Source organism: Lysobacter changpingensis (genome assembly GCF_017308985.1).
Lineage (GTDB): Bacteria > Pseudomonadota > Gammaproteobacteria > Xanthomonadales > Xanthomonadaceae > Lysobacter_J > Lysobacter_J changpingensis.
This window is the reverse complement of the sequence record NZ_JADWPE010000007.1, coordinates 56954-111609: the sequence shown is the minus strand read 5'-3', so window position 1 is coordinate 111609 and position 54656 is coordinate 56954. Positions and strand designations below refer to the sequence as shown.

Genomic DNA, 54656 nt, shown 5'->3' with positions numbered 1-54656 from the left:
CCCCAGCGCGAGCGAATGGCCCTTGAAGCCGTTGAGGCGGTCGGCCACGGGGCCTTCGTCGTCTTCCAGCTGTTCGATCCAGCCGCCGATGCCGCCCACGCCCCAGCCGTTGGCGAAGCGCTTGACCAGCATCGAGTCCATGCGGAAGACGGCGCCGTTCTTGTAATCGGTGGCGTCGTTCTTCGTGTAGAAATCGACGGCGGCCACCGTGGTGAATTCCAGCGTGCCTTTCTGCATCAGCTGCGTGTAGCCGACCGTGGGCGAGTAGGTCCAGTTGTTGAGGCTCAGGTTCGCCAGCCGGTCCGGGTCGTAGCTGCCCCAGTCGGTGTAGATATAGAGCGCAAGGCTCAGGTGCCGCGTCTGGTCGAAGTGATAGCCGGCGATGAGCGGGGCGAAGAAGGGATCGAACACGTCCCAGTCGGCCTTGTCCTTCACCTCGCCGGTGAGCGGGCCGATCGAAACGTCGGCGGTCACGTCGACGGTGGCGAACGGCAACGTCGCCATCGAGGCGAAGTTCCAGCGGCCCTCGCCGGTGTCCCACACGTACAGGCCGGTGATGCTGAGCATGTCGAAGTCCGCGTCCAGGCCCAGCGTCAGCAGGTTGTTCACCGGCACTTCGCGGGCGCCGCCGATCTCACCCGAGTAGTGGACATAGCCGACCGCCGCGTTGAAGCCCGGCGTCGGCGGCACGACGCCGGCGAAGGACTGCACGGACGTGCCGGTGATGGTGCGGCCCAGCGCGCCTTCGGTGGCGTGCACAGGCATGGCGAGCGCGGCGCACGACAACGCGAGGCCGGACACGAGCAGATGTCGGGTGTTCATCGTTCTCTCTCCATGACGAGTTCACGCTCGCTTTTTCGAAGCGTCTTCCGGCGGCGATCTTGCGGGGTGCGGCGTGCGTGTCGGGCCGAGCCTTCAAGGCCTCCTTAGCGGCGGCGGAAACCACCGCCGCGGAAGCCGCCGCCGCCCAGTCCCGGACGGAATCCGCCGACCGGACGCTGCATGCCGCCCGCGGGGCGATCGATGCCGCCGCCGCGCTGGAAGTTGTTGCCGCCGCCGCGTTCGAAATTGCCGCCATGCTGGAAGCCGCCGCCCTGGCTCTGGAACGCCGCGGGATTCAACTGGCCACCGCCGCCGCGGACGCGCTCGTCGCCGCGCTCGCGCGCGATGCGGTCGCCGTCGAGCGCACTGGAATCGAGGTCCTGTCGCGTCTGGCCGGAGAGGTTCTGCGAACGATCGGGCCGTTCGACCTGCGTCCAGCCGTTCCCGTCATGCTTGTAGACGTTGCCGTCGCGACCGGCGTAGACGTTGTCGTTCACCTCGACCACGCCGCCGCGATTCAACGTGCCGGTGTCGGCGTTGTAGTGGAAGCCGCCCGCGCCGCGCGCGTCGCGGCCGTTCGGGCCCTGCGTGTTGAAGGCGCCGCCCGCCGCCGCGCCGTTTGGCCCGATCGCAGCGCCGCCGGCCGCCTGCGTGACGCGGCCGGTGCTGGTGTTCACCACGGTGCGCTCGCCGGCGCGCGCGGCCTGGCCGGTATACGGATTCACCGCCGTCGCCGTGCCGCCGGCGACCACGCGTCCGGTCTGCGGGTTGTAGCGGATGCCCTGCGCGCCAGCGGAGGTGGTTCCGGTGTAGACGTTGGTGTTGATGCCCGCGCGGCCAACGCCGCGACCGCCGGTCGCTTCGTTGTAGTACCCGCCACGTCCGCCACGGCCGACGTTTCCGGTCCACGGATCGGCCCACGCGGCGGCGGTGCCGCGCACGGTGGCGTTACCCCAATGGTCGTAGACGTTCCAGGCCGCCGCGCCGCCGCCCCACCATCCGTACGGGTAGGCCGGTCCGTACCACGGGCCCCACCACGGGCTGTACGGGCCGTACCAGCCGTCGTTCCAGCCCCAGCCCCAGCCGAAGGTCCAGCCGACCCACGCGTTCCATCCGAAGTACGCGCCCATGCCATACGTGGCGGGACAGCCGTACCAGTAGGCGCCGACCCAGGGCGTGCAGGCGTAACCGGTGCCGTAGACCACGACGTTGTCGGTGACGACGGTGCCGTAATAGCCCGGCGTGTAGCCGACGTACACCTCGTCGTCGTCTTGCCCGTACACGCGCACGTAGGTGACGTAGTGCAGCGGCGAGCGGGTAGGAATGGCGTAGACCGCCGGCGGCACGCTGGTCGCGACGGTCCACGGCCCGGTGGGTGAGGACGCGGCGAACCAGATGCCCTTGTCCACGGCGTAGTAACTGTCGCTCGCCACGCGGATCACCGGCACGGGTGTGTTGCGCGCGTACTGCAGCGCGGTGCCTTCGATGTTCGCGAACTGCGGCGCGCCGTCATAGGTGACGGTGAGCGTCGCCTGGCCCTTCTTCACCGTGGCGGTCTGCGGGATGTCGTTGGCGATCAGCGCTTCCTTGGATTCCGGTGTGCCGGGAATCGACGCGAGCACGCCGCTCTTCGGACTGTCCGGCGGTATCTTCGCGAAGTCCGCCGGCAGGCGCCCCGGCGCCACGTGCGTCCACGGTCCCCTGCTGCCCGGCGCAGTGAACCAGCGTCCCGACACCAGCACGTACCACGCGTTGTCGGCGGCGCCATCGACGAACACGTCCGCGCCGGTGTTGGCGATATAGCTCAGCTTGGTGCGCGGGACCGCGGCGAACTGCGGATCCCCCTGGGCGGTGATCAGTTCCGCCGGGTGCGTGCGCACGTACAGGTCGGGCAGGCCGCCGTTCGCGAATGCCTGCGCGAGCGCTTCGGGCGGTTTGTCGAGGGTGTCCACCTGTTTCGACGACACCGCCTGCTGCATCGCCTGCGTGAGGTTCGCATCGACCGTCGGCGCAGCGCTCCACGGGCCGTCGAGCGACGCCGCCTTCGCCCAGTGTCCGCCGAGGTAGGTGTAGTACTCACCGTTGCTACGCAGCAGCAGCGAGCGGCTGTTGATCACGCGCTGCACGCCGGCGACGCCGCTGGGCTTCAGCGCGGGCGCGCCGTCCACCAGGATCAGCACCGACGGACGGGTGCCGAACAGGATCTCGGGCGGATCGTTGCGGACCGGCAACGACGGCGGCGTTTTCGCGTCGACGGCGGCGATCGCCAGCGCCGACTCCAGCTGGTCGAGCGATACCGTGAGCGTGGACTGCTGCTTCAGCTGCGCGCGTGCCAGTTCGAGATACCGCGCCTGCTTCGCGGACGCGGTCGGGAAGCTCGCGCCGGTCAGCTGCATGTCGCCGAGCACGACCGCGCGCGCGTCCTTGTCGATCTGCGTGCGCGCCTGGAACGTCACCACGCCGTGGTCGGCCGTCTGTTCCGGCTTGCCGTCGGCGCCACTGTGCGTTCCGGTCTTCACCGACATCGCGAAGCGGCCCTTGAGCTGGTTGTCCTTCCAGCTTTCGTACTGGGGCTGGTGGACGTTGAACGTCGTGCCGCTCTGCGTGAACTCGCGCGGGAACGGTCGCGCATCGATGTTCGCCGCAGCGACAGGCGATGGTTGCGCCAGCGCCATCCCGATGCCGGCGACGCCCGCGATCGATCCGAGCAAGGCCAGCGTCGCTCCAAGTACCAACGAAATCTTGCGCATGGGGACTCCGTTGCATGCGCACGTCCAGAGCGGGCTTTGAGCGTGCGGGTTCGAGGGAGATGCGACTGATGGTGGCAGAGGAGTCGGTGGCCGAAAGTCGGAAAAAGCCGCGTCGACGAGTCGGATATGTGGACGCGAAGCGGAGGTCGAGACGGCGATCAACGAAGCACGAAGCACGATGCACGACCTGCCTGCTGTCGATGCGTCGCAGGCGGTGCATCGCCCGAGGGAAAGCACGCGCGCCGCACCACTGGGTGGCGATTACGTACGTGTGTGTTCGATGCGGAAGAAAGCGTTCGCCGAGCGCATTCGTGCGCTGCGATCGATGACTGGCGCCGTGCAGCCGCGGTCAGGCAATGGTTGCCCGTTCGACATCGTCTTTCCCTCCCGACAGTCCGAATGCCCGGTGGCCTGTGTCGCTCGCGGACGACCGCCGCGCGCTGACGAGGATGCGCGAAAGCCGTGGTTTCACCGCCGCAACATTTCCGGCAATTCAGCGTGAAATCGCTGTGACGACGATGCGAACGCGTGCGCGTTCAGGCTGGGCGACGGCGAAGCCGTCGATAAGCGGCGCGTGCAGGCGCTGCCCGCTTAGCCGCGCGCCGCGATCCCTTCGCGATGATTGCGCGACGCGGTGAACGCGGACGGATGCTCGCCGATCCGGAACCCCATTCCGGGGATCGTCTGCAGCAGCGGCGTTTCGCGCCCGCGGTCGATGGCCTTGCGCAGGATGTACAGGTGGCTGCGCAGCGAATCCGAATCCGGCGGCTCGTCGCGCCACACCTCGCGCTGGATTTCCTCGCGGCTCACCACGCGCGGCGCTTCGCGCATCAGCAGGTGCAGGATCTGGAAACCGATCGGCGTGAGGTGGATCGGGACGCCGGCGCGTTCGGCGCTCATCGCGTGCGGATCGAGCACCAGGTCCCCGACGCGGATCGGTTCGCTCGCGGTCTTGCGCGAACGGCGCATCAGCCCGCGCAGCCGCGCTTCGAGTTCCTCGATCGAGAACGGCTTGGTGAGGTAATCGTCGGCGCCCGCTTCCAGTCCTTCCACACGGTCCTGCACGGTGTCGCGCGCGGTCAGCATGAGGATGGGCGTCGCGCGCCGCTGCTCCTGGCGGATGCGCCGGCAGACCTCCACGCCGTCGATGCGTGGCAGGTTGCGATCGAGCAGGATCGCGTCGTAGGGATTGTTCGCGGACAGCCGCAGCGCTTCCGCGCCATCGCGGGCGAAGTCGACTTCATAGCCGCCCGCCTCGAAGAAACCGCCGAGCATCTCCGCGATGGGAAGATGGTCCTCGACGATCAGGATGAGTCGGCCGTTGTGGTTCATGTGTCTACCGGATGCTGAAAAAACCGCTGTATTTCAAAGTTCGGTGAAGACTCGTGACGCGAACGTGAGATTCGCTGAACGAAGCGGGCGACGTGGCCCATTCACGATTTCGTCGCCGCGCCACACACATCATCGCTGCATTCCAATTGCAACTGGTGCATCGCGATGGCCAGCGCCGAACACGACCTGCGCGTGATCAACAGCCTCATCGAGACCACCATCGACAGCGTCGACGGTTACCGCGAAGCCGCACGCGAGGCCCGCATTCCCACGCTGCGCACGTTGTTCGAACGCCGCGCCAGCGAACGCCAGGCGGTGGTGGCCGCGTTGCAGGCGTTCGTCGTCTCGAAGGGCGGAAAACCGCAGGACGATGGCACCGTGCTCGCGGCGGCGCATCGTGTGTTCGTCGACCTGCGCTCGGCGCTCGACAACGGCGACGAGGCGGTGGTGAAGGAAGTCGAGCGCGGCGAGGACCACATCAAGCGAAAGTACGGCGATGCATTGAAGGACATCGAACTCACGCCGGCCGCGCGCGATGCGATCGAGAACGCGTACGCGTCGGTGAAACGCGGCCATGACGAGATGAGCCGGCTCAAGCAGGGGTTCGAGGGGCTCGGCTGAATGGCACGAGTCGACCAGCCGGGAAGTACCGCATGAATCCCGACGCGATCGGCTGGCTGGCATCGCTCGTGCTGCTGGCGACGCTGGTCCGGCAGATCGTCACGATGGCGCGCGATCCCGACGCGAAAGGCGTGTCGCGGTGGCTGTTCCTCGGGCAGTGCGTGGCGTCCGTCGGCTTCGTCGTCTACAGCCTGATGGTGAACAACCTCGTCTTCGTCGCGACCAATGCGGCGATCCTGGTCACGGCGATCGTGGGGCAGTGCCTCGTCGCACGACGGAAGTCGCGGCGCTCGAGCGGCTGAGTGCGCGTGTTCAGGCCCGGCACGCAGGCAACAAAAAACCCGCCATCGCGGCGGGTTCTCGAAGGTCTTCGCAGTGGTGGCTATGGGTGGACTCGAACCACCGACCCCAGCATTATGAGTGCTGTGCTCTAACCGGCTGAGCTACATAGCCCCGCGAAGAATCGCGAATTATTCACGCCTGAAGGGGCGTCGTCAATCGCTCCGTGAATTGCCGGCGCCGGGTTGTCGGGCCGGGCAGGGGCATGGCAGAGTCGGGGACAGTGAATTCAGGAGTCCGCATCGTGATCGATCCGGACGGCTACCGGCCCAACGTCGGCATCGTCCTGATGCACCCCGACGGACGCGTGTTCTGGGCGCGCCGCGTGCATCGCGACGGATGGCAGTTCCCGCAAGGCGGGATGAACAGCGACGAGACGCCGCTGGAGGCCATGTATCGCGAGCTTCGCGAGGAAACGGGCCTGCTGCCCGAACACGTCGAGGTCCTCGGCGCCACCCCGGGCTGGCTGCGTTACCGCCTGCCGGAGCGGGCGATCCGCCGCAACGACCGGCTGGTGTGCATCGGCCAGAAGCAGGTGTGGTTCCTGCTGCGCCTGACCGGCCAGGAATCCGACCTGCGCCTGGACCTGACCGATAAGCCCGAATTCGACCATTGGCGCTGGGTGGACTTCTGGTACCCGGTCGAGCACGTGGTGATGTTCAAGCGTTCCGTCTACGCCCGCGCGCTGCGGCACCTGGCGCCGGCGGCGCGGCAGGTCGCCGGGCCGCAGGCGGTGCCGGCGCCCGGGCCGGATTTCCAGAGCGAGCGCGCCAACCGCAGCCGGCGGTCGCCCTGGCGCGGCGCCGGGTTTCGTCCCGGTTAATTGACAATCATTCTCATTCGTGGCGGAATGGCGCTGCAGCCGATCCGGCTGCCTGCTCCGAACACCGCCGCCGTGTACGTCTGCATCTGCAATGGGGTCACCGATCACGACATCCGCTCGGCTGCCGAGGCCGGTTGCCGCAGTGTGACCGAACTGACCATGCGGACCGGCGCCGGCGCCAACTGCGGTAGCTGCCTGGACATGGCCGCCTCGCTGCTGGACGCCGCCCACGCCGTGCGCGAGCTGCCCTTCGCGGTGATGCAGGAAGCCGCCTGAGCTTTTCTCCCAAGCGAGACTGATTCTCGGACGCGGGTGCACCCGATTCGCGTTCCGTCATCGCGCGCCTGAACGGGCTAGAGTGCCGCCATCCCACGTCCACGGAGGCCGGCCATGAAGGGCGACGCCAAGGTCATCGAATTCCTCAACAAGGCGCTCTACAACGAGCTGACCGCGATCAACCAGTACTTCCTGCACGCCAAGATGCTGAAGAACTGGGGCCTGAAGGAACTGGCCGAACACGAATACAAGGAATCCATCGACGAGATGAAGCACGCCGACAAGCTGTCGGAGCGCATCCTCTTCCTCGAAGGCCTGCCGAACTTCCAGGCGCTGGGCAAGCTGCGCATCGGCGAGAACCCGCGCGAAGTGCTCGCGTGCGATCTCGCGCTCGAGCTGGAAGGCCTGCCGCTGCTGCGCGACGCCATCCGTTATTGCGAGTCGGTGAACGACTACGTCAGTCGCAAGCTCTTCGCCGACATCCTCGATTCGGAGGAAGAGCACATCGACTGGATCGAAACCCAGCTGTCGCTGATCGAGCGCCTGGGCGAGCAGAACTACCTGCTGACCAAGCTCGAAGACTGATCGCCGCCGCGCGTGCGATCGGAACGAAAAACGCCGCCGGTTCCGGCGGCGTTTTTGCATCCGGCGATCAGACCGGCCCGGGCTTCGGCGCCCGCCGGAACAGCATCCGCCACACCCACCACAGCAGCAGCGCCAGCGTGACGCTGATCAGCACGACCACGCTGAGCGCGATCCACGGATGGGCGAACACCAGCGCGAGGCCGCCGACGGTGGCGATGTCCTCGGTGATCGACGCCGTCCAGTTGCTGACCGGTTCCGGCGAGGTGTTGAGCAGGGCGCGCGAGCCGGACTTGAGCACGTGGCTGGTCAGCGCCACGCCCGCGCCGGCCGCGAGCGCGCCGGCGCCGAGCTCCCCGTCGGACGACAGGGTGGCGGCCGCCAGGAAGGCGCCGGCCGGGATCCGCAGCAGCGTGTGCAGCAGGTCCCAGCCCGAATCGACGCCGGGGATCTTGTCGGCGAAAAATTCGCCAGCGGCAAGCACGCCGGAGACGCCCAGCACCCAAGGCGAGGCGGTAACCTGCAGCGCCTGCGGCAGGTCCAGCCAGCCGAAGAACCCGGCCAGGCCGACGCCGAACACCGTCAGATAGACGCGAATTCCGGCCAGCCAGGCCAGAACTACGCCAATTGCGAACAGGTGCGCATCCGTCATGTCGCTCCCTCGCTAGACTGTCCACCGAAGTATAGGGGCTGGGGAAACCGGCGACGTCATCGCCGGAAAGATGCTTATGAACAAGACGCCGCGCAGGGCGCCGCCGCCGCGCTTCACGATCGTCCAGCAGCGACCGGACCGCCGGCCGCTGATCGCGGTCGTGCTCGGCCTCGCCTGGCTGGCCTCGATCGTGGGCGTGTGGATCGGCGCCTCGCGCGTCGCCGCGCCCCGCCTGCCGGCCATGACGGCCGAGCTCGATGCCGCCCGCGACGAGCTGCGACGCTGGCGTTCGCAGGCCGAACAACTGGCGCAGCGCGAGGCGACGCTCGCGCGCTCCGACCAGATCAGCCGCGCCGCCAACAAGGAAGTGCAGAGCGAGCTGGCCGAACGCGAGGAAGAAATCTCCGATTTGCGCGCGAACCTCGCCTTCTACGAGCGCCTGGTCGGCGCGACCGGCCAGCCGAAGGGCCTGAGCGTGCATTCGGCACGCTTCGATGCGGAATCCGGCGGCACCTGGCGCTACCAGATCGTGCTGACGCAGAGCCTCAACAAGGGCGCGATCAGCCGCGGCCGGCTGCACTTCACCGTCGAGGGCGTGCGCGACGGCAAGCTCGCGACAGTAGGCTGGGACGAGCTCCACCAGCGCAGCGACGTGCCGCCGCAGGATTACTCCTTCCGCTATTTCCAGCAGCTCAAGGGCAGCGTGATGTTGCCGGCCGGCTTCACCCCGCAGCGGGTACGCGTGTCGCTCGACGGCGGCGACGTGGCGGTCGAGCAGACGCTGGGCTGGCAGATCGGCACCACCTGACCTCTTCGTTGTTCCCCTTATGCCGGTTCGCCGGCGCGCAACCGGAAGTACCCGATGTTCAAGAGCAAACCCGCCCAGATCGACGGCCATCAGGTCGACACCCTCATCGGCGCGCAGGTGGTCCTGCACGGCGACCTCAAATTCAGCGGCGGTCTCTATATCGAAGGCCGGGTCGTCGGCAAGGTGATCGCCGAGGAAGGCCAGCGCGCCACGATCACGCTGGCCGAGAACGGCAGCATCGAAGGCGAGGTGCGCGCGCCGGTGGTGGTCATCAACGGCCGCCTGGATGGCGACGTGTATGCCAGCGAGCGCGTCGAGCTGGCCGCCAAGGCGCGCGTGCAGGGCAACGTGCACTACCAGGTCGTCGAGATGCTCGCCGGCTCGGTGCTGACCGGCCGCCTGATCCACGCCGGTGCCCACGAGGGTCACGCGCTGTCTGAAGCGGATCTGGACGGCGTCGCCGTTCTGCGCTGACCGTCACATCCGGTCGCGGTAGGCTGGGCGCCGGTTCCCACGGCGACCCGGCATGACCCCGAGCGATCCCGAGCAGCCCTCCACGCCCCACCCCGCGGGGCCGGCCGGCCATGTGCCCGAGCCGGTCGCCGCGCCGGCGGCGGTGCGCGACGCGCTGGTCGGCCGACGCGGCCCGATCCTGCTGGGCATGGTCGCCGTGTCGCTGCTGTTCGGCTTGTGGGGCGCATGGCGCGTGCTCGCGCCGGCACAGGACAGCCCGCAGGCGAAGCTCGAGGACACCGAGCGCGAAAGCCGCAGCCAGCAGCGCCAGATCGAACAGCTGCAGCAGCGCGTGGCGACCCTCAGCCGCTCCGACCAGATCAGCCGCGACGCCAACCGCGACCTGCAGAGCACGCTGGCCGAACGCGACGAGGAAATCGCCGGCCTGCGCGCCGACGTCGCCTTCTACGAACGCCTCGTCGGCAGCACCGCGCAGCGCCGCGGCCTGGCGGTGCATTCGCTGAAACTGCAGCCGCAGAACGACACCGCCTGGCACTTCACCGGCACGCTGACGCAGAACCTCAACCGCGGCGCGGTGAGCACCGGCCAGCTGACGCTGGCGATCGAGGGTACCCGCGGCGGCAAGCTCGAAAAGCTGACCTGGCCGGTGCTGCGCCAGCAGACCGACGCGCCCGGCGTGACGTACTCGTTCAAGTACTTCCAGCAGGTCGAAGGCGACGTGTTCCTGCCGCCCGGTTTCACCCCGGTCCGCGTGGCCGTGCGGCTGGCGCCGCGCTCGGGGGCGGCGATCGAGCAGTCGTTCACCTGGGCCGAGGCCACGCGCGACGTCGCGCCGGCCACGGCCTCGCCCTGAGGCCTTGGTGAAGCCCGGCCGCCCGCAGGACGCTGCGGCCCGTCGCGCGCCTTGAACAACGCAGCCGCGCGCCCCATCCTTTCCGCATGGAATTGCCCACGATTTCCTCCACGCCGGACTACCAGTCCCTCGATCGCCCGCTGCAGTTCACGTCGGCCGCCGCCAGCAAGGTGCGCGAGCTGATCGCGGAGGAGGGCAACGACGCCCTCAAGCTGCGCGTGTACATCCAGGGCGGCGGCTGCTCCGGCTTCCAGTACGGTTTCGAGTTCGACGAACAGCAGGCCGAGGACGACCTCGCCGTGCAGACCGACGGCGTCACCCTGCTGGTCGATCCGCTGAGCCTTCAGTACCTGATGGGCGCGGAAGTCGACTACACCGAAAGCCTGCACGGCGCGCAGTTCGTGATCCGCAATCCGAACGCGAAGACCACCTGCGGCTGCGGTTCCTCCTTCGCGGTGTGAGCGACGCGACGGCTCCGTTCGCGTTCGTCGAGGCCGGCGCGGACGCCGCCTGTCGCGGTGCGCTCGATCGAGCCGACCGCCTGCGCGACGACCCCGACGCGCTGAAGGCGCTGTGGCCGAACGCCCGCATCGTGCTGCTGGACGAGAAGGGCAACGCCTCCGCCGATGACGACGGCCGCCCGCTGGCGCCGACCGGACACGAACTCAGCGAAGGCCCCGGCGGCGTGGGCGCGGCGGTGTTCCTCGGCCTCGATGCCGACGGCGGCGGCTGGTTCGCCCTGGAAGGCGCGCTCACCGCGTTCGTCGCTCCCCGCCGGATCGACCTGCGCAGCGCCGCAGCGTCGTGGCCGGCCTTCGATGCGAGCGTGTTCGCGCAGGCGCGCGCGCTGCAGCACTGGCGCAGCCGCCATCGCTACTGCGGCGTGTGCGGCGGCGAAGTCGCGCTGTCGCGCGCGGGCTGGCAGGGCCAGTGCACGAAGTGCGGTGTCGAACATTACCCGCGCACGGACCCGGCGGTGATCGTCGCCGTCACCGACGGCTCGCGCCTGCTGCTGGGCCGCCAGGCCGCGTGGCCGGCACGGCGTTACTCGGTGATCGCGGGCTTCGTCGAACCGGGCGAATCGCTGGAGCAGACCGTCGCGCGCGAAGTGCTGGAAGAAACCGGCGTACGCGTGCATCGCTGCCGTTACCTTGCGTCGCAACCGTGGCCGTTCCCCGGTTCGCTGATGATCGGTTTCGTCGCCGAAGCCGCGCCGGATGAGCCGCGGGTGGACGACGAACTGGAAGAGGCGCGCTGGTTCACCGCCGACGACGTCCGCCAGGCACGCCTGCGCGGCGAATGGGGCAGCACGCAGGACGACGGCGAAGGGCCGGTGCTGTCGCCGAGCATTTCGATCTCGCGGTGGTTGATCGAGCAGTGGCTGGCGGGACAGGGCGGGTGATTGTTTTCCGGCGGGAGCGGGCTCTTCATGTCGCATCATCGCTCGCGCACGGCGTCATTCCATAAGCCAGCATCATCCCGCAAGACCGACGTCATGCCGCAAGACCGACGTCATGCCGCAAGACCGACGTCATCCTCGTAAGACGAAACGTCATCGCGGCAACGGCCGGGATCCAGGCCCGTATCGCCTGGGCACTCCCGTGATCGCAGGCAATCACAACGTCATTCCCGCGAAGGCGGGAATCCAACTCTCCCGCCGCCACAGGTTCGACGACAGCGAACGCGTGCTTCGCAGGTAGTGCATCGCGAGTGCGAGCGTCCCCACTACGCCGCCCCTCACAACCCCTCTCCCGTTGGAAGAGGGGCCAAAGCGCGCCACCGGCTTCGTTGTCATCAACCGAAAGCAGCAATCCACCCCTCCGGCGCTAGAATCCCCACAGCCCCCTCGCGACCCGGAGCCGACCACGCAATGTCCGCCACCCTGATCGCCGTCGTCGTCGCGCTGGTGCTGGGCCACATGGCGCCGTCGCTTGCGGCGTCGGTGCGGCAGTACGGCTGGTATCGCGACTGGGTGCGTTGGCTGGACGCGCGCTTTCCCGAAGGCAGTTTCTGGCATGGCCGATGGGGCATCGCCTTCGCGCTGGTGCCGCCGCTGCTGCTCGTCGCGCTGTTCCAGCTTGCGCTGCACGAATCGCTGCTCGGACTGGTCAGCCTGATCTTCGGCATCGTCGTGCTGTTCTACGCCTGGGGTCCGCGCGATCTGGACGTCGATGTCGACGCCGTCGCCAACGCGCCCGACTCCACCGCGCGTCGCGCCGCGGCAACGCGCCTGTGGCCCGAGGGTGGCATGCCGGCCACGCTCGACGGCGGCAGCCTGGTCGAAGCCGTGTTCCGCAACGCGCAGCACCGCTGGTTCGGCGTGTTGTTCTGGTTCCTGGTGCTCGGCCCGGTGGGCGCGTTGCTGTACCGGCTCACCGCGCTGTCGGCCGAGGACGAAGCCGCCCATGCATTGCCGAACCCAACGCGCGAAGGCGCGCGCTTCCTGTTCGCGATCCTCGACTGGCCCGTCGCGCAGCTGATGACGCTGTCGCTCGCGCTGGTCGGGAATTTCGACACCGTGCTCGGTGCGTGGCGCGATGCCGGCGGCGCGTCGTTCGACGTGCGCCGCCGCTTCCTCGGCGCGGTCGCGCGTGCCAGCGTGAAATGCGAACTGGCCGATGAAGCCGCCGACTACGATGACGTCGGCACCGGCGTGGAAGCCGGCGATGCCGGCCTCGTCCCGCCGCTGCCGTTGCCCGCGTTCTCAGGCGAAGTGCCCGAGCTGCGCGATGCGATGAGCCTGGTGTGGCGCAGCCTGCTGGTGTGGCTGGCGGTGCTGGCGTTGTTCGTGATCGCCGGCTGGGTAAGCTGACCGCCGCTTCTGTGGCCCGGCACCCGGGATCACGCGTGACAGTCTCCCGGTGCGCTTCGCTTACCCGGGCTGCAACAGCACGATCTCAGCCCGGCGCCATCCACGCGAATGGCGCGAACGGCAGATTCCGCAGCACGCCGAACACCACCAGCGCGGCGATCCACACGCGCCCATCGTGCACGCGCCGGTCGAGCCAGCCCGGCAGCAACGGCCGCGCCAGCCACCACTGCAGCAGCATCGACGCCAGCAGCGGCAGCGCGACCACCGCCAGCGGATTCATCGTCCACGCACGCGCGACATCGCCATGCACCAGCGCATGCAGCATGCGCGTGAGCCCGCACCCCGGGCAGTGCAGCCCGGTCACGACATGGAACGCGCACGGCCACAGACCGCCCGCGTTCGGATCGACCACCCGCAACATCGCCGCGCCGCCCAGCGCGAACACCGCCGCGGCGCCCGCCACGACGGTGCGCGCGTGCGCCTTCGACGAAGCGCGGGCGGCGAGCGCGTTCATTGCTGCACGCGCTGCGCGTTTTCCAGTTCCTGCAGCATCTGCTGGTACTGCGCCATGCCGCCGGCGCTGATGAACCAGATCGTCCAGCACAGGCCGAGGATGGTCAGGCCGGTGGTGATCCAGCACCACAGCTTCGCGCGACGCGACGCGATCCACGCGCCCGCTTCGTCGCCCATGCCCAGCTTGCTGTTGACCTGCGCGGCGAACACGATCGCGACGATGCCCGGAATCGTGCCGATGACGCAGCAGAAGAAGATCGAGGCGATCGTGATGAGGATCGCCCACACCAGGTAATTCGGAATCCGCGTCGCCGTGGGCGAAGGCGACGGCGGGACGGGAGGCGGCACGTTCATGGCGGTCCTTCGGAATGCGCCGCCGGAACAGCGGCCCGCCGATGCTAGCAGCGGGCCCGCGACGCCGTCATCGCCGTCGCCTCAGGCCGCATCCCCGCGCATCTGCCGCACCTGCGCTTCCAGCGTCGCCGCGTCCACGCCGGCATCCAGGATGGGCGCCTGCGCCACCACGTCCACCGGCGCGCGGAAGCGGCGCGGCACACGCATGCGGCCCAGCCGCGTGTCGCGGCGACTCCACATGCTCGTCCACATGTTCCGCAGCGCCATCGGCACCACCGGCACGACCTGCCCGCGCGCGGCGGCACGTTCGAGGATGCGCTCCACGCCCGACTTGAACGGCGCGATCCGCCCATCCTTCGTCAACGCGCCTTCGGGGAAGATCCCGACCAGTTCGCCCTCGGCCAGCGCGGCGTCGATCTCGTCGAACGCGCGGCGCATCAGCTCCGGGTCCTCCTTCGCGCCGGCGATGGGAATGGCCTTCGCCGTGCGGAAGATCCAGCTCATCACCGGGATGTTGAAGATGCGGTGGTACATGACGAAGCGGATCGGCCGCGGCACGCTCGCCGCGAGGATCAGCGCGTCCATGTAGCTCACGTGGTTGCACACGATCAGCGCCGCGCCTTCGTCGGGCACGTGCTGCTCGATGCCGTGCGGGCGCATGCGGTACAGCACGCGCACCAGCACCCAGCTGAGGAAGCGCATCAGGAACTCGGGCACGATCGTGAAGATGTAGATCGCCACGACGACATTGGCGATCGCCAGCGCCAGGAACACCTGCGGGATCGTCCATCCGAAGAAGCGCTGCACCACGATGCCCAGCGCCGCCGCCAGCACGATGAAGCCGGCGTTCTGGATGTTCATGCCCGCGATCACGCGCGAGATCTCGCTGCGCGGCGTGCGGCTCTGGATCAGCGCGAACAGCGGCACCACGTAGAAGCCCGCGAACAGGCCGATGCCGACCAGGTCCATCGCGATGCGCCAGCTGCCCGGCTGCTGCATGAACCCCGCCACCGTGGACACCTGCACCGGCGCCGTGCCGCTGCGCGCGAAGTACAGGTCGATCATGAAGGCGCTCATGCCGAACGCGCCCAGCGGCACCAGGCCGATTTCCACCGTGCGCGCCGACAGCTTCTCGCACAGTATCGAGCCCAGCCCCGTGCCGACGGAGAACAGCGCCAGCACGAAGATGTACAGCGTGGTGCCGCCGCCCAGGTTGGTATCGGCGTAGGTGGGCAGCTGTGAGGTCAGCACCGTGCCGATGAACCAGAACCACGACACGCCCAGCACCGAATTGCGCACCGCCAGCTGCTTCTTCGCCAGCCGCAGCACGGCGAGCGACTCCGGCAGCGGATTCCAGTTGAACTTCAGGTCCGGCGCGCCCGCATCGGCCTTCGGGATGAAGCGGCTGACGAGGTTGCCGGTCACCGCGAGCAGGATGATCGCCGTCGCCGCAACGACGGGGCCGTGGCTTTCGGCGACGATGAAGATCAGTCCGCCGAAGATCATGCCGGCGAGGATCGAGATCGACGTCCCCATCTCCACCAGCCCGTTGCCGCCAGTGAGTTCCTCCGGCTTGAGCACCGACGGCAGGATCGAATACTTCACCGGCCCGAACAGCGTGGACTGCATGCCCGTGCCGAACAGCGCGATGAGCAGCACCACCATGTTCTGCGTGACGAACCCCACGGCCGCCAGCGACATGATCACGATCTCCATCGTGGTGGTGATGCGGATGAGCCGCGACTTCTCCAGTTTCTCCGCGATCTGCCCCGCCGTGGCCGAGAACAGGAAGTACGGCAGGATGAACAACGCCGGCGCGATGTTCGTGTAGAGCGTGCGCTCCTCCGGCGTCACCCCGAGCCAGAACAGCAGCCCGATGATCGCCTGCCGGTACACGTTGTCGTTGAACGCCCCCAGGCACTGGGTCACGAAGAACGGCAGGAAGCGCCGCTGCCGCAGCAGGTCGAACTGACTGTGTGCCATGCACTCAACGTAGGGGCTTGGGTTCGCGGGAGACTAGCAAATGCGGGTGGCGGGGTGAGGTGCGGTGGTTCCATGCGTTCGGTGGGATGGAGACTCCGGATTTGGAGCGTGCGTCGTCCCTGCGCTGAGCCCCTCTCCCGGCGGCGACCAAAGGGAGTGCAGCGCTGAGAGGGGGGAGGGCCGGCGGAGCGACGACGCTCGCACTCGCCAGCGCGTGCTTGGCGTTTTTGTAGCCCGGGTAAGCGAAGCGCACCCGGGGAGCGCCCCAGCTACCTCCCCGGGTGCGCTTCGCTTACCCGGGCTACAAGAGCCGTCTTCCGGCGAACCTCACCGTCGTCCCGACGAAGCCCGGGACCCAGGCCCGCACCGCATGGGCACTCCCACTCCACCTGACCGCCATTCCAGCGAAAGCTGGAACCCATCTCGCTGCTCCGACATCCCTTGCACGGCAACAAAAAGGCCCCGCATCGCGGGGCCTTGTTGTGGCGTCGAACGCGCGAACAATCAGCCCGCCGGCGCCTTCGCCGCCGCTTCCCGCGTGCCCACCGCAAACCGCTTCGACAACAGCTTCTTCAACGCCTCCACCCCGTCACCCTTGCCGACCGCCTTGAGCACCGCGTAACCCTCCAGCGCGGCGACCATCACGTCGCTGCCGAGCGCCATCTCGGCGTTGCGTGCCTGCTCCAGCACGCGCGTGAGCTTGACGACCCGCGACGCCAGCGCGTCGTGCGTGCCCAGGTCCCGCCGCATCTCCGCCGGATCGAAGTCGCGCGGCATCAGCGCGAGGTTCTCCTCCATCACGTCCAGCGCCTTGCGGCAGAACGCCTCCGACCCGTCGCCCATCTTGACCCACGCCTTCTTCTCGGCCGGCGTCACCGCCACCAGCAGCGGCTGCAACAGCACCTGCACGTTGGCGATCGCCGCGTCCAGCTCCGTCCAGTACCCATCCGGAAGCGTCGCGCTGATCAGGTTCTGACTCATGTTCCGTGTCTCCATGTCATCGCCGGCACCCGCCGGCGCTTTGAAGCTGGAACACGCTGGCCGGGCGGTCGATGCGAATTACTCGCAGGGCGAGGGCGCGCGGGAGGCGTGCGAGGGTGCGCGGCGCCCGCGAGCGGCTGCGCGGCAGACGGGCGTGGCTGCGCCACGGGGGCGCGAAGGTATCGGCCAGCGGCGCTAGCGTGTCCGGCCGCCGCGCGAAGGGGACCGGCAGGTCCGCGAGACTGCGCCGCGGCCGTGCGCGGCTGCGGGGCGGGCGCAAGAGGGTGATTCCGCACCGATGGAATCCATGCGACACGCGTTCCCGGGCGAAAGACCGCCGCTGCCGCCCCGGATTTGGGTGACGCAACCACGTTCTGACGTTACCGGGCGGAGAGACGGCTCCCCCCGACTCCCGGTTGCGCCGGTACCCTAACGCCGTACCGGGAGAACGACATGCTCAACGAAACCCTCCGTCGAGAAATCCTCAAGTTCCGCGACGACCGCGACTGGCGCCAGTTCCACAACCTGCGCACCTTGTCCACGTCCATCGTCCTGGAAGCGGCCGAGCTTGCCGAGCACTCGCAATGGACACGCGACAACGAACTCGACGCCGTCGTCCGCGATCGCAAGCCGCAGATAGAGCACGAAGTGGCCGACATCGTGATCCTGCTGACCTATCTCGCCGAAGACCTCGGCATCGATGTCGAGCGCGCCGTCCGGGAGAAGCTCGAGTTCAACGCGAAGCGGTATCCCGTCGAACGGGCGAAGGGATCCGCGCGCAAGTACGACCAGCTCTAGGGAAACGGAGAAAGATCAGGGATGTCCACGCTGCTCTACGCCGGCACGACGCCGGAATTCGTACAGGCGACCACCCACAACGCCATCGCGTACCGCCTCGCCGAAGCCTTCGAGGCCCACTACCGCTACGCACCTTCGAACGCCGAGTTCCAGTCCTGGCAGAACTCGTTGCGCTCGTTCTCCGACGTCCTGCGGACGGGCGACCTGATGCGGCAGGGCATCCTGCTCGAGTACCAGCTGCCGCTCTCGTCCAAGCGCATCGATGCCATCCTGACCGGGCGCGACGCCACGCGTGACCGCGCGGTCATCGTAGAGCTGAAGCAGTGGAGCGCGTCCGAACTCGGCAGCCACGACGATCTGTTGCGGACCTGGATTGGCGGCAATCATCGCGATGTCCTGCATCCGGCCGTGCAGGCCAACCAGTACAGGCGCTATCTGGAGGACATGCACGCGGTCTTCCACGAAGAGCGCGAACGCGTGCTGCTGGACGCATGCGCCTATCTCCACAACTACCGCCCGGTCAGCGCGGACCCGCTGTTCGACGTTCGGTCGGAAGCCGTGCGGCAGCTTGCACCCGTGTTCACGGCCGGGGACGTTCCGGCGCTCGCCGCCCATCTGTCGCATCGCCTGGGCGCGGGCGATGGGGAGCGGGTCATGGACCGGCTCGCGAAAAGCCGCTATCGCCCCGCCAAGAAACTGCTGTCGCACGTGTCCAGAGTCATCAGGGAAGAACCCGCGTTCGTGTTGCTGGACGAACAGCAGGTGATCTTCAGTCAGGTGCTCGCTGCCGTGGAAACCGCCACGCAGGACAGCCGGAAGCATGTTTTCCTCGTCCACGGTGGACCGGGCACGGGAAAATCCGTGCTCGCGCTGAACCTCCTCGGCGCACTCGCCGCGAAGGGATGCAACGCGCAGCACGCGACGGGTTCCAAGGCGTTCACCAAAACCCTGCAGAAGATCGTCGGCAGGCAGGCGGGCCAGCAGTTCCGCTATTTCAACAACTTCGGCCAAGCCGGCCGCAACGATGTCGACGTTCTGTTGTGCGACGAGGCGCATCGCATCCGCTCGACCAGCAACCACCGTTACACGAAGAAGGACCAGCTGTCCGACCGTTCTCAAATCCAGGAGATCATCGATGCGGCGCGCATTGCCGTCTTCTTCGTCGATGACCAGCAGATCGTGCGGCCGGACGAGATCGGCTCGTCCGCGCTCATCCGGGACGCCGCCGCGAACAACGGGTGCGTACTTCACGAGAGCACGCTGGAGACGCAATTCCGCTGCGCCGGATCCGACGGTTTCGTGAACTGGGTCGACAACACGCTGGAGGTACGCCGCACCGCAAACGTGCTTTTCGATCAGACGCAGGAAACGTTCGAATTCGGCATCGTGGACAGCCCGGACGCGTTGGACGCCCTCATTCGCCAGAAGGCCGGCGAAGGACATTCGGCGCGTCTGGTCGCCGGCTACTGCTGGTCGTGGTCGAAGGAGCTTGGAAGCGATGGCCAACTTATCAAAGACGTCCGCTTGGGCGAGTTCGAAAGGCCCTGGAACGCGCGTTCGGAAATGACGGGACTTCCAAGGGGCGTGCCGAAGGCGGAATTCTGGGCGCACGATCCCGGCGGAATGGAACAGGTGGGCTGCATCTACACGGCCCAGGGGTTCGAGTTCGATTACGTCGGCGTGATCTGGGGACGCGATCTGCGTTATGAGCCGGGTGCCGGATGGGTCGGCGATCGGACCGTATCCCATGACACGCCAGTGAAGCGATCGAGGGATCGGTTCCTCGATCTGGTGAAGAACACCTATCGCGTTCTCCTCTCGCGTGGGATGAAGGGCTGCTACGTGTACTTCGAGGATCCCGAGACCGAGAAGTTCGTGCGTAGCCGCACCGAGCATCTGGGGTTGCAGCCCAAGCGGTCGGTGCCGATGCCGACGAAACGCGCGGAGGCGGCTCCGCCGCCGCTGGATGCGCGGCCGTTCCAGGTGGTGCGCGCAAGCGAAGCGCGGCCCTGGGAGAACGCGGTTCCGCTGCTCGACCTGAAGATCGCGGCCGGCGACTTCGGCGATGCGCACATGCTCGAGCACGACGCCGTGGAATGGGTCGCGCTACCGGACCACATCCGCATCGCGCCGGGCTACTTCGTGGCGCAAGTGCACGGCGAATCGATGAACCGCCGCGTGCCCAACGGCGCCTGGGTGCTGTTCTCGTCCGATGTTCGCGGTTCGAAACAGGGCCGTCTTGTGCTGGCCCGCAGGCACGACCTCGGAGATCCGGAAGACAGCGGTCGCTACACGCTGAAGGTCTATGACGCAACGAAGGCGGAAACCGACGACGGACCCGTGTACGAGCGCGTGTGGCTGAAACCCGACAGCAGCGATCCGGGCTTCAAGCCCATCCCGATCGATCTGGATGACGACGAACGTCCGGTGATCGCGGCATGGGTTGTCTCCGTGCTGGTGTAGGACGCGGTGCCTCCCTCCGCATCGGCGCAAAGGGAGACATGCGCGTGATGCGACGCTAGGCCGTGACGCGCTGGACGCACGCAAGCACGTCGTCCAGTTCTTCCGCGATGCGACTGAATGTGTCGGCGAGTGCATCTGCCGAAATCACGATCTCGTCCCGGTCGTTCTCGCTTCGCCCTTCGCTCAACTGCGTGAGCAGACGAAGGTGGTCGCGGGTGTGTTGCAGGCTGACGTGTGCGGCGAGGGGGAGCAGGTAGTTGCTGTTGGGCGGGGTGGTCTCGGTACTGCGGGGTCCGTTTCGCATCGTGGGGTTCCTGGCTTGTCTGGCCGGCTCGCGCTGCGGAATTGCAGGCGCGAGGTTGTCGGGAGGTTCAAACACCGTAAGCACCGGCTGGGCGTATTTCCCTTTCGGGTGTTGTATTCCGCCGCCCTCCCGACGCAGTGCACGTGCGTCGGTGTGCCTTTGATAAGGCACAAAAAAGCCACCGGTGATGCGGAGGTGGCTTCCGCTGCTTACGGAGGTTTGAAACTCCGTGGAAGCGAGTCTGCTGATGCGGCTTCAGCGCATCAAGGCGATTACGTAAGAGAGTTTCGCGGGTGGCATGGCGTGGCGTCACAGTTCGTTGCATTGGCTGCCATGCATCGTGAATGCATCGGCACCGGCATCACCATCGCCATCACACGGCGCTGCATCGATCGCATCGATCTTGCGAAGCGCCATCCGTGAAGCGGACGGAGTTCGCTCACGCCCACATCCGCAACGGCACCAACCCCCACCACGCGAGCACGGCCACCCACTGCAGCACCGCGAGCATCGCGGTCGCGTCCATCGTCGTCCGCAACGACCACGGTCTGCGACGCAGCGCTGCGATCAGGCCCGCCAGCAGCGTCAACGGCCATAGTGCGGTGACGGCGGCCAGCAGGGCGCTGGCGAAGGTCAGGTCGCCCAGTTGCAGGAAGGACTGCCGATGGAAGAACGGTAGCGGCAGCAGCAGGGCGAGCAGGCCGGCGAAGGGGATCAGTACCGCGTGGTTCGACGCCTTCCGCCGGACCAGCACGAGGACGCCGGAGGCCAGCAGCCACACGCAGCCGAGCAGTCCGGCGATCAGGCTGGCCCACAGCAATGCCATGCGGACGAGCGAGGCGCGTTCGTAACTCTGAAGGCCCGTGCCGATGATGCGGCGGCCGTCGGGTGTGGTGATCAGTGCGTGCGAGGCGATGGTGCGTTCGGTTGCGCGAAGCAGGCGGTCGCCTGTGGGACGCAACGTGATTTCCTTCGACTGGAACGGCTTGAAGCGCAGCGCATCTCCATCGCGGCGCACGCGCACGAAGTTCAGCGTGGTGTCCAGCCATTCCAGGCTCGCGAACCGATTGGGCGAGGGGACGTAGATGCCTTCCCAGTCGTCGAGGTCCACTCGTGGCGCGGCGGCGCGTTGCGTCTGTATTGGCGACAGCGACAGCGACTCGATGAGGATGCGGTCGAGGCGTCCGTAGTCGGCGCCTTCGATGTCGGCGTTGATCGCCACGAAGAACGCGCGCTGCTCGCGTGGAAACAGGCACAGCATCGCGCGATAGCCGACGGTGCTGCCGCCGTGGCAGCGGCCGACGGCGCCGTGGCGATCGCGCGTGGACAGGCCGAGCCCATAGCCCACGCGCAGGCCGGCGTCGGCGGCTTCGGTGGCGACGGGTTCGCCCGTCGCGCGCAGCAATGCGGCGTCGATGAAGGGCGCGCCGTCTACGCGCCCGTCGCCCATCAGGAAGCGCGCGAGGCGGCCCATGTCGGCGGCGGTGGTCGTGAACTGTCCGGCGGGGCGGATGAAGCTGGGCACGGCCGCGTGCGTCGCGCCGTTCTCGAAGTGCCCCATCGCAAGGCGCGTGTCCGCGTGTTCGCCGTCCTGCGTGGTGAACGCGAACGTGCTGTCGTGCATCCGCAGCGGCTTGAGCAGGTGCGCGTCGAGGTAGGTCTCGTAACGCGTACCGGTGATGCGTTCGATCACCATGCCCAGCAGCGTGTAGCCGGTGTTGGAGTACGAATGCCGCGTGCCGGGGCGGCTGCGCACGCGCAACGGTCCGCGTCCGTCGAAGGTGGCGCGCAGCGGCGTGTCCTCGCGCGGGACGAGCGTGAACGCCTGCGAGAAGCGCACATCGTCCAGGCCCGCGGTGTGGTCGAGCAGGTGGCGGATGCGGATCGGGTCCGTGGCTGCCCACGGGTTGTCGAAGTCGATACCGGGCAGCAGCGGAGCGACGGGCGTGTCGAGCGCGAGCTTGCCCTGCGTGATCAGCGCTAGCACGCCGGTCGCGAGCAGCGTCTTGGCGACGGAGCCGACGTGGACACGGTCGTTCGCCTGCATCGGCTTGCCTGTGCGGGCGTCGCGCGCGCCGGCCGCACCGGTGGCGATGGTGTCGTCGATGAGCGTGGACCACACGGCGCCTTGCAGGCCCTGCGATCGCAGTTCCTGCGCCATCGTCTCGTGAAGCGTGGCGGTGGCGGCGCCGCCGGTGCAGGGAAGCGCGAACAGCGCGAGGGTGCATGCCAGGCGACGCAGCGCCTGCTGGAACGGTCCGGTGTTCACGAAGGTGTGCGGCCTTGCGATGGCAGGGGCCAGTGTCGGGGGACGGGCGGATCGGAGCCTGTGTCCTTCGTCACGAGGCCCAATGGTGGCTGACCGGTGGGTTTTTCGGCCGGTTCACCTGTGCATCGCTAGGCTGCGGGCGCGATCCACAACAGGAGGTCGTCATGTCGGCCGACACCAAATCCCCGCTCGACCACGTCAACGACACGCTGCTGCAGCTCAAGGAAATGCGGCATTACGCGAAGGGCAACGTGGAGCGGCTCACCGCGCAGTGGTTGCTGTTCGACGGCGAACTGGCGAAGTTGAAGGAAGCCGGGAACATCGAGGATCTGATGACGCGGCAGGCGGAGTTCTATGACGCGCTGGAGCGCGTGATCGCGGAGCTGGAGGAGGTGGTGGTGAAGCTGACGCCTGCGCCGGAGGAGGGGGCGGCGTAAAGGCTTCCTCGAACTGGTCGCGCTAAGAAGCCAGAACCAGCAGCGCTGTGCGTTTGAGGTGGGTTGCCGCGAACGCTTCGTTACCCCTGCCCGGCCCGAACGCATAGCGTTCGGGCGTTCGAAGGCGCGCGAACCAGTGGTTCGCAAGCAGCGCCTTCTCACCCCCAACCCCTCTCCCGGCGGGAGAGGGGCTTAAACGCGGGGTTTAGGTTACGCCAGCTCTTCCGCCCGCTCACGCTCGATCGCGCGCCAGCCGATGTCGTGGCGGTGGAATTCGCCGTGCCACGAGATGCCGGCCACGCCTTCGTATGCCTTGTGCTGCGCATCGGCGACGGTGTCGCCCAGCGCGCACACGCACAGCACGCGGCCGCCTGCGGTGACGATGTGCTCGCCTTCCAGCTTCGTGCCGGCATGGAACACCTTCACATCGATCACTTCGGGGGCGTCCCAGCTGCCGATGACATCGCCCGTGCGCGGCGTGCCGGGGTAGCCTTCGGCGGCCATCACCACGCCGAGCGAGGGACGCGAATCCCACTGCGCGGTGGTCCTGTCCAGCTTGCCGTCGATGGCCGCTTCGACCAGATCCAGCAGGTCCGAACGCAGGCGCAGCATCACCGGCTGGGTTTCCGGGTCGCCGAAGCGCACGTTGAACTCGATGACCTTCGGCGCGCCGCTCTTGTCGATCATCAGGCCGGCGTAGAGGAAGCCGGTGAAGGGAATGCCGTCGGCGATCATGCCGCGCACGGTGGGTTCGACCACCTCGCGCATGATGCGCGCGTGCACGTCGGGCGTGACCACGGGCGCGGGCGAGTACGCGCCCATGCCGCCGGTGTTGGGGCCGGTGTCGCGGTCGCCCACGCGCTTGTGGTCCTGGCTGGTCGCCATCGGCAGCGCGTGCTGGCCGTCGACCATCGAGATGAAGCTGGCTTCCTCGCCGTCGAGGAACTCCTCGATCACCACGCGCGCGCCGGCCGAGCCGAAGGCGTAGTCGGAGAGCATGTCGGTGATGGCGGCTTCGGCGTCGGCCAGCGTCATCGCGACGATCACGCCCTTGCCGGCCGCGAGGCCGTCGGCCTTGATGACGATGGGCGCGCCCTTCTCCTGCACGTACTCGAGTGCGGCCTCGGCTTCGGTGAACACCGCGTAGTGCGCGGTCGGAATGCCGTGGCGCGCGAGGAAGTTCTTCGCGTAGGCCTTGCTGCCTTCCAGCTGCGCGGCGGCGGCGGTCGGGCCGAAGACGCGGTGGTGCTTCTCGCGGAAACGGTCGACCACGCCGTTCACCAGCGGGCCTTCCGGGCCGACCACGGTGACGCTGACGCCTTCGCGTTCGACCAGCGCGAGCAGGCCGTCGATGTCGGACGCGGGCACGTCCACGTTGCGGCACTTGGTTTCCGTCGCGGTGCCGGCGTTGCCCGGCGCGACGAGGACTTCGCTCACGCGCTTGGACTGCGCGAGTTTCCAGGCCAGGGCGTGCTCGCGACCGCCGGAACCGATGACGAGGACTTTCATGGTGCGCGCTCCTGCTGATGGGCCTGCGTAAGGTCCCGATTTTACGGGCCGCGGCAGGGCGCCGGTACCCGGCTGGTACCATCGCGAGCCCGCGGCCCGGCCGCGTGGATGTCATTCCGGCGATGTCGTTGCGCGTCCGGCCCCTTCCGGGAGCCGCGCGGCGCGGATGAACGCGCCCCCACAGGAATCCCCGATGGAAGCCGCAGCCCACCTGATCGAAACGTTGTTGTCGCCCGTGATCGGCCTGATCAACAAGGTCCTGTGGGACTACGTGCTGGTCTACGGCCTGCTCGCGGTGGGCCTGTACTTCACGGTGCGGCTGCGCTTCGTGCAGGTGCGGCGCTTGCCGCACATGCTGCACGTCATCGGGCGCGGCACGGATGGCGACAACGCCGGCATCTCGCCGTTCCAGGCGCTGTGCACGTCGCTGGCCTCGCGCGTGGGCACGGGCAACCTCGCCGGCGTGGCCATCGCGCTGAGCGTGGGCGGGCCGGGCGCGCTGTTCTGGATGTGGTGCACGGCGGTGCTCGGCATGGCGACGGCCTACGCCGAGAGCGCGCTGGCGCAGCTCTACAAGGTGCGCGACGAGAACGGCCAGTACCGTGGCGGGCCGTCGTACTACATGTCGCGCGGGCTGAAGAAGCCGTGGATGGGCGTGGCCTTCGCGCTGTGCCTGCTGCTCACCTACGGTCTGGTGTTCAGCAGCGTGCACGCCAATGCGATGGCGCAGTCGCTGCGCAGCGCGTTCGGTTTCAGCCAGGCGCAGATCGCGACCGGGCTGGTGCTGCTCACCGCGGTGATCATCTTCGGCGGCCTGCGCACCATCGCGCGTTTCGCCGAATGGGTGGTGCCGTTCATGTCGGTGGCGTACCTCGGGCTGGCCGCGTGGGTGGTGGTGACCCATCTGGGGCAGGTGCCTGAGGTGCTGTCGCTCGTGCTGCGCAGCGCGTTCGGGCTGGATGCGGCGGCGGGCGGCATCTTCGGCGCGATCGCGGTGGCGATGCTGCAGGGCGTGAAGCGCGGCCTGTATTCCAACGAGGCCGGCATGGGCAGCGCGCCGAACGTCGCCGCTGCCGCGACGCCGGTGCCGCATCACCCGTCCAGCCAAGGCTTCGTGCAGTCGCTGGGCGTGTTCATCGACACGCTGCTGATCTGCTCGGCGACCGGCTTCGTGATCCTGCTCTCGGGCGTGCTCGGGCAGGACGGCGACGGCGTGCAGATCACCCAGAACGCGATGACCGTGTTCTTCGGCGGCTGGGGCACGTATTTCGTGGCGATCGCGCTGTTCTTCTTCGCCTTCACCACCATCATCGGCAACTACTCCTACGCCGAGAGCAACCTGCTCTACCTCGGCGGCGGGCGCTGGAGCCTGCTCGCGCTGCGCGTGGCGGCGCTGGCGGTGATCGTATGGGGCGTGTACTCGAAGGTGCAACTGGTGTGGGACGCGGCCGATGCGGCGATGGCGCTGATGGCGTCGATCAACCTGGTGGCGATCGTCATGCTCTCCGGCGTGGTCATCAAGCTGACGCGCGATTACGACCGCCAGCTGTCCGAAGGCCGCTCGCCGACGTTCCACATCGCGCAGTACCCGGAACTGGGCGACGGCGTGGACCACGAGATCTGGAAGGAACAGCCGCCGCGCGGGTAAGCGCGGGCGCGCGCCTCGCGCCTCAGTGCGACGTGTCGGAGAAGGAGGGGTGGTAGCGGACCTCGCCCTTCGGCGCGTCGTCGCCGAAGGTCAGGGACTGGAAGTACTGCGGCGGGGCGTCGGCGTAGCGCAGCTCGCCGTCGTTGCGGAAGCCGAAGCGGCCGTAGTAGTCCGGTTCGCCCAGCACGACGCAACCGGCGGCGCCCCGTTCGGCGATTTCGGCCAGCCCGGCGCGGATCAGCGCGCTGCCCACGCCGTGGCCCTGGTCCCCGGGGGCGACCGCGACCGGGCCGAGTCCGTACCAGTCCTTCGCGCCGTCGATGGCGACCGGCGAGAACACCGCGACACCGGCAATGCGGCCGTCGATGTCGGCCACCAGGCACAGGCTGAGGTCGCCGTCCTCGCGCAGGGCATCGACGATGCGTTGCTCGATGCGTCCGTTGCCGTCCGACTCGGCGAAGGCCTCGCCGAGCAGTTCACGGATCGCGGCGTGATCGTCCTGGGTTTCGGTGCGGATCCACATAAGCCCTCCGGGTGCGTGGGCGCAGTCTGGCCCGGGGGCGGTTATGGCGGGGTGGTGGCGATGAGGTCGGCCCCGCGGTCGTTCGGCGCGCGTTTGTAGCCCGGGCAAGCGAAGCGCACCCGGGGAGGAGGCCGGCATGCAACCCGGGTGCGCTTCGCTTGCCCGGGCTGCAGGGGCGAATCCGCAGGACTCAGTGGCGGAAGTGCCGCACGCCCGTGAACACCATCGCCAGGCCGTGTTCGTCGGCGGCGGCGATGACTTCGCTGTCGCGCATCGAACCGCCCGGCTGGATCACGGCCTTGATGCCGGCCTCCGCCGCCGCGTCGATGCCGTCGCGGAACGGGAAGAACGCGTCCGACGCCATCACGGAACCCGGCACGATCAGGCCCGCGTCGTTCGCCTTGATGCCGGCGATGCGCGCCGAATACACCCGGCTCATCTGGCCTGCGCCGACACCGATGGTGCGGTGGTCCTTCGCATAGACGATCGCGTTGGACTTCACGAACTTCGCCACGCGCCACGCGAACAACAGGTCGTCCAGCTGCTCCTTGGTCGGCGCGATCTTCGTGACGACCTTCAGCTCCTCGCGCGTGACTTCGCGGATGTCGGCGGTCTGCATCAGCAGGCCCGAGCCCACGCGCTTCACGTCGACGTTGTTGCGGCCCTCGCCGTGCGGAATGCGCAGCACGCGCACGTTCGCCTTCTTGCGCGCGTAGTCGAGCGCGGCTTCCTCGTAATCCGGGGCGATCAGCACCTCGACGAACTGGCGATCGAGGATGGCCTTCGCGGTGGCCGCATCCAGCGTCTTGTTGAACGCGATGATGCCGCCGAACGCGGAGGTCGGGTCGGTCGCGTAGGCGAGCTCGTACGCATCGCCGCAAGCCACGCCTTCGGCCACGCCGCACGGGTTGGCGTGCTTGACGATCACGCACGCCGGGCGCTCGAACTGACGCACGCATTCCCACGCGGCGTCGGCGTCGGCGAGGTTGTTGTAGCTCAGCTCCTTGCCCTGCAGCTGGGTGAACGTCGCCAGCGTGCCCGGCACCGGCCACAGGTCGCGGTAGAACGCGCCGGCCTGGTGCGGATTCTCGCCGTAGCGCAGGTCCATCACCTTCACGAAGCTGCCGTTCGCCTGCGCGGAGAACGCTGCGCGCGAACCATCCTCGACGTTGATCGACGACAGATGGTCGCTGATGCGCGCGTCGTACTGCGCGACGCGGTTGAATGCGGCGACCGACAGCGCGAAGCGCGTCCTGCCGGAGATCGCGCCGCCGTTGCCGTTGAGCTCGGCGAGCAGCGCGTCGTACTGCGCCGGATCGGTCGCCACCGCCACGCGCGCGAAGTTCTTCGCCGCCGAACGCAGCATCGCCGGGCCGCCGATATCGATGTTCTCGATGATCTCCTCGAGCGTGGAGTCGGGATTCGCCGACACCTTCTCGAACGGATACAGGTTCAGCACCAGCAGGTCGATCGCGCCGATGCCGTGCTGCGCCATCACCGCGTCGTCGATGCCGGCGCGGCCGAGCAGGCCGCCGTGCACGATCGGGTGCAGCGTCTTGACGCGGCCGTCCATCATCTCGGGGAAGCCGGTGATATCGCTGACGTCCTTCACCGGCAGGCCGGCGTCGCGGATCGCCTTCGCGGTGCCGCCGGTGGAGAGCAGTTCCACGTCGAGCGCATGCAGGGCGCGGGCCAGTTCGATCAGGCCGGTCTTGTCGGACACGGACAGCAGGGCGCGGCGGACGGTGACCGGCGGGCCGGACAGGAGTTCGGAAGTCATGGGCTCGGAACGTGCGGCGGGGAGCCGGGAATTATACGGGGGTGGGGTGGCCGGGACCTCGGGCCGTCAACCGCCGCCTTCGTAGCCCGGGTAAGCGCAGCGCACCCGGGGAAGCGTGCCGGATGCGTTTCGCGCAATGCTTCGCGATGCGCCAACCCGGGTGCGCTGCGCTTACCCGGGCTACAAAAGCACGGAGGCGGCGTTTGCCCGGATGAGGTCCGACGTGCTGGACGAACGCGAATGCGTTCGCACGGACGCGCTTGAACGCGCTTAGTCGAGCCCGTACTCGCGCAGCTTCTTGCGCAATGTGGCGCGATGGATGCCGAGCATCGATGCGGCGCGGCTCTGGTTGCCGTCGCAGTGCTGCAGCACTTCGACGAACAGCGGGATCTCGAGTTCGCGCAGCGCGATCTCGTAGAGGTTCTCGGTGCCGTGACCGTCCAGATCGCCCAGGTAGCGACGGATCGACGTGGCGACGTGGTCCCGCAGCGGCACGCGCGGAGCGGGTCGTGCGGTGTCGGTGCGGTCGGTTGCGGCGTTCAAACGGAAATCCCCAGTCATCGCGTCGACCCTGGCCCGGTGCAGGGGCGACGGAAGGGCGAGTCTAGCGTGCGCCTGTCGCAGGCGCCAATGATCGCGGCGGCTCAGCGGAAATCGAAGGTAAACGCAACGATGCGCGGTGCCGGTTCCACGACCTGGAACGTCACGTTCGCGCTCTGTCCGGGCAACAACCGGTCGTCGGGACGGTGAGCGGCGCGATATTCCTGCGGAGCGAACGCGCGGACGCCGACGGGACGGCCATCCACGTCCGACAGACTCAACACCAGTGTCGGCCAGGGCTGCGGCCAGCGCGCATCGTTGCGGAAACTCGCATCGACCGCGAGCACGCCGGCCGCGCCGGTCTGCGGTCGCACGCTGCGCTGGAGCATCGTGAAAGCGGCCGGCTCGCGCCACGCCGGCACCTCGCAGCGCAACACGCCGCAGACGCCTGCGACGAACGGTCGCCAGCGCGGATCGGCGGCGAGTTCATGCCGCTGAGCCAGCAGCAGTTGCAGTACGAACAACACCGCCAGCACGGCGATGCCCGCATACCAGCCCCAGTGCGTGCGCGCGGACGTGTGCTGCACGGCGTGGCGCGCGAAACTCGGCGCGCCCTTGCGACGCGGACGCGCGGCGCGCTTGCCGCCGCGCGCCGGCGTGCCGCCGACGGTGGCCGCGGCGATGGCGTCTTCGTAACTCGGCGCGGGTGCGGGTTCGGAGGTCTCGATCGGCGCGGCCGTTCCGATCGGCGCGATGGTGCCGACCGCATCGGTTGCATCGGCAACCGTCGGCGCCGCTTCGTCGGGTGAGACGAGTTGTGCCGGTGTCGTGTCGGGTTGCTCGACGGCGCTGTCCGCAGCCGCGTCATCGGACTCCTGCACCAGGCCGTCGCAACGCGGGCAGCGTTGCGGCGCACCGTCCGGGCGGACGATGAGCGCGACCAGGAAACCGCAATGCGGGCAGGGAACGAACATGGCGGCTATTCAAGCATGCCGCCGCGCACCGATGTCATCGGCGGCGCACGCCTGTGACGCGCATCCAGTCTTCCATGCGCGTGGCCTGGAGCTGTTCGAAGTCGGCGCGGTAACGTTCGATGACCTCGTCTTCCTGCCCGGCGAGGATGCCCGACATCGCGATGCGACCGCCCGGCGCAACGCGCGCGGACAGCGTGTCGGCGAGCGACACCAGCGCCGAGGCGAGGATGTTCGCGACCACGACCGGATAGGTTTCCACCGGCTCGCCCTGCGGCGAGTACGCGACCAGCCGATCGGCCACGCCGTTGCGCTGCGCGTTGTCGTCGGTGGCGGTGAGCGCCTGCGGATCGTTGTCCACGCCGACCGCCTGCGCCGCGCCGAGCTTCAGCGCGGCGAGCGCGAGGATGCCCGAGCCGCAGCCGAAATCGAGCACGCGCCGGCCCTGCAGCACGCCCTCGTCGGCCAGCTCGTCCAGCCATTGCAGGCACAGCGCGGTGGTCGGGTGCGTGCCCGAGCCGAAGGCGAGACCGGGATCGAGCCGGACGACCGCGGCGTCGGGCGCATCGGCGCCTTCGGGGAGGTCGTGGTTCCACGGCACGATCCAGGTGCGACGGCCGAAACGCAGCGGCTCGTACTGGTCCATCCAGGCGCGTTCCCAGTCCTGGTCCGCGACCTCGCGGAAACCCGCGCGCGACCAGTCCAGGCCGTCGTCGGCGGCATCGAGCGCGTACAGCAGCAGTTCCGGTGCGGTGCCGGCCTCGAACAGCGCCGTCAGCACCAGCTCGTTCCACAGCGGCTGCTCGCCGACGCCGGGCTCGAAGATCGCCTGTTCGTCGGGCGCGTCGGCGTGGGCGTCGGCCAGCGTGACGGCCAGGGCGCCGACGCTTTCCAGCGCGCGCTCGTAGCGCGGCTGCTGGGCTTCGGTGCACGGCAGGGTGAGTTCGAGGAACGGCATGGCAGGCACGGCGGGGAACGACGGGCGGCCATGGTGGGCCGTGGCGGGGGCGGCGTAAAGCGGGCGTGGGTCACGGCCCGCGAGGCCGGATCGCGCGTTCAGGCGACTGTCCACGGCGGTTTGCCCGGTTTGGCCTAGAATGGCGCGACGCCGCCGCCCGCCGGCGACCCCACGCCCATGGCCGATACCCTGCAAACCGGGATGAGAGGACGATCGCCTTCGTGGCCGAGCACCCGCACGCTCGCCTGGGCGACGTTGGCGCTGCTCGTCGTCGCCTCGGTGGCGGCGTGGGTGCAGGGCGGGGATCACACGAGCGTCGAACGCGTCGCGATCGCCACCGCGGTGGATGCGCGCCTGCCCGAACACGCGCACGCCCCGTCGGCCGATCGCGCGCGTCCCGACGCGATTCCGGCGCCGGCCATCGGCACCGCCGTGCGCGCCTCCTCGATCCGCGAGCGCTTCGACACCGCCGACGATCTGTACGCCTATGCGCAATCGCTGGAGCCCGCCGTGCGCGAGCGCGACGCCGACGCGATCTGGATGGTCAGCCGCGTGTACGAATACTGCTCCGGTTTCGCGATGGCGCCGGCGGCGTTCGATCGCGACACGCGCGTGATCGGCGAGATGGGCATGCGCGGTTCGGCGGCGATGGTCGCCGCGCGCGAACGCGTCAGCCGCCGCTGCGCGCGCTTCGTGCCGCAGGACGAACTGACGCCGCGCATGATCGTGCTCAAGCGCGTGGAAGCCGCCGAAGCCGGCAGCGTCGCCGCCGAGGCGTCGCTGATGGCGGCCGGCGAACCGTTGCAGGACACGCCCGAATACAAGCGCGAGCTCGTCGATCGCGTGCAGGAATCCGAGGATCCGGAAGCCTATTCCGCGCTCGCTCCGGCAATGGGCATCGCCGCGAGCGGCAAGGTCGAATACACCGGTGAAGTCGCCGGCACGCAGTTCTCCGAACTGGCCTGGCAACTGGCCGCATGCCGGCTCGGCATGGACTGCACGTCCGAGAGCGCGCTGATGACCTCGTACTGCGCGAACGGCGGCATCTGCTCGAGCGTGCCCGGACAGGATTTCGAACGCTTCGTTTTCGACGCCGCGGTCCCGCGCCAGGGCGTGGACGTCATCAATGACATGGTCGACTCGCTCATGGGCGGGAAGAGGGAACTGAAATGAACAACCTTCCTATCAACAAGCGGCCTCTGGCCGGCAAGTTCCGCCGCTATTTCTGGGTGCTGCTGTTCGCGACCTATTCGGTGGGCGCGGCCGGGGTGATGATCGACGTGCTCGCCGACGAGTACCGCCATCTTTCGCAGGTCGCGGTGACGACGGTGGGTTCCTCCGACGAGATGCGGGTGTCGGGCGCGGCGCAGGTCGCGGCGGTGTATCGCGCCAGCAGCGGCGCGCCGTTCTCGACGCTGCCGCCGGGCAGCACCTTCAAGGTCGTGTGGCCCGACGGTTCCAGCGAGTACGTGATGGTCGTCAGCGCATCATCCGGCAGCGGCGTGCATCCCATCGCCGGCACGCAGAGCAAGGCCCGGCCCGCCGCGAACGACGCCACGGCCGACGCATCGCAGTCCGTCACGCGCTGAACCATCGCGCCCCCGGTCGGGGCACGCGCGGGTTCAGCGCGACGACCGGTCGATGCGCCCGGTGGACGCGGCGTCGAGCTGCGGCGGCACGAAATCCACCGGCACGCGCACCATCGCACCCTTCGGCTGCCGTTCGGACTGGATGCGCCATCCCCAGGCGACGTCGATCGCCGATTGATCCAGCAGCGGTTGGCCCGAGGATCCGCTCAGGCGCACCGCACGCACTTCCCCGCACGGGTTCACCAGCAGGCGCAGCTCGACGCTTCCGCCTTCGCCGCCGCGCGCGAGCGACGCGGGATAACGCGGCGCGGCCATCGACTTCGGCGCGGGCGTGCAGGCTTCGTGTTCGATCAGCTGCCGCCATGCGGCGTAGGACGCGCTCTCGTCGGCGGTGGCCGGCTCCGGCGGCGACATGGCCGCGGTGGTGGTGCGCAGCTTGCGGCAGGACGCCGCGGCCGGATCGCAATGCACGCGGGCGACGATTCGGTAGGTCGATGCATCCGACCGGTCGATCACCTGCACCGCGTTCGTCGGCCAGCGGCCCTGCTGCGGCGGATCGAAGGTCCATTGCCCGGCGGACTCGCCCTGGTCGATCGAGAAGCTGGTGAGGTCGGGGCGGAACGCGAAGTAATCCGCATCGGCCAGCAGCGCCAGCTCGGCCTCGTCCATCGTGCCGCTGTTGCGGTACCAGCCCAGCAGCTGTTCGCGATACAGCCGCGCGACGACGTCCGCGTCGGCGCCGGCCGATTCCACCTGCAGCCAGCCGGTCGAAGGTTTCGCGCCGCCGTCCTTCGGCGCCGCGGTGGCCTGCGTGGAGGCCATTCCGATCACGAGGGCGATGAGCAGTCGCGTGGTCATGCAGTGTCCCCAACGAAAGCGGGTCGAAAAAAAAACCGCGGCTTTCGCCGCGGTTTCGGTCACACGATCGAGAGCGCCTTTTCCTTCTGTTCCTTCAGGCGCTTCTCCAGGTAGTGGATGTTCATGCCGCCCTGCTGGAAACCGGCGTCGGACATGATCCGCTGCTGCAGCGGGATGTTGGTCTTGATGCCGTCCACCACCATCTCGCTCAGCGCCACGCGCATGCGCGCGATGGCCGTTTCGCGATCGGGCCCGTGCACGATCAGCTTGCCGATCATCGAGTCGTAGTTCGGCGGCACGCGATAGCCTTCATAGATGTGGCTGTCCACGCGCACGCCCGGGCCGCCCGGGGCGTGGAAGTGCTGGATCAGTCCGGGGAACGGCATGAAGGTTTCCGGATCCTCGGCGTTGATGCGGCACTCGATCGCGTGGCCTTCCAGCACGATGTCGCTCTGCCTGATCGAGAGCTTGTGGCCGGCGGCGATCATCAGCTGCTCGCGCACCAGGTCGATGCCGGTGACCATCTCGGTGACCGGATGCTCCACCTGGATGCGGGTGTTCATCTCGATGAAGTAGAAGCGGCCGTTCTCGTAGAGGAACTCGAACGTGCCGGCGCCGCGATAGCCGATGCGCAGGCAGGCTTCCACGCAGACCTTGCCGATCTCCGCGCGCTGCTCGGGCGTGATGCCCGGCGCCGGCGCTTCCTCGACGACCTTCTGGTGGCGGCGCTGCATCGAGCAGTCGCGTTCGCCCAGGTGGATCGCGTTGCCCTGGCCGTCGGCGAGGACCTGGATCTCCACGTGGCGCGGGTTCTCCAGGAACTTCTCCATGTAGACCATGTCGTTGCCGAACGCGGCCTTCGCTTCGGACTTCGTGGTCTGGATGGCCGCGGTGAGGTGCGCCTCGGTGTGCACCACGCGCATGCCGCGACCGCCACCGCCGCCGGCCGCCTTGACGATGACGGGATAGCCGATCTCGCGCGCGATCTTGACGTTGGTCGCCGCGTCGTCGCCGAGCGGGCCGCCGCTGCCGGGCACGCACGGCACGCCGGCGGACTTCATCGCGCGGATGGCTTCGACCTTGTCGCCCATCAGGCGGATCGTGTCGGCCTTCGGTCCGATGAAGATGAAGCCGGACTGCTCCACGCGCTCGGCGAAGTCGGCGTTTTCCGACAGGAAGCCGTAGCCGGGATGGATCGCCTGCGCGTCGGTCACCTCGGCGGCGGCGATGATCTGCGCCATGTTGAGGTAACTGTCGGTCGACGGCGCCGGACCGATGCAGACCGATTCGTCGGCCATCGCGACGTGCTTGAGGTTGCGGTCGACGGTGGAGTGCACCGCGACCGTGCGGATGCCCAGCGCGTGGCACGCGCGCAGGATGCGCAGCGCGATTTCACCGCGGTTGGCGATTACGACTTTATCGAGCATGGGAGGGCCGTGATTCGTGATTCGTGATTGGTGATTCGTTCAAGCGTGCGGTGATGCTCTTCATCAGCGCATTCAACTTGGCGAACGTTCGATCCAGCGTTTGTTCCAGTTCGGTGGGGACTGCGCCGAACTCCAATCGGACAGCGATCTGAAGTTGGGTATCGAGCTCGGAAAGTGATCCGCGGGCAATGGACAGGAAGCGATGCAGTTCGCTTCGCGACTTGCGTGCGGCGCCTTCGGCAATGTTGGACGGAACGCTCACGGCGGCGCGCCTAACCTGCGACGTCAAGCCAAAGCGTTCGTCGGCAGGAAAACCAGCGGAGTACGCATAAACCGCAGACACCAGATCCATGGCGTCATGCCACACCTCCAGGCGCTGGTGCGGACGCTTTTCCGAATCACGAATCACGAATCACGAATCCCGGATCTTCAGCCGATCACAAACAGCGGCTGGTCGAACTCGATCGGCTGGCCGTTCTCGACCATCACCTTGAGCACGGTGCCGGCGACGTCGGCCTCGATCGGGTTGAACATCTTCATCGCTTCGATGATGCCCAGCGTGTCGCCGGCCTTGACCGCCTGGCCCACGGTCACGAACGCCGGCTTGTCCGGCGAGGGCGAGGCGTAGAAGGTGCCGACCATCGGCGCGCGGACGATGTGGCCCGGCGGCAGGTCGGCGGCGGGCTTCGGCGCGCCGCCGCTGGCGGCCTCGGTCGGGCCGTGCATCGGCATGACCGGCGCCGGCGCGGCGGCGGCGGCCATCATCGGGGCGGCGGCGACGGTCACGCCCTTGGGCGTGCGGGCCAGGCGGACCGACTCCTCGCCCTCCTTGATCTCGATCTCGGCGAGATTGGATTCCTCGAGCAGGTCGATCAGCTTCTTGATTTTGCGCAGGTCCATGTTCGGGCCTCGGTTGTTCGGGATTGGAGATTCGGGATCCGGGATTCGGGGTCGGTGAGCCGCTTTCGCGAATCCCTAATCCCCAATCCCCGACCCCGGCTGTAAACGCGCCAGCGCGGCGTCGAGTGCGTATCGGTAACTGTCCGCGCCGAAGCCGCACACCACGCCCACCGCCAGGTCACTGAAGTAGCTGGTGTGCCGGAACGGTTCGCGGCGGTGCGGGTTGGACAGGTGGACTTCGATGAAGGGCAGGGCCACGGCCGCCAGCGCGTCGCGGATGGCGACGCTGGTGTGGGTGAAGGCGGCGGGGTTGATCAGGATGAAGGCGGTGCCGTCGGTGCGCGCGGCCTGGATGCGGTCGACCAGCACGTGCTCGGCGTTGGACTGCAGGCTCTCGAACGCGTGGCCGGCGGCTTCGGTGCGCTCGCGCAGCGAGGCGTCGATGTCGGCGAGCGTGGTGCGGCCGTAGACCTCCGGCTCGCGCGTGCCGAGCAGGTTGAGGTTGGGGCCGTGCAGGAGCAGCAGCTTCGCCATGAGGGGCTGAAAAACTCGCATCGAACAGGTCGAAGGCCGGCAGTGTGCGCCATGCCCGGAAGGGTGTCCAGACGTTCGCTACCGTATCGGCGAAGTTCGCGGAATTTAATCAGTTGTTTGAGTGGTCGCTCTAATCCGCGACCCAGTTATCGATTTCGCCGTGCTGGAAGGGGCCGATCTTCTGCTTGATCAGGCGCCCGTCAGCGGAAATCAGCGCCGTATACGGCAGGACGCCCTTGGGATTGCCCAACTGCACGCCGGCATCGCGCGGCCCGGCTTCGTCCAACAGGATTGGATAGCGCACCGGAACGCGCCTTAGGAAGTCGGTCACGGCCGCGGGATCGTCCAGCGCGATGCCGACCACTTGCGTGCCGTTAGCGCCCTGGGTGGCGGCGAAACGGTCGAGCTCGGGCATTTCCTCGATGCACGGCCCGCACCAGCTCGCCCACAGGTTCACCAGGACCGGCCGTCCGGCATAGGCCGCGGGAAGTTCGACCGTCGCGCCGTCCAGCGCGGGCAGGCGGAGCGCCGGCACGGGCTCGCCACGGCGGGCGACCTTCAGGTCGGCCGGCGGCTTCGGCGCGCTCGCCTCCATCGCCGATTGCAGCGCGCGCTGGCCGACTTCGGTGCGCAGCAGCGGGCCCGGGCCGTTCACGACCAGGCCGGCGGCGACGCCCAGCGCGCCGGCGATCGCAGCGACGAGCAGGATCTTCGCCGTCGGGCCCATCAGCGACGCACCCGGTTCGCGCGTTCGACGAAGTTCTCCGCGTCCTCGAAGCCGAACAGCCGCAGTTCGCGGCGCTCGGCGCCGTCGACGTACCACAGCGTGGCCGGCGGACCGATGATGCCCAGGCGCTTCATCAGCGCCTGGTCGGCCTCGTCGTTCGCGGTGACGTCGGCCTTGAGCAGCACGAAATCGCCCAGCGCGCGGTGCACGGAAGGCTCGGGGAAGGTGTACTTCTCCATTTCCTTGCAGGCCACGCACCAGTCGGCATAGAAGTCGAGCATCAGCGGCTTGCCGGCGGCCTTCGCGGCGGCGATCTCGCGGTCGAGGTCGGCGGTCGACTTGATCTTGCGGAACGGCAGTTCGGCTTCCTGCACGCCGCCCGCGAGCGCGGCGAGCGGCTTGAGCGGATCGCGGCTGCCGGCCATCGCGCCGACCAGCTGCGCCGCACCGAACAGGCCGAGTACCAGCGCCGCCGTCCAGCCCATGATCCGTGCGCCGTCGCGCCGCGACTGGCGCACGCCGACGCCGAGCGTCGCGGCGGCGGCGAGCAGCAGCACGCCCCACAGCGCCAGCGTGGCCGGCGCCGGCAGGATGCGCGACACCATCCACACCGCCAGCCCGAGGAACACGAAGCCGAACGCGCGCTGCACCGCGACCATCCACGGGCCGCTGGTCGGCAGCCCCTTGCCCGCGGCCACGCCGAACACCAGCAGCGGCACGCCCATGCCCATCGCGAGCAGGAACAGCGCCGCGCCGCCGAACACCGGATCCTGGGTCTGGCTGATGTAGAGCACGCCGCCGGCGAGCGGCGGGGCCACGCACGGGCCGACGATCAGCGCCGACAGTGCGCCCATCGCCGCCACGCCGAACATGGAGCCGCCGCGCTGGCGGTCGCTCATCGCGCCCAGCTTCGCGCGCAACGCCGCCGGCAATTGCAGTTCGTACAGGCCGAAGCTCGACAGCGCGAGCACCACGAACAGCACCGCGAAGGCGACGATCACCCACGGCGTCTGGAAGGCCACCTGCAGGTTCGCGCCGACGAGCCCCGCGACGACGCCGGCGGCGGTGAATACCAGCGCGCTGGAAAGCACGTACACGAACGAGAGCAGCAGTGCGCGGCCGGCGCTGAGGTTCGGTCCCTGTCCGGCGATCAGGCCGGAGAGGATCGGGATCATCGGCAGCACGCACGGCGTGAACGCCAGCAGCAGGCCGAAGCCGAAGAAGCTCGCGAGCACCCACCAGCGGTTCGGGCCGGAGAGCGCGGCGGCGAGGCGGGTGTCTTCGGCCTGGTCGGCGTTGTTCGCGTTGCCGGCGATCGGAGCAACGTCATCCCCGCCCGACGCTCCCCTCGAAGGCGAGGTCATCGGCTGCGGCTGGGTTGCTGTCGTCTCCAGCGCGCCCGTTCGGCTCGAGGGCACGACGCTTTGCTCCCTCCCCTTCAAGTGGAGGGGCGAGGTGGGGATGGTGTCCGTCGCAGTCGCGGAATCCACCGGCCGCACGCTCTTCGGCAACGCCACGACCACCGTGCGCGTCATCGGCGGATAGCAGATCCCGTCCGTCTGGCAGCCCTGGAAGCCGGCGGTCAGGCGCACCGTCGCGGCGTCGGCCGTGCGTCGCCGCACCGGCACCGGTACGTCGATCTGGTCGAAATAGACCGTGACGTCGCCGAAGTGCTCGTCGCGATGCGCCACGCCTTTGGGCCAGCGCGGCGCGCCGAGCGCGAAGCCGGCCTTCGTCGAGGCGGCATCGAGTTTCAGTGTCGTCTTGTCGCGATAGAGGTAATAGCCGTTCGCGGGGGTGAAGCGCAGCAGCAGCGTGTTGCCGTCGCCGGCGATCGCCTCGAAGCCGAACGCCTGCTCCGGCGGCAGCGGCAACGCGTCGGCGCCGGCGTTCTGGCCGAGCAGTCCGCCGCCCAGCGGCGCACCGCCGCGCGGCCCGAAGTTCACCAGCGGCTTCGCATCGCCGCGCGCCGTCGCGCCCTGCGGCAGGGCGATGGTCAGGCTGCGCGTCTGCGGCGGGTAGCAGATGCCCGCGTCGGCGCAGCCCTGGTATTTGATCTTCAGCGTCACCTGGCGCGCGCTGGCCTGGCCGGGGAGCACGGCGGTGAGCGCCTGGCGGTAGGTTTCGACCCGTCCGAAGAACTCGTCCTCGTGCGCGTCGCCCCTGGGCAGCTGCAGCGGCTGTGCGGCGAAGCTGGCGTCGGCCTGCACGGCGATGCGGTGGCGATAGAGGTAGTAGCCGTCGGCGATGCGCCAGCGGATCTCGATGCGGTCCGGCGACGGCGCTTCGGCCCGCAGCGCGAAGGCGTCGTCCACCGGCAGCAGGTCGTCGGGGTCGATGGCCGCGGCGGCGGGCATCGCGGCGAACGCGAGCGCGAGCGGAAGCAGGAGGGACAGCAGGCGCGCGGCGCGCGTTCGGATCGGATCAGTCATCGTCACGTGTCTGTTCGGCCACCCAGTGCAGGTAGGCGGCGAGGCCGCCGACGGCTTCGACCGCGAGCGCCTCGGGCAGTTCATAGGGATGCAGCGCCTTGAGGCGCTCGACCAGCGCGTCCTGGCGGTCGGCGGTGGTCTTGATCAGCAGCAGCACTTCCTCGCCGCGTTCGACCGCGCCCTGCCAGCGGTACACCGAGCGGATGCCCGGCAGCACGTTCACGCACGCGGCCAGGCGCTCGTCGACCAGCGCGGTGGCGAGGGTGTCGGCGGTCCGGGCGTCGGGGCAGGTGCTGAGCACCAGCCGCACGCGTGGGTCGGCGGGCGTGGGCATGAGGGGCGCCAGTGTAGGGCCTGCCCGCCGCCATCGCCCGTGCCGGACCGGCCCACAACGTTCCACGGCGGGCTTGCGCGGGCCTCCCCAGGATGGCGTAGGCTGCCGGCGCCGGCGTCCCCCGAGCCGGCCGAGGAGGTCCGATGTCCCCGCACTCGCTCCTTGCGTCGGCCGCGCTGGCGCTGGTGCTGTCCAGCCAGGCCGCCGCGCAGACCGGCGACGCCCACGGCATCCACGTGCGCGCCGCCTGCGTGCAGGCGGCGCCGACGCCGCGCCTGCTCCTGGACCTGAGTTGCGAGAACGCCATGGACTGCTGGAGCGATCCGGCGAACCTGCGCGTGATCGACGTGGAGACCGGCGAGCCGCTGGTGTCGTCCGGCCATGACCTGGTCTACATCGACGCCAAGGGCGCGCCCCAGGCCGAACCGCCGATGCAGGGCACGATCCGCGCGGTGTGGACCGCCGTGCTCGCCGCGCCACTGACGGCCGGGCGGCTGCAACTCGTGCAGGGCGACGAGACCGCGACCGCCGCCTTCGCTCCCGCCGCCGATTGCGCGGCGCTGCCGCCCGCGGCGATCCGGCGCATGGCCGGCGGCTGAGCCCTTACGCGCCCGCCGCCTTCGCCGCGGTGCGCGGACGGCCGGTGCGCAGCTCGGCCAGTTGTTCGACCACTTCCACCAGCGGCGCCTTGGAACGCGTCGGCGCCGCGCGGAACGCGGTGAGCAGCCGCAGCTCCAGCGGGTCCTCCACCAGCATCGCGTCGGCCGCCGCGACCGAATCGAGCGCCGTGTCGGCCGACAGGCTCATGTTGCCGCGCCCGGTCGCCAGCCATTCGAACTGCACCCCGGTGACCAGCGCGATCTCGCGCAAATGAGCCACGCTGGGGAACTTGCCGCGCGTCGCTTCCCAATGGCCGACGGCGCTTCGCTGCACGCCCACTTTCGACCCCAGCGCGGCCTGCGAAAGGCCGGCGTGGCGACGGGCAAGACGGATGCGCTGCTGGGGCGTCATGTTGGCTACCGATGGTCACAAGGTGAACGACATACACACCAAGCTGTGCGCTGACGGTAGCGTCGTCGCCACGAGGAGCACGCTCGGATCGCAGATTCTGCCAAAGAATGCGCCAAGGCGGCTACCGCTGGTCAGCAGGCTGGGCCACCTCGCCTCTGGCTCGAACGCGACGAACTGCACACCATTCACGTGCGCCGTGTCAGGCGTCGGTTCGGAGCACGTGCGCAGGGATGGCGCCGGGCCAGGACGGCAACTCCGATACCAAAGGGCGCGTTCCACGGGACGCGCTCTTTCTTTTTGGGCGCGTCGAACCCGGCGCGATTGCCGGGTTCGCCCGCATCCCGCGTTTGCGCCGGAAGCCTCGCGATATGCGTCAATGCATCGCGCAGGCCTTGAAAGGTTCCGCCGCCACCCCATCTCCCCCGCATCCCGGTTCGCCGGGTTCTGTTTGCCCGCGACCTTGGCACTCGTCGTGGGCGACTGCTAAAATTCCGTCACTTTTTCCGTTGTATCAACCACTTACGAACTCTTCGGAGGTTTCAGTCGCCATGAATATCAAGCCGCTCTACGACCGCGTGGTCATCAAGCGCATGGAAGAAGAAAAGATGTCCGCCGGCGGCATCGTGATTCCGGACTCGGCCACCGAGAAGCCGATCAAGGGCGAAGTCGTCGCCGTGGGCGAGGGCAAGGTGTTCGACAACGGCAACGTGCGCGCCCCGAAGGTCAAGGCCGGCGACAAGGTGCTGTTCGGCAAGTACAGCGGCACCGAAGTGAAGCTCGACGGCACCGAATACCTGGTGGTGAAGGAAGACGACATCTTCGCCGTGCTCGGCTGAAACCGTGATTCGTGATTCGGGATTGGTGATTCGAAAGAGCGCCACGCGCTGACGAATCCCTACCGCATCACGAAGCCCACGGTTGTCGCTTTCACGAATCACAATTCACGAATCACGAATCCCGGAGTTAAGAACCATGGCAGCCAAGGAAATCCGTTTCGGTGAGGACGCGCGCGTCAAGATGGTGCGCGGCGTCAACATCCTCGCCAATGCCGTCAAGGCAACCCTCGGCCCGAAGGGCCGCAACGTCGTGCTCGAGAAGAGCTTCGGCGCCCCGACCATCACCAAGGACGGCGTGTCCGTCGCGAAGGAAATCGAGCTTGCCGACAAGTTCGAGAACATGGGCGCGCAGATGGTGAAGGAAGTCGCTTCCAAGACCTCCGACAACGCCGGTGACGGCACCACCACCGCCACCGTGCTGGCGCAGGCGCTGATCCGCGAAGGCATGAAGGCCGTCGCCGCCGGCATGAACCCGATGGACCTCAAGCGCGGCATCGACAAGGCCGTGACCGAGGCCGTCGGCGAGCTGAAGAAGATCAGCAAGCCGTCCTCGACCTCGAAGGAAATCGCCCAGGTCGGCGCGATCTCGGCCAACAGCGACACCAACATCGGCGACCTCATCGCGCAGGCGATGGACAAGGTCGGCAAGGAAGGCGTGATCACCGTCGAAGACGGCTCGGGCCTCGAGAACGAACTCGACGTCGTCGAGGGCATGCAGTTCGACCGCGGCTACCTGTCGCCGTACTTCATCAACAACCAGCAGTCGATGCAGGCCGAACTGGACGATCCGTTCATCCTGCTGCACGACAAGAAGATCTCCAACGTCCGCGACCTGCTGCCGGTGCTGGAAGGCGTCGCGAAGGCCGGCAAGCCGCTGCTGATCATCGCCGAGGAAGTCGAAGGCGAAGCGCTGGCGACGCTGGTCGTCAACACCATCCGCGGCATCGTGAAGGTCTGCGCCGTGAAGGCCCCGGGCTTCGGCGACCGTCGCAAGGCGATGCTGGAAGACATGGCTATCCTGACCGGCGGCACCGTGATCTCCGAGGAAGTCGGCCTGCAGCTGGACAAGGCCACCATCAAGGACCTCGGCCGCGCGAAGAAGGTGCAGGTCTCCAAGGAGAACACCACCATCATCGACGGCGCCGGCGAAGCCTCGGGCATCGAAGGCCGCATCAAGCAGATCAAGGCGCAGATCGAGGAGACCTCCTCCGACTACGACCGCGAGAAGCTGCAGGAGCGCGTGGCGAAGCTGGCCGGCGGCGTGGCCGTCATCAAGGTCGGCGCCGCGACCGAAGTCGAGATGAAGGAAAAGAAGGCCCGCGTCGAAGACGCGCTGCACGCCACCCGCGCTGCCGTGGAAGAAGGCATCGTCCCGGGCGGCGGCGTCGCGCTGCTGCGCGCCAAGGCCGCCATCTCGGGCCTGAAGGGCGCCAACGAAGACCAGAACCACGGCATCCAGATCGCGCTGCGTGCGATGGAAGCGCCGCTGCGCGAGATCGTGACCAACGCCGGCGAAGAGCCCTCGGTCATCCTCAACAAGGTCATCGAAGGCAAGGGCGCGTTCGGCTACAACGCGGCCAATGGCGAGTTCGGCGACATGCTCGAGTTCGGCATCCTGGACCCGACCAAGGTCACCCGCACCGCGCTGCAGAACGCCGCGTCGATCGCCGGTCTGATGATCACGACCGAAGCGATGGTCGCCGAGCTGCCGAAGAAGGACGAGCCGGCGATGCCGGGCGCCGGCGGCATGGGCGGCATGGGCGGCATGGACTTCTAAGTCCGGCTCCCCGTCACAAGCTGTACGAAGAACCCCGCAGCGATGCGGGGTTCTTTTTTGCCTCTTTTCCCGATCCTGTGCGGGGAGGCCGCAAGCTGAACAGGGCGGCGGCCGGACGCCCATTGGATCGCTATTTGAACCGCTGAGTTCTATTTTGCAGTGCAGCGTGCAAAGCACCTAACGGTTCCTTCACGATCAACGCGCATCCCGACGTGGGGGAGGGAGCAGGCCCGCAACCGGTTCGACCGGGGCGGGCTTTTTATTTGCCCGCTCGTCGGAAGGTGCAGTGCGGCACGCGCGCCGGTGCGACAGCCGACGAGTGGAACGCGCATGACAGAATCGGCGCGATGACTTCCCCCGCGTCCGCTTCGACCCCCACCCGCTTCGAACCGCTCCTCGCCCGCGCCTTCGCGCGACTGCGCGCGGCGGTGCCCGATCGGGGCGAACTCCTGTCCGACCCGCACGCGATCGCCCGGCTCGAACGCGTGGCGATCGCCAGCGACTTCGCCATAGACACGCTCGTCCGGCAGCCGGAGCTGCTCGAAGCCCTGATCGACGACGATGGCGCCCGGCCGCCCGCGGAGCCCGTGCTCGACGCCGACAACCGGAGCGACTGGCCCGCGCTGCTGCGCCGTTACCGCGCGGCGGGCTCCACGCGCCTGATCTGGCGCGACGTGCTCGGCCTGGACGACGTGGACGCCACGCTCGCCGGCAGCACGCATCTGGCCGAACGCTGCCTGCAGATGGCGCTCGACGCCACCGAAGGCGAGTTCGCGCAGCGCCACGGCGTGGTGCGCGATCGCGATGGCAACGCCCTGCGGCTGGTCGTGTTCGGCCTGGGCAAGCTCGGCGGCGGCGAACTCAACTTCAGTTCCGACGTGGACTTGGTCTACACCTACGAGCACGACGGCAGCAGCGACGGCGCGCGTCCGCTCGAAGCCGAGCACTACTTCGCCCGCCTGGGGCAGCAACTCGCCAAGCTGCTGGACGAACCCACCGTCGACGGCTTCTGCCATCGCGTAGACCTGCGCCTGCGCCCCTACGGCAACGCCGGCCGCGTGGCGTGGTCGTTCAATGCGATGGAGCAGTACTTCCAGCGCGAAGGCCGCGACTGGGAGCGCTACGCCTGGCAGAAGGCGCGCCCCGTCGCCGGCGATGCGCAGGCGGGGGAGCGCTTCCTCGACAGCCTGCGTCCGTTCGTCTATCGCCGTTACCTGGATTTCGGCGCGCTCGACGGCCTGCGGGGCATGAAGGCGGCGATCACCGCCGAAGTCGCGCGCAAGGAACTGGCCGACGACATCAAGCGCGGGCCGGGCGGCATTCGCGAAATCGAATTCCTCGTGCAGGCGTTGCAGCTGATCTACGGCGGTCGCGAGCCGAACCTGCGCGATCGCCGGCTCCTGCCGTCGCTGCGTGCGCTGGTCGAGGCTCGGCAGATGTCCGCCGATGCGGGCGATCTGCTCGCGCAGGCGTACCGCTTCCTGCGTCGCCTGGAAAACCGCCTGCAGATGCTGCGCGATGCGCAGACCCATGCGCTGCCCGAACGCGAGGACGACCGCGACCGCATCGCCTTCGCGCTTGGTTTCGACGACTGGCCCGCGCTGCGCGACGCGCTGGATGCGCAGCGTGGGCGCGTCACCGCGGAGTTCGAGGCGCTGCTCGCGCCGCGCCGACGCAGGAACGCCCCCGACGCACTGACCACGTACTGGCGCGCGCTGCCCGAGGGCGGCGACAGCGAAGCGCTCGCCGACGCCGGCTTCATCGAAGCGGGCAACGCGGATGGCCCGCTGCGCGATTTCGCGCGCAGTCCCGGTGTGCGCGGCCTGTCCGACAACGCGCGTGCGCGGCTCGATCGCGTGATGCCGGCGCTGCTGCAGGCCGCCGCCGCGTCGAGCGAACCGATGCTCGCGCTGCGACGCCTGCTCGCGCTGTTGCACAACGTGCTGCGTCGCAGTGCGTACCTCGCGCTGCTGGACGAACAGCCGGTCGCGCTCGCGCGGCTGGTCGAAGTCGTCACGCACAGCGCGCTGTTGGCCGAACGGCTCGCGTCGTATCCGCTGCTGCTGGACGAGCTGCTCGACGCGCGCGTGGCCGGTCCGCTGCCCGGTCGCGACGAACTGCACGCCGCGTGCGCGGAGGTCGCGCGCGACGCGGACGACGATGCCGAAGCCGTGTTGCAGGCCTTGAACGAAGTCCGCCAGGCGCTCAGCTTCCGCATCGCCATGGCGTTGCGCGACGGCCGATTGTCGGCGGTGGACGGCGCGCGGCAGCTCGCGTGGCTCGCCGATGGCGTGGTGATGCGCGTGCTGCGCCTGGCGGAACACGAGGTCGCCGACGCGCACGGTCGCGTACCCGGCGCGCGTTTCGCCGTGATCGGCTACGGCAGTCTCGGCGGCGAGGAACTCGGTTTCGGCTCCGATCTCGATCTGGTCTTCATCTACGACGCCCCCGGCGGCGAGCACGCGCATTCCGAGGGCGCGCGTCCGCTCGAAGCCACGCGCTGGTTCGCGCGCGTCGCGCAGAAGGTCGTCGCGCTGCTCGGCGCGGTCACCGGCGCGGGACGGTTGTACGACGTCGACGTGCGGCTCCGTCCCGACGGCGCGAAAGGGCTGCTCGTGTCGAGCCTGGCGAGTTACCGCGACTACCAGCGCGATCGCGCCTGGACGTGGGAACACCAGGCGCTGGTGCGTGCGCGTTTCGTCGCCGGCGACGAATCGCTCGGCGCCGACGTCGAGGACGTGCGGCGCCAGACGCTGTCGCGCGAACGCGACACGCAGCGCGTGTGCGAGGACGTGGTGTCGATGCGCCGTCGCATGCGTGCGGAACTCGATCGCAGCGACGCGTCCGCATTCGACCTGAAGCAGGGCGAAGGCGGCCTGGTGGATCTGGAATTCCTGCTGCAGTACGCCGTGCTCGCGCATTCGTCGCAGCACGCGCAGTGGCTCGCCTCACGCAACACGCGAGAACTCATCGGGGTCATCGGCGAAGGCGGATGGCTCGGCGCCGACGAGATCGACGCGCTGACGCAGGCCCACGGCAGGCTCGTCGATGCCGGTTTGGCGTGCACGCTCGACCGCCGCCCGCGGCGATTGCCGATCGACGACGGCATCGCAAGCGCGCGCGAAGCGATCATCGCCGCGACGCATGCGCATGGGCTGGTGTTCGACGGCTGAGGCGTGCGACGACGTCGTTACTTCGCGTCGCGACCGATCGATAGGCGCGTCGCCACTTCCGCCGCCACGCGCGCCGTCTCGCGCAGCGGCTTCACGGCGAACGGTTCCAGCGTCTCGTCCAACGCGCGCACGCGACTGCTTTGCAGCACCGACTCGACGAACCGTCGTGGCCGGCCTTCGATCTGCTCGTGTCCCGCGACGAACACCGGCACCCACGTCGCGCAGGCTTCGGACAGCATGTTGACCGAGTCGGCAGTGCAGACGATGCGGTCGGCCCAGGCGAGCAGGCCGGCGTAGGGGTTCGGGCCGTCGGCGCCGTCTGTCCAGATCAGGCCGGGGACGCCGCGCAGACGATCGCGCAAGGACGAGCCCACGTGCGCCGGCGTGCGGCGCGAGGTGGTCGCGAGCACGCTGCCGCCTTCCTCGCGTGCGATGCGTTCGACGCGTTCCAGCAGCGTTTCGTAGGTGTCGCCGTCGAACCGCGCGTGCGCGCTGGCGCCGCCGATGAGCAAGGCGGTGCGCGGGCCGGGCAGGGCGCCGAGCTCGGGGAACGCGTGGCGGCCGGCCGCGAGCCACAGGTCGTCCACCGGATGCAGGCTGCCGACCAGCGTGACAACGTTGTCGCCGCGAAGGCCGTCGTGTTCGGGCGCGATGACCAGGTCCCAGTGGCGCGTGTCGATTCTGGGATCGAGGATCTGCACCGCACGTGCGCCGCGCGATCGCAACAGCCGCGTCGCCAGCGCGGACTGGCGACCGCAGCCGATGGCGAGCGACGGCGGCGTCCGCATCGCCCGCTCGAAGGTCGGGCCGAACGCATTCGACGAACCGGGCACGGCGCGCGGCGCGAACCAGCGCCAGGGCGTGCGCGGCGCCAGCGTCCAGGCGCGGAACGGCTCGCCCAGCGCGGCGGCCAGCGCCTGCGCCTGCCGCACGTTGCCGGCGTGGCCGTCGGTCAGGGTCCAGGTCGCGGGGCCGCGTGAAGTCGCGGCTGCGGTACGGCGTTGATCGGTCCTCGTTCGTTGCACGTTTGTGATTAATCCGTTCCGGATCAGTCGGCTGTTGCGAACGTGTCAGACTCTACACTCTCGAACCTTCGATCGCGGCATCGGCGCGATCTTTCCTGGAGTACACGATGTCGCAAGCCACCGCCCCGCTGCCCGAGTCCGCGCTGGACCAGCTCTTCCGCACCGCCCGCACGCACAACGAACTCACGGGCGAGGTCAGCGACGAGACCCTGCGCCAGCTCTACGACCTGGCCAAGTGGGGCCCGACCAGCGCCAACATGTCGCCGCTGCGGCTGGTGTTCGTGAAGTCGAAGGAAGCCAAGGCCAAGCTCGGCCCCGCGCTGGACGAAGGCAACCATGCCAAGACCATGGCCGCGCCGGTCACGGCGATCGTCGCCTACGACCTCTCGTTCTACGAGAAGCTGCCGTACCTGTTCCCGCACACCGACGCGCGCGGCTGGTTCGACGGGAAACCCGAGGCCGACCTCGCCACCATCGCGCTGCGCAACGGCAGCCTGCAGGGCGCCTACGTGCTGATGGCCGCGCGTGCGCTGGGCCTGGACACCGGCCCGATGTCGGGCTTCAACAACGCGCTGGTCGATGAAACCTTCTTCGCCGGCACGAAGATCAAGTCGAATTTCCTGATCAACCTTGGCCATGGCGACACGGCCAGGCTGTTCCCCCGCTCGCCGCGACTGTCCTTCGACGAGGCGGCGCGGATCCTGTAATCCCGCAGTACCCGTTCGTCCGACACCCACACCGGAGCCCTCCATGTTCAAGCGCATCGCCCTGACCGCGGCTTTGATCGCCGCCAGCACCGCGGCCTTCGCCGCGCCCGTCACCTACAAGATCGACCCGAACCACACCGACGTGGTCGCCAGCTGGAGCCACTTCGGCTTCTCCAACCCGGTCGCGCATTTCGGCCAGGTCGACGGCAGCATCACCTACGATCCGACCAACGTCGGCACCTCGAAGGTCGAAGTGACGATCCCGCTGGCGGGCCTGGATTCGCACGTGGAGAAGTTCGACGAGCACCTGCGCAGCGCCGATTTCTTCGACGCCGAGAAGTTCCCGAACATCACCTTCAAGAGCACCAAGGTCGAAGCCGCCGGCGACAAGAAGCTGCGCGTGTTCGGCGATCTGACCATCAAGGGCGTGACCAGGCCGGTGGTGCTCGACACCACGATCAACAAGATCGGCGAGCAGCCGATGGCCAAGCGCGCCGCGGCGGGTTTCGACGCGACCACGACGATCAAGCGCAGCGACTTCGGCGTGGACAAGTACGCGCCGAACGTGAGCGACAACGTGACGATCCGCATCACGACCGAAGCGGTTGTGGCGGCGAAGTAAGACGGTTTGTGCTTTGAGCCCCTCTCCCTGCGGGAGAGGGGTTGGGGTGAGGGGCGTGACGTGCGATGCGGTGATGCGCCGACGGCTTGCGCCGATGACACGGCCCAATGCACGACGCCCCGAACCTCGCATCCATCGAACGCAGCCCGTCATCGACACGCGCGCCACCGGGCGCGAAAAGTGTCCCTCGCAGGAAAGCGAGCGGAAGCACGGCCCGAAAGGGCAAAATGGGCTCCAGCTTTCGCTGGAATGACGAAAACAACGATGATCGTCCACCGCCCCGCCAACTCCCGTGGCCATTCCACCGCAGAGGGCCGCGAAGGCCGCCACGCCTTTTCCTTCGGCGGCTACTACGACCCCGAGTGGATGGGCTTTGGCCCGTTGCGCGTGCTCAACGAGGATCGCCTCGAAGCCGGCGCCGGTTTCGACACCGCGCGGCACGCGAACATGGAACTGCTGGCGTTCGTCGTCGAAGGCGAACTCGCGCACGAGGACGCGATCGGCGGCAGCGGCACCGTTCGCGCCGGGGAACTGCAATGGCTCAGCGGCGGCCACGGCGTGCAGCACGCCGAACGCAACGCGTCCGCGTCCGGACCGCTGCACCTGTGGCAGATGTGGATCCAGCCTTCGCGCCTGAACCACGCGCCCGCCTACGCCCGGCGTGCGGCCGTGCCGGCGGATGCACGGGGCTGGACGCTGCTCGCCTCGGGCGACGGTGCCGACGGCAGCCTGGCGATCCGGCAGGACGCGCGGGTGCTGCAGGTGCGGCTCGATCGCGGCGAGACGGCCGAGTTCGAGCTGGATCTTTCCCGGCTGTACTGGGTGCAGGTCGTGTCGGGCCGGGTGACGGTCAACGAGGACACGCCGCTCGCGGCCGGCGACGCGCTGGGCCTGCGCGGCGAGGCCGGCACGCTGCGCCTCCAGGGCGGCGGCGACGGACGCGCGCTGGTGCTGCTGTTCGACCTGCCCGAATAACCGCCGTGCGGCGGCGGTCTTCGCGCCGGGGCTGGTAAACTTGCGGCCCCGCGTCGCCACACCGTCCGATCATGACCGCAGCCAACGCCCATCCGACCCAGGCCAACGCCCAGCAGCGCTACGTCGTGCACCGCGCCGACCTGCCGCTGAGCTGTCCGCTGCCCTCGATGGCGCTGTGGAATTCGCATCCGCGCGTGTACCTGCCGATCGAAGCCGAAGGCGGGGAGTCGCAGTGCCCGTACTGCGGCGCGCATTTCGTGCTGGAAGACTGATCCCCGCCCGACGCCGGTGCCGCGAACACCCGCCGCGGAGCCGCGCATGCGCCGGCTGACCGTCGTCCAGCTGCTCCCGGCCCTCGAATCGGGCGGCGTCGAACGTTCCACCCTCGAGATCGCCCAGGCGCTGGTCGACGCCGGCCATCGCGCCATCGTCGTGTCGAAAGGCGGGCGGCTGGTGCCGCGCCTGACCGCGCTCGGCGCCGAGCACATCGCGCTCGACATCGGCCGCAAGTCGCTGCTGACCTTCCGCCACGTATTCGCGTTGCGCGCGCTCATCGGGCGCGAGCGCGTGGACCTCGTGCATGCGCGTTCGCGCCTGCCCGCATGGGTCGGCGAATTCGCCCTGCGGGGCCTGCCGGCTTCGAAGCGTCCGCGCTGGGTGACGACCGTGCACGGGCTCAATTCGCCGTCGCGCTACAGCGCGGTGATGACGCGCGGCGAACGCGTGATCTGCGTGTCCGGCACCGTGCGCGAATTCGTGTTGCGCCATTACCCCAGGGTCGATGCGGCGAAGCTGCGGGTGATCCCGCGCGGCATCGATCCACGCACGTTTCCGCGCGCGGCTTGTCCCGATCACGAAGCGCGTGCCTGGGCCGCGTCGCTCCACCCCGCGCTGGGCGGCGACGGGCCGCTGTTGCTGTTGCCAGGTCGCGGCACGCGCCTGAAAGGACATGCGGACGCGCTCGCGCTGCTATCGCGGCTGCGCACGGACGGAATCGACGCGCGCCTCTGGCTCCCCGGCGCGCGCGAGGCCGGGCGCGAGGCGTACATCGCCGAACTCGAACGCGAAGCGGCGACGCTCGGCATCGCCGAGGCGGTCGCCTTCACCGCGCCGACCGATGCGATCGCGCGCGCCTATGCGGCCAGCGACGTGGTGCTGCAGCTTTCGCGCAAGCCCGAGGCGTTCGGGCGCACGGTGCTGGAAGCCTGGTCGGTCGGGCGTCCGGTGCTCGGCTGGGCGCACGGGGGTGTCGGCGAACTGCTGGCGAAGTGGCAACCCGGCTGTGCGGTGGCACCGTTCGACCTCGACGCACTGCGCCGCGGCGGCTACGAACTTCTTACGCATCCGCCTGCGCCGCCGGCTACGATTCCGCATTCATTGCGTGCGATGCAGGAGGCCACGCTTGCCGTCTACGCCGAGCTCATCGATGAACCCCGCTGACGCCACTTCGGCCGGGCCGCGCGTGCGCGGCTGGCGCTGGGCGCCGGCGTGGATCCTGGCGTATGTCGCGCTGTGGCCGGCACCGGGCTATGCGGAAGGCGTGCTGGTCCTCGGCGCGCTGGTGGCGATCGTCCATCTGGCGCTGTCGCGGTTCCGTGGCGGCGAGCAACTGCTGAGCAACCCCGCATGGGCGCTCACCAGCGTGCTGTTCTTCGCCTACTGGACGCCGGAACTGGTGTCGGCGATCGACGCGATCGACCCCGCGCGCGCATTGCGCGAAGCGGCGGTGGACCTGCGCTACCTGCCGTTCCTGTGGCTGGTCGCCTCGGCGGTGGCCGATCCGCGCGGACGGCGCATCACCTTCGGCGGACTGGCGATCATCGTCGGCATCTGGACGCTGGACGCGCTGGTGCAGGCGGCCACCGGCACGAGCCCGCTGTTCTCCGGCATCGACGGCATCAAGATCGCCATCAGCGGCCACGGCATGTGCACGCCGCAGGAAGTCGCCGGCGTGGACCGCCTAAGCGGCGTGCTGGGTCCGTGCAACCTCAAGCTCGGGCCGGTGCTGGCGAGCCTGTCGCCGTTCCTGCTGTTCGCCTGCGGACGGCGCATGGGCACGGTCGGCTGGCTGCTTGCCGCCGCCGCGGTGGGCGTGGTGATGGTGCTGGCCGGTTCGCGCGCGTCGTGGATCACCTATGCGCTCGCGCTGGTGCTGTCGGGTTGGCGGCTGGTGGGCTGGAAGAAGCTGATCGGCGTGTTCGCGATCGGCGCCATCGCGGTCGGCACGCTCTCCATCACATCGCCGCAGGTGCGCGAACGCATCGCGCGCACGGCGCATGCGGTGTCCGCCGACGTGGAAGGCGTGGACAGCGCGCTGTCCGGACGCGCGCGCATCTGGAGCGCGGCGTTGTGCATGGTGCGCGAGCATCCGATCAACGGCGTCGGCGCGCGCGGCTTCCGCGAGGCGTTCCCGGCCTGCGATCCCGAGCCCGGAGCGCTCGCCGTGTGGGGCACGGGCCCGGCGCTGCACGCGCACCAGATCGTGCTGGAAGTGCTCAGCGAAACCGGCGCGTTCGGCATGCTGATGTGGCTGGCGGGCCTCGCGCTGGCGTGGCGCGCATGGCGCTTCGCCGACGAGCAGGCCCGCGAACGCGCGCGTCCGGCGATGTGGGCGCTGGCGGTGACGCTGTTCCCGCTCAACACGCACCTGGCGTTCTATTCGACCTTCTGGGGCGGCCTCACGCTGCTGCTCGCCGCGCTGTACGCGGGCAGCCTGCTCGCGCGCGAATAGCCTTCAGCGCTTGCCGTAGGGCGAGGTCATGCCGGGCGGCCGGCGCTTGAAGCGGCGGTGGATCCACAGGTACTGGGTCGGCGCCTCGCGCACCATCGCTTCGATCGCCGCATTGACGCGGGTGGAATCGACGGCGGCGTCGCTCGACGGGAAATCCTCCAGCGGCGCGCCGATGCGCAGCACGTAGTCGGCGCCCTCGCGGCGATGGAAGAACGGCACCACCGCGCAGCCGCTCAGCCGCGAGAACTGGTGCGTGGCGGTGATCGTCGCCGCCGGCACGCCGAAGAACGGCGCGAACACCGTGTCCTTGCCGCGCATGTCCTGGTCCGGCGCGTACCAGAGGAAACCGCCCTGCTTGAGGTGGCGGATCGCCGCGCGGACTTCGTCGTTGGTGAACATCGCCTTCGCGTAGCGCAGGCGACCGCGCTTGACCGCCCATTCCATCACCGGACTGCGGTGGCGCCGGTACATGCCGGCCAGCGGCAGGTGGTCGCACATCAGGCGACCGCACATCTCCAGCGTCATGAAGTGGCCCGACACCATCAGCACGCCGCGGCCCTGCGCGCGGATGCCGTCCAGCAGTTCCAGCCCTTCGATGCGCACGGTGCGGCGCATCGGCGTGGCCGAGCCCCACCAGGCGCGCGCGAACTCGAAGAAGCCGATGCCCAGGTCGCGGAAGCTTTCGCGCAGCAGGCGTTCGCGCTGCTCCGCCGGCATCTCGGGGAAGCACAGCTCCAGGTTGATCCGTGCCGCCTTGCGACGCGAGGTGCCGATGCGCAACGCGATCGCGCCGATGATCCTGCCCAGTCCCCGCTGCAACGACCACGGCAAACGCGCGCCCAGGCACATCACGCCGAGCGCGAGCCACATCGGCCAGTGACGCGGACCGAGTGGCGGCGGGGGCGGGGACGTGGGGGATTCGACTGCCTTGGGCATCCGGCGATTCTACGGGGCCGATGCCCGCATGCAGTAGACGCGGTCGTGCGTCGACGATCGATGCGATGTTCTTCGCCCGGCCGTCACCGGCTTCGTTATCCTTATGCCGATGCCGACGGACTCCATCGAGCGCCTCCTGCGCGGCCTGTATTCGGTCGCCCTGTATCTGTTGGCGCCCATCACGGTCTACCACCTGATCTGGCGCGGGCTGCGCCAGCCGGCGTATTTCCTGCGCTGGCAGGAGCGTTACGCGTTCTACGGCGATGCCGCGCCGATGCGCACGCTGTGGGTGCATGCGGTGTCGGTGGGCGAGGTGAACGCCGCCGTTCCGCTGGTCAACGCGCTGCGTCGCGCGCGGCCGGACCTGCGCCTGCTGGTCACCACGATCACCCCGACCGGCTCCGAGCGCGTGCAGGCGCTGTGGGGCGATGCGGTCGAACACGTCTACCTTCCCTACGACCTGCCCGGTGCGGTGGGGCGGTTCCTCGCGCATTACCGTCCGCATGCGGCGCTGATCATGGAAACCGAGCTGTGGCCGAGCCTGTTGTTCGGCTGCCGCGATGCGGGCATCCCGGCGGTGATCCTCAACGCGCGGTTGTCGGAGCGTTCGCTGCGCGGCTACCGCGTGCTCGCGCCGCTGGTCGCGCGCGCGCTGCGCACGGTGCGCACCGTCGCCGCGCAGTCGCGTGCCGACGGCGAGCGCTTCGTGCGCCTGGGCGCGAGCCCGGAGCAGGTGGCGGTCGTTGGCAATCTCAAGTTCGACGTCGCCGTGCCCGAGGACCTCGCCGGCTTCGCCGGCCTGTGCCGCGCGCGGTGCGGCGGCCGTCCGGTGTGGATCGCCGCGAGCACGCACGAGGATGAGGAACCGGCGGTGATAGCCATCCATC

56 protein-coding genes and 1 tRNA gene (2 of these 57 running past the window's edge) are annotated in these 54656 nt (G+C 68.7%); 29 read left to right on the top strand and 28 right to left on the bottom strand.

From position 1 onward, the window contains the following. Positions 1 to 822, bottom strand: partial view of a SphA family protein gene (locus I4U41_RS16295; protein WP_206862228.1) — the 5' portion only. It extends 132 nt beyond the left edge of the window; 822 of the gene's 954 nt are visible here — the first part of the coding sequence; the start codon lies at positions 820 to 822; its stop codon lies off the left edge, out of view. Positions 823 to 926: 104 nt separating this feature from the next. Then, positions 927 to 3572, bottom strand: coding sequence for a hypothetical protein (locus tag I4U41_RS16290; protein WP_206862227.1), 2646 nt, complete (start codon positions 3570 to 3572; stop codon positions 927 to 929). Positions 3573 to 3750: 178 nt separating this feature from the next. On the opposite strand from I4U41_RS16290, the gene I4U41_RS16285 reads away from it, so the two are divergent. Next, positions 3751 to 4074 (top strand): hypothetical protein, encoded by a 324-nt coding sequence (locus I4U41_RS16285; RefSeq protein WP_206862226.1) that lies wholly within the window; start codon positions 3751 to 3753, stop codon positions 4072 to 4074. An 89-nt stretch (positions 4075 to 4163) separates the two neighbouring features. Here the strand turns inward: I4U41_RS16285 and I4U41_RS16280 are convergent, their stop codons facing one another. Next, a complete protein-coding gene (locus tag I4U41_RS16280; protein ID WP_206862225.1) occupies positions 4164 to 4904 on the bottom strand; it encodes a response regulator transcription factor in 741 nt (246 codons plus the stop codon). Positions 4905 to 5069: 165 nt separating this feature from the next. Here I4U41_RS16280 and I4U41_RS16275 point away from each other — a divergent pair, with 165 nt between their 5' ends. Together I4U41_RS16275 and I4U41_RS16270 are read left to right on the top strand one after the other, a co-directional pair. Continuing rightward, positions 5070 to 5525 (top strand): PA2169 family four-helix-bundle protein, encoded by a 456-nt coding sequence (locus I4U41_RS16275; protein ID WP_206862224.1) that lies wholly within the window; start codon positions 5070 to 5072, stop codon positions 5523 to 5525. A 32-nt stretch (positions 5526 to 5557) separates the two neighbouring features. Continuing rightward, a complete protein-coding gene (locus I4U41_RS16270) occupies positions 5558 to 5827 on the top strand; it encodes a hypothetical protein (RefSeq protein ID WP_206862223.1) in 270 nt (89 codons plus the stop codon). Positions 5828 to 5901: 74 nt separating this feature from the next. On the opposite strand, the gene I4U41_RS16265 is transcribed toward I4U41_RS16270, so the two are convergent. After that, positions 5902 to 5978: transfer RNA gene (locus tag I4U41_RS16265), tRNA-Met, on the bottom strand. 130 nt (positions 5979 to 6108) lie between these two features. Between I4U41_RS16265 and I4U41_RS16260 the strand changes: the two genes are divergently transcribed. The 3 genes from I4U41_RS16260 (at position 6109) to bfr (ending at position 7548) form a co-directional block, all read left to right on the top strand. Then, entirely contained in the window at positions 6109 to 6687 is a 579-nt protein-coding gene (locus I4U41_RS16260; protein ID WP_206862222.1) for an RNA pyrophosphohydrolase, read from the top strand. Positions 6688 to 6759: 72 nt separating this feature from the next. Then, entirely contained in the window at positions 6760 to 6963 is a 204-nt protein-coding gene (locus I4U41_RS16255; RefSeq protein ID WP_115841834.1) for a (2Fe-2S)-binding protein, read from the top strand. Positions 6964 to 7077: 114 nt separating this feature from the next. Then, positions 7078 to 7548 (top strand): bacterioferritin, encoded by a 471-nt coding sequence (bfr, locus tag I4U41_RS16250; protein ID WP_115841833.1) that lies wholly within the window; start codon positions 7078 to 7080, stop codon positions 7546 to 7548. Positions 7549 to 7615: 67 nt separating this feature from the next. Here bfr and I4U41_RS16245 read toward each other — a convergent pair whose 3' ends face one another. Further along, complete coding sequence (locus I4U41_RS16245) at positions 7616 to 8197, bottom strand: DUF4126 domain-containing protein (protein ID WP_206862221.1); 582 nt, start codon at positions 8195 to 8197, stop codon at positions 7616 to 7618. Positions 8198 to 8273: 76 nt separating this feature from the next. On the opposite strand from I4U41_RS16245, the gene I4U41_RS16240 reads away from it, so the two are divergent. From I4U41_RS16240 to I4U41_RS16215, 6 genes are all read left to right on the top strand, one after another. Further along, positions 8274 to 9005, top strand: coding sequence for a D52 family tumor protein (locus I4U41_RS16240; protein WP_242525301.1), 732 nt, complete (start codon positions 8274 to 8276; stop codon positions 9003 to 9005). 54 nt (positions 9006 to 9059) lie between these two features. Next, entirely contained in the window at positions 9060 to 9479 is a 420-nt protein-coding gene (locus I4U41_RS16235) for a bactofilin family protein (protein ID WP_206862220.1), read from the top strand. 52 nt (positions 9480 to 9531) lie between these two features. Next, on the top strand, positions 9532 to 10332 hold the full coding sequence (locus tag I4U41_RS16230) for a DUF6776 family protein (protein WP_242525300.1): 801 nt from the start codon (positions 9532 to 9534) through the stop codon (positions 10330 to 10332). A gap of 86 nt (positions 10333 to 10418) precedes the next feature. Then, positions 10419 to 10793 carry an iron-sulfur cluster insertion protein ErpA gene (gene erpA / locus I4U41_RS16225; protein WP_206862219.1) on the top strand — a complete coding sequence of 125 codons (375 nt, stop codon included), beginning with the start codon at positions 10419 to 10421 and terminating at the stop codon, positions 10791 to 10793. Beyond that, a complete protein-coding gene (gene nudC, locus I4U41_RS16220) occupies positions 10790 to 11734 on the top strand; it encodes an NAD(+) diphosphatase (protein WP_206862218.1) in 945 nt (314 codons plus the stop codon). Before erpA ends, nudC begins: the two co-directional genes overlap by 4 nt. Before the next feature lie 468 nt (positions 11735 to 12202). Then, positions 12203 to 13144 carry a regulatory signaling modulator protein AmpE gene (locus tag I4U41_RS16215; protein WP_206862217.1) on the top strand — a complete coding sequence of 314 codons (942 nt, stop codon included), beginning with the start codon at positions 12203 to 12205 and terminating at the stop codon, positions 13142 to 13144. An 85-nt stretch (positions 13145 to 13229) separates the two neighbouring features. Here I4U41_RS16215 and I4U41_RS16210 read toward each other — a convergent pair whose 3' ends face one another. The 4 genes from I4U41_RS16210 to I4U41_RS16195 form a co-directional block, all read right to left on the bottom strand. Continuing rightward, the gene (locus I4U41_RS16210; protein WP_206862216.1) at positions 13230 to 13658 is read right to left on the bottom strand and encodes a DUF2752 domain-containing protein; all 429 of its coding nucleotides are present in this window, start codon (positions 13656 to 13658) and stop codon (positions 13230 to 13232) included. Then, positions 13655 to 14011: a CD225/dispanin family protein gene (locus I4U41_RS16205; RefSeq protein ID WP_206862215.1), complete on the bottom strand. Its 357-nt coding sequence runs from the start codon at positions 14009 to 14011 to the stop codon at positions 13655 to 13657. Before I4U41_RS16205 ends, I4U41_RS16210 begins: the two co-directional genes overlap by 4 nt. 81 nt (positions 14012 to 14092) lie before the next feature. Next, positions 14093 to 15994 (bottom strand): MFS transporter, encoded by a 1902-nt coding sequence (locus I4U41_RS16200; protein ID WP_206862214.1) that lies wholly within the window; start codon positions 15992 to 15994, stop codon positions 14093 to 14095. A 504-nt stretch (positions 15995 to 16498) separates the two neighbouring features. After that, positions 16499 to 16975, bottom strand: a complete 477-nt coding sequence (locus I4U41_RS16195) for a hypothetical protein (RefSeq protein WP_242525299.1) — start codon at positions 16973 to 16975, stop codon at positions 16499 to 16501. 453 nt (positions 16976 to 17428) lie between these two features. Here I4U41_RS16195 and I4U41_RS16190 point away from each other — a divergent pair, with 453 nt between their 5' ends. Continuing rightward, positions 17429 to 17773, top strand: a complete 345-nt coding sequence (locus I4U41_RS16190) for a nucleotide pyrophosphohydrolase (protein WP_206862213.1) — start codon at positions 17429 to 17431, stop codon at positions 17771 to 17773. 21 nt (positions 17774 to 17794) lie between these two features. Further along, complete coding sequence (locus I4U41_RS16185) at positions 17795 to 20236, top strand: DNA/RNA helicase domain-containing protein (protein ID WP_206862212.1); 2442 nt, start codon at positions 17795 to 17797, stop codon at positions 20234 to 20236. A 55-nt stretch (positions 20237 to 20291) separates the two neighbouring features. On the opposite strand, the gene I4U41_RS16180 is transcribed toward I4U41_RS16185, so the two are convergent. Next, the gene (locus I4U41_RS16180) at positions 20292 to 20540 is read right to left on the bottom strand and encodes an XAC0095 family protein (protein ID WP_206862211.1); all 249 of its coding nucleotides are present in this window, start codon (positions 20538 to 20540) and stop codon (positions 20292 to 20294) included. Positions 20541 to 20979: 439 nt separating this feature from the next. Beyond that, positions 20980 to 22809: a serine hydrolase gene (locus I4U41_RS16175; protein WP_206862210.1), complete on the bottom strand. Its 1830-nt coding sequence runs from the start codon at positions 22807 to 22809 to the stop codon at positions 20980 to 20982. Between the two features lie 164 nt (positions 22810 to 22973). Between I4U41_RS16175 and I4U41_RS16170 the strand changes: the two genes are divergently transcribed. Continuing rightward, complete coding sequence (locus I4U41_RS16170; protein ID WP_206862209.1) at positions 22974 to 23246, top strand: hypothetical protein; 273 nt, start codon at positions 22974 to 22976, stop codon at positions 23244 to 23246. Positions 23247 to 23456: 210 nt separating this feature from the next. On the opposite strand, the gene purD is transcribed toward I4U41_RS16170, so the two are convergent. Next, positions 23457 to 24755 carry a phosphoribosylamine--glycine ligase gene (gene purD / locus I4U41_RS16165; protein ID WP_206862208.1) on the bottom strand — a complete coding sequence of 433 codons (1299 nt, stop codon included), beginning with the start codon at positions 24753 to 24755 and terminating at the stop codon, positions 23457 to 23459. Positions 24756 to 24948: 193 nt separating this feature from the next. Between purD and I4U41_RS16160 the strand changes: the two genes are divergently transcribed. After that, positions 24949 to 26403, top strand: a complete 1455-nt coding sequence (locus I4U41_RS16160) for an alanine/glycine:cation symporter family protein (protein WP_206862207.1) — start codon at positions 24949 to 24951, stop codon at positions 26401 to 26403. A gap of 22 nt (positions 26404 to 26425) precedes the next feature. Here I4U41_RS16160 and I4U41_RS16155 read toward each other — a convergent pair whose 3' ends face one another. The 5 genes from I4U41_RS16155 to prmA form a co-directional block, all read right to left on the bottom strand. Further along, positions 26426 to 26926 (bottom strand): GNAT family N-acetyltransferase, encoded by a 501-nt coding sequence (locus I4U41_RS16155; protein ID WP_206862206.1) that lies wholly within the window; start codon positions 26924 to 26926, stop codon positions 26426 to 26428. A 190-nt stretch (positions 26927 to 27116) separates the two neighbouring features. Further along, the gene (purH, locus tag I4U41_RS16150) at positions 27117 to 28706 is read right to left on the bottom strand and encodes a bifunctional phosphoribosylaminoimidazolecarboxamide formyltransferase/IMP cyclohydrolase (protein ID WP_206862205.1); all 1590 of its coding nucleotides are present in this window, start codon (positions 28704 to 28706) and stop codon (positions 27117 to 27119) included. Between the two features lie 270 nt (positions 28707 to 28976). Beyond that, positions 28977 to 29249 carry a DNA-binding transcriptional regulator Fis gene (fis, locus tag I4U41_RS16145; protein WP_206862204.1) on the bottom strand — a complete coding sequence of 91 codons (273 nt, stop codon included), beginning with the start codon at positions 29247 to 29249 and terminating at the stop codon, positions 28977 to 28979. A 101-nt stretch (positions 29250 to 29350) separates the two neighbouring features. Further along, a complete protein-coding gene (locus I4U41_RS16140) occupies positions 29351 to 30220 on the bottom strand; it encodes a DUF3426 domain-containing protein (RefSeq protein WP_206862203.1) in 870 nt (289 codons plus the stop codon). Between the two features lie 34 nt (positions 30221 to 30254). Beyond that, complete coding sequence (gene prmA, locus I4U41_RS16135; protein WP_206862202.1) at positions 30255 to 31175, bottom strand: 50S ribosomal protein L11 methyltransferase; 921 nt, start codon at positions 31173 to 31175, stop codon at positions 30255 to 30257. 201 nt (positions 31176 to 31376) lie between these two features. Here prmA and I4U41_RS16130 point away from each other — a divergent pair, with 201 nt between their 5' ends. Both I4U41_RS16130 and I4U41_RS16125 read left to right on the top strand, forming a co-directional pair. Beyond that, positions 31377 to 32348, top strand: coding sequence for a hypothetical protein (locus I4U41_RS16130; RefSeq protein WP_242525298.1), 972 nt, complete (start codon positions 31377 to 31379; stop codon positions 32346 to 32348). Further along, positions 32345 to 32764, top strand: coding sequence for a hypothetical protein (locus I4U41_RS16125; protein WP_206862201.1), 420 nt, complete (start codon positions 32345 to 32347; stop codon positions 32762 to 32764). Before I4U41_RS16130 ends, I4U41_RS16125 begins: the two co-directional genes overlap by 4 nt. A 33-nt stretch (positions 32765 to 32797) precedes the next feature. On the opposite strand, the gene I4U41_RS16120 is transcribed toward I4U41_RS16125, so the two are convergent. From I4U41_RS16120 to cutA, 8 genes are all read right to left on the bottom strand, one after another. Beyond that, complete coding sequence (locus tag I4U41_RS16120; RefSeq protein ID WP_206862200.1) at positions 32798 to 33622, bottom strand: energy transducer TonB; 825 nt, start codon at positions 33620 to 33622, stop codon at positions 32798 to 32800. 59 nt (positions 33623 to 33681) lie between these two features. Next, positions 33682 to 35049: an acetyl-CoA carboxylase biotin carboxylase subunit gene (gene accC / locus I4U41_RS16115; protein ID WP_206862199.1), complete on the bottom strand. Its 1368-nt coding sequence runs from the start codon at positions 35047 to 35049 to the stop codon at positions 33682 to 33684. After that, positions 35039 to 35458 (bottom strand): four helix bundle protein, encoded by a 420-nt coding sequence (locus I4U41_RS16110; protein WP_206862198.1) that lies wholly within the window; start codon positions 35456 to 35458, stop codon positions 35039 to 35041. The genes accC and I4U41_RS16110 overlap by 11 nt, the downstream gene beginning before the upstream one ends. A gap of 20 nt (positions 35459 to 35478) precedes the next feature. Then, positions 35479 to 35949 carry an acetyl-CoA carboxylase biotin carboxyl carrier protein gene (accB, locus tag I4U41_RS16105; RefSeq protein ID WP_206862197.1) on the bottom strand — a complete coding sequence of 157 codons (471 nt, stop codon included), beginning with the start codon at positions 35947 to 35949 and terminating at the stop codon, positions 35479 to 35481. A 75-nt stretch (positions 35950 to 36024) separates the two neighbouring features. Beyond that, on the bottom strand, positions 36025 to 36483 hold the full coding sequence (gene aroQ, locus I4U41_RS16100) for a type II 3-dehydroquinate dehydratase (RefSeq protein ID WP_206862196.1): 459 nt from the start codon (positions 36481 to 36483) through the stop codon (positions 36025 to 36027). A gap of 130 nt (positions 36484 to 36613) precedes the next feature. Then, positions 36614 to 37210, bottom strand: coding sequence for a TlpA family protein disulfide reductase (locus I4U41_RS16095; RefSeq protein ID WP_206862195.1), 597 nt, complete (start codon positions 37208 to 37210; stop codon positions 36614 to 36616). Beyond that, positions 37210 to 39642, bottom strand: coding sequence for a protein-disulfide reductase DsbD (locus I4U41_RS16090; protein WP_206862194.1), 2433 nt, complete (start codon positions 39640 to 39642; stop codon positions 37210 to 37212). Before I4U41_RS16090 ends, I4U41_RS16095 begins: the two co-directional genes overlap by 1 nt. After that, a complete protein-coding gene (gene cutA / locus I4U41_RS16085; RefSeq protein ID WP_206862193.1) occupies positions 39635 to 39976 on the bottom strand; it encodes a divalent-cation tolerance protein CutA in 342 nt (113 codons plus the stop codon). The genes I4U41_RS16090 and cutA overlap by 8 nt, the downstream gene beginning before the upstream one ends. A gap of 143 nt (positions 39977 to 40119) precedes the next feature. On the opposite strand from cutA, the gene I4U41_RS16080 reads away from it, so the two are divergent. Then, on the top strand, positions 40120 to 40575 hold the full coding sequence (locus tag I4U41_RS16080; protein ID WP_206862192.1) for a hypothetical protein: 456 nt from the start codon (positions 40120 to 40122) through the stop codon (positions 40573 to 40575). Positions 40576 to 40579: 4 nt separating this feature from the next. On the opposite strand, the gene I4U41_RS16075 is transcribed toward I4U41_RS16080, so the two are convergent. After that, positions 40580 to 40987 carry a helix-turn-helix domain-containing protein gene (locus I4U41_RS16075; RefSeq protein WP_206862191.1) on the bottom strand — a complete coding sequence of 136 codons (408 nt, stop codon included), beginning with the start codon at positions 40985 to 40987 and terminating at the stop codon, positions 40580 to 40582. A 548-nt stretch (positions 40988 to 41535) separates the two neighbouring features. Between I4U41_RS16075 and groES the strand changes: the two genes are divergently transcribed. The 3 genes from groES to glnE all read left to right on the top strand — a co-directional run bounded on the left by groES (position 41536) and on the right by glnE (position 46773). After that, on the top strand, positions 41536 to 41823 hold the full coding sequence (groES, locus tag I4U41_RS16070) for a co-chaperone GroES (protein ID WP_206862190.1): 288 nt from the start codon (positions 41536 to 41538) through the stop codon (positions 41821 to 41823). A 136-nt stretch (positions 41824 to 41959) separates the two neighbouring features. Next, a complete protein-coding gene (gene groL, locus I4U41_RS16065; RefSeq protein WP_206862189.1) occupies positions 41960 to 43600 on the top strand; it encodes a chaperonin GroEL in 1641 nt (546 codons plus the stop codon). Positions 43601 to 43947: 347 nt separating this feature from the next. Further along, positions 43948 to 46773: a bifunctional [glutamate--ammonia ligase]-adenylyl-L-tyrosine phosphorylase/[glutamate--ammonia-ligase] adenylyltransferase gene (gene glnE / locus I4U41_RS16060; protein ID WP_206862188.1), complete on the top strand. Its 2826-nt coding sequence runs from the start codon at positions 43948 to 43950 to the stop codon at positions 46771 to 46773. 17 nt (positions 46774 to 46790) lie between these two features. Here the strand turns inward: glnE and I4U41_RS16055 are convergent, their stop codons facing one another. Continuing rightward, entirely contained in the window at positions 46791 to 47798 is a 1008-nt protein-coding gene (locus tag I4U41_RS16055) for an ELM1/GtrOC1 family putative glycosyltransferase (RefSeq protein WP_206862187.1), read from the bottom strand. Positions 47799 to 47905: 107 nt separating this feature from the next. Between I4U41_RS16055 and I4U41_RS16050 the strand changes: the two genes are divergently transcribed. From I4U41_RS16050 to I4U41_RS16025, 6 genes are all read left to right on the top strand, one after another. Beyond that, positions 47906 to 48505 (top strand): malonic semialdehyde reductase, encoded by a 600-nt coding sequence (locus I4U41_RS16050; protein WP_206862186.1) that lies wholly within the window; start codon positions 47906 to 47908, stop codon positions 48503 to 48505. 43 nt (positions 48506 to 48548) lie between these two features. Then, complete coding sequence (locus I4U41_RS16045) at positions 48549 to 49127, top strand: YceI family protein (protein WP_242525297.1); 579 nt, start codon at positions 48549 to 48551, stop codon at positions 49125 to 49127. A 264-nt stretch (positions 49128 to 49391) separates the two neighbouring features. Next, on the top strand, positions 49392 to 50102 hold the full coding sequence (locus I4U41_RS16040) for a pirin family protein (RefSeq protein ID WP_206862184.1): 711 nt from the start codon (positions 49392 to 49394) through the stop codon (positions 50100 to 50102). Positions 50103 to 50173: 71 nt separating this feature from the next. After that, the gene (locus I4U41_RS16035) at positions 50174 to 50374 is read left to right on the top strand and encodes a zinc-finger domain-containing protein (protein WP_206862183.1); all 201 of its coding nucleotides are present in this window, start codon (positions 50174 to 50176) and stop codon (positions 50372 to 50374) included. A gap of 46 nt (positions 50375 to 50420) precedes the next feature. Further along, complete coding sequence (locus I4U41_RS16030) at positions 50421 to 51542, top strand: glycosyltransferase (protein ID WP_206862182.1); 1122 nt, start codon at positions 50421 to 50423, stop codon at positions 51540 to 51542. Further along, a complete protein-coding gene (locus I4U41_RS16025) occupies positions 51529 to 52833 on the top strand; it encodes an O-antigen ligase family protein (protein WP_206862181.1) in 1305 nt (434 codons plus the stop codon). The genes I4U41_RS16030 and I4U41_RS16025 overlap by 14 nt, the downstream gene beginning before the upstream one ends. Positions 52834 to 52836: 3 nt before the next feature. Here I4U41_RS16025 and lpxL read toward each other — a convergent pair whose 3' ends face one another. Further along, complete coding sequence (gene lpxL / locus I4U41_RS16020) at positions 52837 to 53769, bottom strand: LpxL/LpxP family Kdo(2)-lipid IV(A) lauroyl/palmitoleoyl acyltransferase (RefSeq protein ID WP_206862180.1); 933 nt, start codon at positions 53767 to 53769, stop codon at positions 52837 to 52839. A 109-nt stretch (positions 53770 to 53878) separates the two neighbouring features. On the opposite strand from lpxL, the gene waaA reads away from it, so the two are divergent. After that, positions 53879 to 54656, top strand: partial view of a lipid IV(A) 3-deoxy-D-manno-octulosonic acid transferase gene (gene waaA / locus I4U41_RS16015; protein WP_206862431.1) — the 5' portion only. It continues 518 nt past the right edge of the window; only the first 778 of its 1296 coding nucleotides appear in the window; the start codon lies at positions 53879 to 53881; its stop codon lies beyond the right edge, outside the window.

Coding starts and splice junctions, on each gene's coding strand:
- I4U41_RS16290 (WP_206862227.1), bottom strand. CDS start 3,572: ATGCGCAAGATTTCGTTGGTACTTGGAGCGACGCTGGCCTTGCTCGGA.
- I4U41_RS16285 (WP_206862226.1), top strand. CDS start 3,751: ATGCACGACCTGCCTGCTGTCGATGCGTCGCAGGCGGTGCATCGCCCG.
- I4U41_RS16280 (WP_206862225.1), bottom strand. CDS start 4,904: ATGAACCACAACGGCCGACTCATCCTGATCGTCGAGGACCATCTTCCC.
- I4U41_RS16275 (WP_206862224.1), top strand. CDS start 5,070: ATGGCCAGCGCCGAACACGACCTGCGCGTGATCAACAGCCTCATCGAG.
- I4U41_RS16270 (WP_206862223.1), top strand. CDS start 5,558: ATGAATCCCGACGCGATCGGCTGGCTGGCATCGCTCGTGCTGCTGGCG.
- bfr (WP_115841833.1), top strand. CDS start 7,078: ATGAAGGGCGACGCCAAGGTCATCGAATTCCTCAACAAGGCGCTCTAC.
- I4U41_RS16245 (WP_206862221.1), bottom strand. CDS start 8,197: ATGACGGATGCGCACCTGTTCGCAATTGGCGTAGTTCTGGCCTGGCTG.
- I4U41_RS16240 (WP_242525301.1), top strand. CDS start 8,274: ATGAACAAGACGCCGCGCAGGGCGCCGCCGCCGCGCTTCACGATCGTC.
- I4U41_RS16235 (WP_206862220.1), top strand. CDS start 9,060: ATGTTCAAGAGCAAACCCGCCCAGATCGACGGCCATCAGGTCGACACC.
- I4U41_RS16230 (WP_242525300.1), top strand. CDS start 9,532: ATGACCCCGAGCGATCCCGAGCAGCCCTCCACGCCCCACCCCGCGGGG.
- erpA (WP_206862219.1), top strand. CDS start 10,419: ATGGAATTGCCCACGATTTCCTCCACGCCGGACTACCAGTCCCTCGAT.
- I4U41_RS16215 (WP_206862217.1), top strand. CDS start 12,203: ATGTCCGCCACCCTGATCGCCGTCGTCGTCGCGCTGGTGCTGGGCCAC.
- I4U41_RS16210 (WP_206862216.1), bottom strand. CDS start 13,658: ATGAACGCGCTCGCCGCCCGCGCTTCGTCGAAGGCGCACGCGCGCACC.
- I4U41_RS16205 (WP_206862215.1), bottom strand. CDS start 14,011: ATGAACGTGCCGCCTCCCGTCCCGCCGTCGCCTTCGCCCACGGCGACG.
- I4U41_RS16200 (WP_206862214.1), bottom strand. CDS start 15,994: ATGGCACACAGTCAGTTCGACCTGCTGCGGCAGCGGCGCTTCCTGCCG.
- I4U41_RS16195 (WP_242525299.1), bottom strand. CDS start 16,975: ATGAGTCAGAACCTGATCAGCGCGACGCTTCCGGATGGGTACTGGACG.
- I4U41_RS16190 (WP_206862213.1), top strand. CDS start 17,429: ATGCTCAACGAAACCCTCCGTCGAGAAATCCTCAAGTTCCGCGACGAC.
- I4U41_RS16185 (WP_206862212.1), top strand. CDS start 17,795: ATGTCCACGCTGCTCTACGCCGGCACGACGCCGGAATTCGTACAGGCG.
- I4U41_RS16180 (WP_206862211.1), bottom strand. CDS start 20,540: ATGCGAAACGGACCCCGCAGTACCGAGACCACCCCGCCCAACAGCAAC.
- I4U41_RS16170 (WP_206862209.1), top strand. CDS start 22,974: ATGTCGGCCGACACCAAATCCCCGCTCGACCACGTCAACGACACGCTG.
- purD (WP_206862208.1), bottom strand. CDS start 24,755: ATGAAAGTCCTCGTCATCGGTTCCGGCGGTCGCGAGCACGCCCTGGCC.
- I4U41_RS16160 (WP_206862207.1), top strand. CDS start 24,949: ATGGAAGCCGCAGCCCACCTGATCGAAACGTTGTTGTCGCCCGTGATC.
- I4U41_RS16155 (WP_206862206.1), bottom strand. CDS start 26,926: ATGTGGATCCGCACCGAAACCCAGGACGATCACGCCGCGATCCGTGAA.
- purH (WP_206862205.1), bottom strand. CDS start 28,706: ATGACTTCCGAACTCCTGTCCGGCCCGCCGGTCACCGTCCGCCGCGCC.
- I4U41_RS16140 (WP_206862203.1), bottom strand. CDS start 30,220: ATGTTCGTTCCCTGCCCGCATTGCGGTTTCCTGGTCGCGCTCATCGTC.
- prmA (WP_206862202.1), bottom strand. CDS start 31,175: ATGCCGTTCCTCGAACTCACCCTGCCGTGCACCGAAGCCCAGCAGCCG.
- I4U41_RS16130 (WP_242525298.1), top strand. CDS start 31,377: ATGAGAGGACGATCGCCTTCGTGGCCGAGCACCCGCACGCTCGCCTGG.
- I4U41_RS16125 (WP_206862201.1), top strand. CDS start 32,345: ATGAACAACCTTCCTATCAACAAGCGGCCTCTGGCCGGCAAGTTCCGC.
- I4U41_RS16120 (WP_206862200.1), bottom strand. CDS start 33,622: ATGACCACGCGACTGCTCATCGCCCTCGTGATCGGAATGGCCTCCACG.
- accC (WP_206862199.1), bottom strand. CDS start 35,049: ATGCTCGATAAAGTCGTAATCGCCAACCGCGGTGAAATCGCGCTGCGC.
- accB (WP_206862197.1), bottom strand. CDS start 35,949: ATGGACCTGCGCAAAATCAAGAAGCTGATCGACCTGCTCGAGGAATCC.
- aroQ (WP_206862196.1), bottom strand. CDS start 36,483: ATGGCGAAGCTGCTGCTCCTGCACGGCCCCAACCTCAACCTGCTCGGC.
- I4U41_RS16095 (WP_206862195.1), bottom strand. CDS start 37,210: ATGGGCCCGACGGCGAAGATCCTGCTCGTCGCTGCGATCGCCGGCGCG.
- I4U41_RS16090 (WP_206862194.1), bottom strand. CDS start 39,642: ATGACTGATCCGATCCGAACGCGCGCCGCGCGCCTGCTGTCCCTCCTG.
- cutA (WP_206862193.1), bottom strand. CDS start 39,976: ATGCCCACGCCCGCCGACCCACGCGTGCGGCTGGTGCTCAGCACCTGC.
- I4U41_RS16080 (WP_206862192.1), top strand. CDS start 40,120: ATGTCCCCGCACTCGCTCCTTGCGTCGGCCGCGCTGGCGCTGGTGCTG.
- I4U41_RS16075 (WP_206862191.1), bottom strand. CDS start 40,987: ATGACGCCCCAGCAGCGCATCCGTCTTGCCCGTCGCCACGCCGGCCTT.
- groES (WP_206862190.1), top strand. CDS start 41,536: ATGAATATCAAGCCGCTCTACGACCGCGTGGTCATCAAGCGCATGGAA.
- groL (WP_206862189.1), top strand. CDS start 41,960: ATGGCAGCCAAGGAAATCCGTTTCGGTGAGGACGCGCGCGTCAAGATG.
- glnE (WP_206862188.1), top strand. CDS start 43,948: ATGACTTCCCCCGCGTCCGCTTCGACCCCCACCCGCTTCGAACCGCTC.
- I4U41_RS16050 (WP_206862186.1), top strand. CDS start 47,906: ATGTCGCAAGCCACCGCCCCGCTGCCCGAGTCCGCGCTGGACCAGCTC.
- I4U41_RS16045 (WP_242525297.1), top strand. CDS start 48,549: ATGTTCAAGCGCATCGCCCTGACCGCGGCTTTGATCGCCGCCAGCACC.
- I4U41_RS16040 (WP_206862184.1), top strand. CDS start 49,392: ATGATCGTCCACCGCCCCGCCAACTCCCGTGGCCATTCCACCGCAGAG.
- I4U41_RS16035 (WP_206862183.1), top strand. CDS start 50,174: ATGACCGCAGCCAACGCCCATCCGACCCAGGCCAACGCCCAGCAGCGC.
- I4U41_RS16030 (WP_206862182.1), top strand. CDS start 50,421: ATGCGCCGGCTGACCGTCGTCCAGCTGCTCCCGGCCCTCGAATCGGGC.
- I4U41_RS16025 (WP_206862181.1), top strand. CDS start 51,529: ATGAACCCCGCTGACGCCACTTCGGCCGGGCCGCGCGTGCGCGGCTGG.
- lpxL (WP_206862180.1), bottom strand. CDS start 53,769: ATGCCCAAGGCAGTCGAATCCCCCACGTCCCCGCCCCCGCCGCCACTC.